The sequence below is a fragment of the Nocardia sp. NPDC102475 genome (assembly GCF_055584605.1).
Genome location: NZ_JBVJLS010000003.1, coordinates 401,567 through 459,237, shown reverse-complemented (window position 1 = coordinate 459,237; position 57,671 = coordinate 401,567). Strand labels below are relative to the sequence as shown.

Below are 57,671 nucleotides of genomic sequence, written 5' to 3'. Positions count from 1 at the left end.
GGCCTGATCGGCCCGCCTAGAATCGGTGGCGTTAGTTCCAAGCGACCCGATTGGCGCACATGACTCAGGAGTTTGCCGTGACCACGCCCGAGACCACCAACACCATCGGCACTGCCCGCGTGAAGCGCGGGATGGCCGAGATGCTCAAGGGCGGGGTGATCATGGATGTCGTCACCCCCGAGCAGGCCAAGATCGCCGAGGACGCCGGCGCGGTCGCGGTGATGGCCTTGGAGCGTGTTCCGGCCGATATCCGCGCACAGGGCGGCGTCTCCCGGATGAGCGATCCGGACATGATCGACGGCATCATCTCCGTCGTCTCGATTCCGGTCATGGCCAAGGCGCGTATCGGCCACTTCGTGGAGGCGCAGATCCTGCAGAGCCTCGGCGTCGACTACATCGACGAATCCGAGGTGCTGACCCCCGCCGACTACGCCAACCACATCGACAAGTGGAACTTCACCGTGCCGTTCGTGTGCGGTGCGACCAACCTGGGCGAGGCGCTGCGCCGGATCACCGAGGGTGCGGCCATGATTCGCTCCAAGGGTGAGGCGGGCACCGGTGACGTCTCCAATGCCACCACCCACATGCGCAAGATTCGCGCCGAGATTCGCAAGCTGTCGTCGCTGCCCGAGGACGAGCTGTTCGTCGCCGCCAAGGAGTTGCAGGCGCCGTACGAGCTGGTGCGCGAGGTCGCGCAGACCGGCAAGCTGCCGGTCGTGCTGTTCACCGCGGGCGGTATCGCCACCCCTGCCGACGCCGCGATGATGATGCAGCTCGGCGCCGAGGGTGTTTTCGTCGGTTCGGGCATCTTCAAGTCCGGCAATCCGGCCGAGCGCGCCGCCGCCATCGTCAAGGCGACTACGTTCTACGACGATCCGGATGTGCTCGCCAAGGTTTCGCGCGGTCTGGGCGAGGCCATGGTCGGCATCAATGTCGAGGAGCTGCCGGTCGATCACCGGCTGGCCGAGCGCGGTTGGTGATTCGGCACTACCGCTGAATCGAATCGACGCCCGCGGCACCGGGATTGCTTGATCCAATGCCGCGGGCGTTGCTCGTCCTGGGCGGTGGGGGAGAAGCTGTCGCGGCCCTCACAGTTGTCTTATGCGCGCCACAGAGTTGGTGGCTAGCTTCGGAATTCGGTGCACGTCGGCGGCCGCGCGGGCGATTGGCGCGGCACCGTCGGGGTCACGGACCTGTCCGAATGGCAAAGGATGATCAGTTGAAGCTTCGTAAGACCGGACGTGTCGCGATCGCGGGTCTGGCCGCCGTGGCCGCCCTCAGCCTGTCGGCATGTGGCAGCGACGACTCGAAGACGGCGACCACACCGACCAAGACCTCGACCAGTGTCACGAAGTCGAATGCGAACCTCCCGCCGACCCCGAGCGTCGCCGACCTCAACGCCCAATTGCTCCGCGCGCTGGACCCGTCGGTGCCGAGTTCGGAGAAGCTGGACCTGGTGCAAGGCGCGCAGGCGGATCCGGAACTGCCGAACCGTCTGGCGCAGGCATATCAGCAAGCGGGCGCCAAGTCCGAGGTCACCGAGGTGAGTGCCTTCGGTGACGCACTCGATGCCAAGGCGAAGTTCACCATCAACGGCCAGGAGAACATCGTCGATGTGCCCTTCGTCGCTGAGGACGGCAAGTGGAAGGTCGAAAAGAGTTGGGCCTGCACCATGTTGACCAATCTCGGTCAGCAGTCCACGGCCTGCGGCTAGTTCCTGATCCCAGCCGCGGTCGGTTCGGCCGGGGGAGTGGGTGATTCGAGGCGGCGAGCATTTGTGCTCGCCGCCTCGGTGCGTCTCATATCGCGAATATCGGCACCTTTCCTAGGGATTCGCGTCCCGGTGTGGGCTGCCGTACGGATCTCGAGAAGTGGGGTGGCTACCGGAGCGACCTATATGCATGTTGTTACGCTGATATGCGCATTCAACTATGTTTTGACTCTTTGTAGTCTAGCGTGGAACTGTCTGTCTCCCAACAAAATTGCAAAGGAGGGGCGGTCGGTGTTCTCCGACGGGGTACGACTACCGGTGAGAGGTATCGTCTATGCGAAGCGCCGGACGATCGGGGTGCTCCCAGCGGATGAAAAAGGTTGGGGCGCTGGGATTGTCGCGGTCGTGGCGGAGCAGGGCCGGGATGGTCCACCGGTCGCCGGGTGGCGTACGGCGGTGCAGGGCCGGTTCGGACATGTCGAGGTGGACGGTCAGATCGAAGTCGAGACCGCGGCCCAACAACATGGGACCCGCGACGAGCAGGACCGTGCCCGGGGCGGCGGTGCGGATGGGGGTGCGGGCCGAGCGGTCGCGGTCCTCGTCCCAGAGCGCGGGAAGCCAGCGGGCGTCGTGGCGTAGCGCCAGGATGACTTCACGGTCGAGTGCGGCGTAGTCGAACCAGGCGGTGCGATAAGACATTTCGTCGGTGCGTCCGAATTCCATGCGGAGCGATGCCGGGCGGACGTAGTCGTGCAGCGAGACGACCTCGGCGGCGCGTCCGGTGTCACGCAGTGCGCCGGCGACGCGGTCGGCGATCGCCACGGGCTCGGCCGCGTCGGCTCCGTCGACGGCCGCCAGCATCCGCCCGTCGAGCTCGAGGATGCGGTTGGTGATGAGTCCGACGAGGCCGTCCGGGGTGATCGGATCGAAATGCGGCACCGATCCATTCCATCAAACCGTGCCGCGGAACCCCGTTCTGGGCGGCGGACCCTGGCCATTGCTCAGAGGTCACCGAGAAGTCGCGGCGGCGCTCGGGATAATCTCGCCCTCATGGCGACAATCGAAGAGGCGCTGGAGATCGAGCGGCTCGAGCAGAACATCTTCCGTGGCGCGTCCACCAAGACCCAGCTCGTGCGCACATTCGGCGGACAGGTTGCCGGCCAGGCGCTGGTATCGGCGGTGCGGACGGTTGAGCCGCGGTTCCAGGTGCATTCGCTGCACGGGTACTTCCTGCGGCCGGGGAATCCGGAAGAGCGGACCGTGTATCTCGTCGAGCGGATTCGCGACGGCCGGTCCTTCTGCACCCGCCGGGTGACCGGCATTCAGGATGGTGCCGCGATATTCACCATGTCGGCGTCGTTCCACGTCGGTGACTCGGGTCCGGAACATCAGGACGAGATGCCGCCCGTGCAGGGTCCGGACGAGCTGCCGGACGCCAGCACCACGCTGAGCCCCGAGCGACTGTGGGCCATGCGCGAATGGGAGCACTGGGATATCCGCACCGTGCCGCAGGATGTGGTGACCCGCCGCGACGGCGTGGTCTCCCCGCAGCAGGTGTGGTTCCGCTACCGGCATCCGCTGCCCGACGACCCGGTCGTGCACGTCTGCACCCTCGCCTACATGAGCGATATGACCCTGCTCGGTTCCTCGAAGGTCACCCACCCCGACGAGCCGACGCAGAACGCCTCGCTCGATCACGCCATGTGGTTCCTGCGCCCGTTCCGTGCCGATGAGTGGCTGCTCTATGACCAGTCCTCCCCGTCTGCGGGTTTCGGTCGGGCACTGACCGGCGGCAAGATTTTCAACCGCGAGGGCGAGTTGGTTGCGGCGGTTGTGCAAGAGGGCTTGATTCGCACACTACGCGGGGAGTGAGCGTCCAAAATGTCTAATTTTCCCAGTGCTGGGAAATGCCGAATGGTCTGTATCTGTTCGGGCGGCTCGTAGACTGCCGCGCAAAGAAGTCGCCGACCAGGAACGACGGTTTCAATGCGTCAAGAATGGAGGCAGGAATGTGGCTGTCGGGAGCTTTTCCTACCAGAACGGGTCGGGCAATTCGGACCGGATCGATAATCCGGACGAGTACCGGACCTACAACATAGCCATCGGCCGGGGAGCGGCGAACAACCAGACGAGTGCAACGGTCTGGCTGTACGCCCGGACGGACGCCCAAGGGGATTCGACCTACCTCAACCCGGGCACGAGTACCTATCTGAGCGCCGGCTATCAGAGCTGCCAATTCACCAGCTGACCCCGCTCCACCGCGGTGGCGCGTGTGTGGCCGACGCACACCACCGCGGCCGGATGAGCCTCATCGGGCTCAAACCACCTGCACTCGTAGGTGGCAGACGACGGTGTCGGTCATCCGACGGAGTTCGCGTTCGAGTTCATCACTGCGGTGACTTGGCAGCACCCGGTCCCAGCCGGACTTCGGGATGCCACGCCTCCCAGGCCTTGGTGAAGGCCTTCACCGATTCGCCGGGCAGGCAAACATGCACGGCGACAATGTCTTTACCGATGGACATGGCGGCCGAGAGCGCCTCGCGGCTGAGTTCGGAGACCTCGGAGATCGGCACCACGATCGCGGTACCGCTCGCCTGCGGCTGCTCGGGGATCGCGCCATTGCCGCGACGGCCGCCGATTCTGGTGTAGGCGCCGCGAATTCGCTCCATACCGAGCACCAGCGCGGGCAGCACGAGCACGATCAGCCACGCGCCGTCGGCGAATTTCATCGCTGTGGTGACGATCGCGGCGACGCCGGTGAGCAGCGCACCGAAGCCGTTGAGCGCGAGCCGCCAGCGCCAGCCCGCGGTCTTGGTCTGCCACCAGTGCCGGACCATGCCGGCCTGAGCGATGGTGAATCCGACGAAGACGCCGATCGCGAACAACGGAACGAGTGCGTTCATATTGCCGCGCGCCGCGATCAACAGCACCCCCGCCGTTACGCCGAGGGTGAGCACGCCGGAGCGGTACACCTGACGCGGTGAGGTGACTGCGAATCGGTGCGGCAGGCAATTGTCGTCGGCCAAGATCCGGGTGAGCGTCGGCAGCCCGCCATAGGAGGTGTTGGCGGCCAGCGCAAGCAGCACGACGGTTGCGAATTGCACTATGCAGTAACCGATTCCGTGCCCGAGCGCCGCCTCGGTGAGCTGAGAAAGCACGGTCGTGCCCTCGATCGGCCGCACCGAGAACTTCTCGATGAGCACGGCGAGCCCGATCAGCATGACACCGAGCAGCGCCCCGAGCGCGACCTCCGCCCGCTGCGCGCGTTTGACCTTCGGCGCGTCGAAGCTGGGCACCGCATTCGCGATCGCCTCGACACCGGTCAGCGCCGCACAGCCGCTGGAAAATGCCTTGAGCAGCAATAACACTCCGACAGTGCGAATATCGCCGACGGCCGGCGCCCCGGTGGCGACGTCGGCCGGTTCGGAGCGCATCAGGCCGCCGACGATGACGGCGAAGATGCCCGCGACGAAGACGATCGTGGGAATCATGAAGGCGCGCGCACTTTCTCGGATGCCGAGCAGATTGAGCGCGGTCACCCCGACCAGGATCGCGAGGCAGATCCACACCGTATACCCGTGCAGCGTCGGGAATGCCGAGGTCAGGGCGGCGACACCGGCCGCGATCGAGACCGCGACATTGAGGATGTAGTCGACGATCAACGAGGCCGCTGCGACCAGGCTGGTGCGGTGGCCGAGATGCCGCTTCGCCACCGCGTACGCGCCACCGCCGTCGGGAAAGGCCGCGATCACCTGCCGGTAGGAGGCGACCAGCACGGCGAGTAGGGCGGCGATCGCAAGGGTTACCGGCACTGTCATGCCGAGTCCGGCACCACCGGCGGTGGCCAACACCAGCACGATCGCTTCCGGACCGTAGGAGACCGATGCCATGGCATCGAGGGAAAGTCCCGCCAGGCCGGTCGAAACGGTCAAACCCCGGCGCGTCGAGCCAGCCGCACGCGGCGCGGGCGCCCTGCGTGGCAACACCGTAATCACATCTGTGAGTGTCGACCGCTTTCGGGCGAAACAACCCGGTCTTGACGCAACGTTGACGGCCACCGTGAGCAGGGCCACAGCGCGGCGCCTCGTAAGCTCATGGCGTGAACGCATCGGTCGCCTCGCCCGCAACGGGCGCGCAGCGCAGTCCCGACCGGCCCACCATCGGTGTGCTGGCCCTGCAGGGTGACGTGCGCGAACATGTCGCGGCACTCGCGGAATGCGGTGCGCAACCGGTGCTGGTGCGGCGCGCGTCCGAGCTCGCCGCGGTGGATGCGCTGGTACTGCCCGGCGGTGAATCGACCACCATCAGCAAGCTGCTGGATGTCTTCGAACTCCTCGAACCGGTACGTGCGCGGCTGCGGGAAGGTATGCCCGCCTTCGGATCCTGCGCCGGGATGATCCTGCTCGCGTCCGAAGTGCTCGATACTCGCCCTGACGCCAAGCATCTGTCCGGTATCGATATGACGGTGCGGCGCAATGCTTTCGGCCGTCAGGTCGACTCGTTCGAGACGGATCTGGACTTCGCGGGCCTGACCGACGGCCCGGTGCGCGCGGTATTCATCCGGGCGCCGTGGGTGGAACGGGTCGGCGTGGGAGTCGAGGTGCTGGCCACCGTTCCCTGTGGCCCCGCCGCCGGGCGCATTGTCGCGGTGCGGCAGGGCAAGGTGGTCGCGACGTCGTTCCATCCCGAGGTCACCGGCGATTTGCGGGTGCATCGGATGTTCGTCGATCTGGTTCGCGCCGCCGAGTAGTCGCCCACAGGAACTGGCCGTAACCGGACGAGTAGGCTGAGAGAGTTGTCTACCCGGCCGGTGCGGGTACCGTGCGCACGATCAGACGTGCTGTCGACTGGAGGAAGTAGGGAATGAGCGGCCACTCCAAATGGGCCACCACCAAGCACAAGAAGGCGGGGATCGACGCGAAGCGCGGCAAGCTCTTCGCCAAGTTGATCAAGAACATCGAGGTGGCGGCCCGCACTGGTGGCAGTGACCCGGCGGGCAATCCGACGCTGTACGACGCTATCCAGAAGGCGAAGAAGTCGTCGGTTCCGAACGACAACATCGAGCGTGCCCGCAAGCGCGGCGGCGGTGAAGAGGCCGGCGGCGCCGACTGGCAGACCATCATGTACGAGGGCTACGGCCCCAATGGTGTCGCGGTGCTGATCGAATGCCTCACCGACAATCGCAACCGCGCCGCGGGCGAGGTGCGCGTGGCGATGACCCGCAATGGTGGCAATATGGCCGATCCGGGTTCGGTTTCCTACCTGTTCCACCGCAAGGGCGTCGTGACCCTGGAGAAGAATGGGCTGTCCGAGGACGATGTGCTGCTCGCGGTGCTCGACGCGGGCGCGGAGGAAGTCAACGACCTCGGTGATTCCTTCGAGGTCATCAGTGAACCGTCGGATCTGATCCCGGTGCGCAAGGCGCTGCAGGACGCCGGAATCGATTACGACTCGGCCGAATCCGGCTTCCAGCCGTCGGTATCGGTCGCCGTCGACGTCGACGGTGCGCGCAAGGTGTTCAAGTTGGTCGACGCGCTCGAGGACAGCGACGACGTACAGAACGTCTATACCAACGTGGACATCTCCGACGAGGTCGGCTCCCAGTTGGAACAGGACTGACACGGCTCGTCATCGACCAGCGCCTCGGGGCGGTTCGCAAATATGCGGACCGCCCCGAGTGCGTTTCGCACCCGGCGTGAACTGGTTATTCCGCGATTCGTGTCCGATCGGACCATTCGTAGACCCGCAGCCGCCCCTCGGGCGTATCGGCCTCCCGATTGGTGACCTTGAAATGCTCGTATCCGCCGCGGTATTCGACTTTGAGCTCGACGCCGGGCGGCGTGATCGGAACGATGCGAGCGGGCAAGTCTTTCGGCCCACCTTCTAGGACAGCCTTCACAACATTGCTCATCCTTCGGATGGTAGGTCTCGGATGTGATGCGTGCCACAAACGCGGCCGAGCGGCCCGGGTTGTCCTGGAGGAATTTCGATGCCGCACCCCGAGGGAGTCCGATGCAACCGGCTGGGGGTTGCTACAAGATGGCTGATCGCATGTCCTTGGTTCGGAGCAACTGATCGCAGCTGTCGATATCTTCGGCGTAACGATTGCGGCTCGATTGCTGATATGCGAATCGAGTGCCGCGGCAGACCGTCGCGGCCGCCCGATCAGGCTCCTGCGCACCGAGAACTTGTCCCGCCCCGGAAAGAGACCAGCCATCATGAGTCGATCCCTTGCCGACGAGCGTTCCGGCGATTCAACCGACCTGAATATCACCCTCGCCCCGCTCGCGGTCGCGACCGGACTCATCCTGCTCATCGCCGCATTCGCGACGGTGAACCGGATGCCCGGCTGGGCTGCCGACTACGGCGCGTGTCTGGTGTACTTCGCGATCCTCCTGTACGTGGCGATCGCCGGACGCCTGACTTGGTGGGGCACCGGCATACTGATCAGCCACGGCAAGAAACGCTGGACTCACGGCATCGTGAGCACCAATTTGCCTACAGTGCGGCCGGTTTCGCCGAGTGCGTGCGCCTTCGCCGCCTCTTCGAACGGGAAGACCCCGGCGACGGTCGGGCGCAGCGCACCGGATTCGGCGAGCTCGGCGAGCGCGACCATTCCGGCGTGATCGTCCTCCACCAGCATGCGCACCGCCCGAACCCCCAATTGCTTTGCCTCGGTGGCCAATTCGGTCGCCCCGAAGGCGCGCACCGAGACCAGTAGGCCGCCGGGTCGGAGTGTGCGCAACGAGCGCAGGCTGTTCTCGTCATCGATCGAATCCAGCGCGACATCGACACCTCCGACCGCCTCGGCGAAGTCGGTTGTGCGGTAATCGATCGTCTCGTCCGCGCCGATTTCGCGCAGGAATTCGTGGTTGGCCGCGCTGGCGGTGCCGATGACGTACGCGCCGCGCGCCTTGGCGATCTGAACGGCGAAATGCCCGACGCCACCCGCTGCTGCATGGATCAGGATGCGTTGTCCGGCACGTAGTTTCGCGGTGTCGACGAGGGCCTGCCAGGCGGTGAGGGCGGCCAGTGGGACGGCTGCGGCCTGAATGTGGTCCAGGTTCACCGGTTTCGGGGCGAAGGCGCGGGCGGGGCCCACGACGTATTCGGCGAATGCGCCGTGTCCGTAGGGGTAGGGGAGCATGCCGAAGACCGCGTCGCCAGGCTCGAACAGAGTGACGCCGATACCCGTGGCCACCACTTCGCCCGATACATCCCAACCCAGCACGAACGGCGGTTCGTCGAGGAAAAGTCCGGAGACGCCGCGATGCCGCCAATCGGTCGGGTTGAGACCGGCTGCCCGCACCCGGACCAGGATTTCGCCGGGGCCGGGCGTCGGGATGGGCAGTTCGACTTCGGTCAGGACCTCAGGGCCGCCGATCAGGTCTTGGCTGATCGCGCGCATGGTGGTGTCGTTCATGTCGTTCAGCCTGCCGTCGGCGACGACGCGGGGAAATGGCACGATTGCCGATCTTCGATATGATCGTGCCATGGTCGATACCTCGGACGGGCGCTCGGCGCGACATCGGGTAGTCGTGCTTGCCTTGGACGGGGTGTATCCGTTCGAACTCGGCATTCCGAACCGCGTCTTCGGCACCGCTGCGGATCTGTACGAGGTGCGCACTTGCTCGATCGATGGCGCACCGGTACCGAGCCGAGCCGATTTCGCGATTGCCGTCCAGCACGACAGCCGGGCGCTGGCGACCGCCGACACCGTGGTCATACCGGCCTGCGATATCGATATGACGCTCGATGGCAGGCTGCCGCCCCCGGTGGCCGCGGCATTCGCACACATCCGACCGGGCACGCGGATCGTGTCGATATGTACCGGCGCATTCGTGACCGCAGCCGCCGGATTGCTCGACGGTCGTCCGGCGACGACGCACTGGAATGTGGCCGAGTTGTTCCGGCGCACCTTTCCGCGAGTGCTGCTGAATACCGATGTCCTCTACGTCGACGACGATGACTTGCTCACCTCGGCGGGCGCGGCGGCAGGCATAGATCTCTGCCTGCACCTGGTGCGCCGCGACCACGGCAGTGCCGTCGCGAATACGGTGGCGCGCCGCTGTGTCGTGCCGCCGTGGCGGGATGGCGGCCAGGCCCAATACATCGAAGAGCCGGTGCCACCGTCGACCTCGGCGGGCACCGCCGCCGCCAGGCACTGGGCCCTCGAGAATCTCCGATCGCCGTTGACCATGGACGATCTCGCCGTCCAGGCGCGAATGAGCAAGCGCACCTTCGCCCGTCGCTTCCGTGACGAGGTCGGCATGAGCCCGGGCCGCTGGCTCATCCAGCAGCGTGTCTTCCGCGCCCGCCAACTCCTCGAATCGACCGATATGACCGTGGACCGCATCGCGGGCGAGGTCGGCTTCGCCACCGGGAGCTCACTACGCCAACATCTGCACGATTCGATCGGCGTATCGCCGCTGGCCTATCGCCGAACCTTTCGCGCCGAGTCGGTCGTCCCGGCCGAAGCTCTGGGCTGAGCGCGGCTCGATTCATCGACCGCGCAATCGGTTTCAGGTCGCGTCGGGTACGGGGAGACCGACGCGGGCGACGATCCAGGGAAACGACGAGGTGAACGCGGCCGAGGCGAATTGCCAGGTGTGGCCACCCTGGGTGGTGTGAATGGTGCAATCGATGCCGACCTCGTGGCCTGCGTCGCACAGCTTTTCGGCGGCGCCGACCTCACCGGTGTCGAAGACTCCGTCATGACCGCCCATGCCCACGTTGTCGTCGTCGGCTGCGGATTGTTGGCGCGCACCACGGGATCCCGGACCGGATTTGGGCGGGGTGAGATCGTCGAACACGCCCGCCATACCCGTATAGGGACCGTGCTCGGCCATAACGGTGAGGGGATCGAACGCGGCCCAGCGGTCGGCGTCGCCGCCGAAAAGCCTTCGGATCGTTTGTTCCTTATTGCCCGAGACCGGGCCGAGATCGCCCGCGATATCGACGAAGGTGTACACCAATTCCGGGTGCATGACCGCCAGATCGACCGCACAGGTGCCGCCCATGGACCAGCCGACAACCGCCCAGTTCGCCGGATCCGCCGAGGCGCCGAAGCGAGATTCCAGATAGCTGGGCACATCTCGGGTCAGATGGTCGGCGGCATCGCCGCGCGGACCGTTCACGCATTCGGTGTCATTGTTGAAACTGCCGCTGGAATCGACGAAGACGAGGATCGGGGCGCGGCCGCCGTTGGCGGCGGTGAACTTGTCCACCTCGGGCATGATCTGACCGCTGCGGACCCAGTCGGCGGGTGTATTGAATTCGCCGCCGATCATCATGACGACCGGCAGTGTCGGCGGTGTCGGACCGGCGAACCAGGCCGGTGGCAAGTACACGTATTCGGTTCGATGCGGAAAACCGCTGCCCGCGTCCGGAATCTGCACCGGCACGATCTTGCCGGTGCTGACATCGGTATTGCGCAGTCCGGGCAGCGCATCGATATCGGTCTGATTCGGCAGCGGACCCGCGGTGAGCGCACTCCACGCGGACTGCACGGTGGGGTAGTAGCCCACCCACTGATTGAGCACGACGCCGCTGCTCAACAGTGCCAGCGGTATGGCGAGCACCGAGACGCCACGCCGCCACCACCTGGCACTGCGCCAACCGAGCGCGGCGACCGCGACCGCCGCGACCGCGACGCCGACACAGGCCCACAACTCGACCGGCGCCGGATCCGAGGCCAGCCCCTGATCATTCACATACGCCCACGCGGCCACCGCGCCCGCCGCACCGAGCACCACGCAGACCGGCAGCAGCACCAGCCGCCAGCGCCGGGTCCGCCAGCCGATCGCCAGGATCAACGCGGCCACCGCGACCAGTTCGACGGTCACCGGCAGCCAGCCGTGCAGCAGTGATACGCCGTGATGAAAGCCGTTCTGATAGCTCGGATTCAGATTCGCCGAAGGCAGCCGCGGTGGCGGCGGCGGTGTCACGGGGGTCGCGGGTGCGGCGAGCGGGGCACGGACTACGGGCACCTACGGCATTGTCGAGACCGTTCCTCGAGAAAGCCTGTGAATTCGCTCCGATGAACCTGGGCGACCCTGAAACGCCGGTCGATCGCATGTCGATAACCGCACAGGTGAACCCGGGCTCCGAACCTCTTGTCCGGTAAAGTCCAGTAGCTGGTCGTGCAGGATTCAGGAGGGGTGCACATGACTTATCAACCGCCGCCGCAGTACCCGGGTTATCCGGGGCAGGGGTATCCGGGCTACCCGGGATATCCGCCGCAGCCGCCCAAGGGCAAGCCGGTGTGGCCGTGGGTGCTCGGCGGCGTCTTCCTGGCGATCGTGCTCACCGTCGGCGGCTGCGTCGCGGTCTTCGGATCAATCGCCTACCGGCTCGACAAGGAATCGAAGAAGGAAACCTCGATCACCTACGAGGTCTCGGGTTCGGGCACCGCCGATATCTCCTACAACAGTGGCGATTTCGATACCGCCAATGCCAACGATGCACCGCTGCCGTGGACCAAGGCCGTGACCGTGACCGGATACGTTCGCACGGGCCGGGTGTCGGCGACTGTCAGCGGATCCAGCGGCGGCACGGTGACCTGTCGAATCCTGCAGGACGGCAAGGTGGTCGTCGAGGATTCGGACTCCGGCACCTACGCGTATGTGAGCTGCTACCACTCCTTCGACTAGCCGAATCCCGGACGGGCGCCGTGTCGTTGGTGAAGGCCGCCCACGCCGTCCACTAGACTCTCGAACAGTTGTTCGTGCCTTCGAGAGGGGATCGTGTGCGGGTGATGGGCGTCGACCCGGGACTCACCCGGTGCGGCCTCAGCATCGTCGAGGACGGGCTGGGGCGGAAGGTGACGGCGCTCGACGTCGACGTGGTGCGCACCCCCGCGGATATGGACCTGGCACACCGGCTGATGGGCGTCGCCGACGTCGCCGAACACTGGATGGAGACGCACAAACCCGACGCGGTCGCGATCGAGCGGGTGTTCGCGCAGCACAATGTGCGCACCGCGATGGGCACCGCCCAGGCAGGCGGCGTGATCGCGCTGGCCGCCGCGCGCCGCGGGATACCCGTGGCCTTCCACACCCCGAGTGAGGTGAAAGCCGCCGTCACCGGCAACGGCACCGCGGACAAGGCTCAGGTGACCGCGATGGTGACGCGTATCCTCGGCCTCCAGGTCGCGCCGAAACCGGCGGATGCGGCCGATGCGCTGGCCCTGGCGATCTGTCATTGTTGGCGGGCGCCGCTGATGGCGCGGATGGCCGAGGCCGAGGCGCGCGCCGCCGAGGCACAACGTCGGTATACACAGCGGCTTGCCGAACAACGGAAGGTGGTGCGCGGGTGATCGCGTCGGTACGCGGTGAGGTGCTCGAGATCGCGCTCGATCATGTGGTGATCGAGGCGGCGGGCGTGGGCTACCGGCTCAATGTCACCCCGGCGACGCTGTCCACCCTGACCCGCGGCGAGGAATCGCGGCTGTTCACGGCGATGATCGTGCGCGAGGATTCGATGACGCTGTTCGGATTCGCCGATACCGAATCCCGTGACCTGTTCGGCCTTTTGCAGACCGTCTCCGGAGTCGGACCCCGGCTGGCCATGGCGGTGCTGGCAGTGCTCGAGCCCGAGGCGCTGCGCAAGGCGCTGGCGGAGAGCAATGTCGCGGCGCTGACCCGGGTGCCCGGCATCGGCAAGCGCGGGGCCGAGCGCATGGTTGTCGAGTTGCGCGACAAGGTGAATCTTGTTCCGGTGCAGGCGGGTCCGCCCGGCAGTACGCCGACGCCGGTGCTCACACCGGTGCGCGAGCAGGTTGTCGAGGCGCTGGTCGGACTCGGATTCCCGGTCAAACAGGCCGAACCCGCGGTCGATGCGGTACTCGCCGAAAATCCCGCCGCCGATACGTCGAAGGCGCTGCGGGCGGCGCTCGGCTCGCTGGGGAAGAATCGGTAAGACGTCATGGATCACGATCCCGAACCGGACGCCGAATCCCAGGTCAGCGCAAGCTATCTCAAGTCCGATGGTGATATCGAGGCCAGTCTGCGCCCGAAGTCCCTCGACGATTTCATCGGCCAGCCGCGCGTCCGTGAACAGCTCGCGCTGGTGCTGCGCGGCGCCAAACAGCGCGGCGGCACCCCGGACCATGTGCTGCTGTCCGGTCCGCCCGGGCTCGGCAAGACCAGTATGGCGATGATCATCGCCGCCGAACTCGGTACGGCACTGCGCATTACCTCCGGTCCGGCGCTGGAACGCGCGGGCGATCTCGCCGCGATGCTGAGCAATCTGGTCGAGGGCGATGTGCTGTTCATCGATGAGATCCACCGGATCGCCCGGCCGGCCGAGGAGATGCTCTACCTCGCCATGGAGGATTTCCGCGTCGACGTGGTCGTCGGGAAAGGTCCTGGGGCAACGTCGATTCCGCTGGATATCGCGCCGTTCACGCTGGTCGGCGCGACCACCCGCTCGGGTGCGCTCACCGGTCCGCTGCGCGACCGTTTCGGCTTCACCGGCCATATGGATTTCTACGATCCCGAAGAACTCCTGCGCATTCTGCTGCGCTCGGCCCATATTCTCGGTGTCACCATCGACCGCGATGCCGCCGCCGAGATCGCGGGCCGCTCCCGCGGCACCCCCCGCGTCGCCAACCGCCTGCTGCGCCGCGTCCGCGACTATGCCGAGGTTCGTGCCGACGGCGTGATCACCCGTCCCATCGCGCAGGCCGCACTCGAAGTCTACGACGTGGACGTCCTCGGCCTGGACCGCCTCGACCGCGCCGTCCTCGGCGCGCTGGTCCGCAGCTTCGGCGGTGGGCCCGTTGGTGTTTCAACCCTCGCGGTCGCTGTGGGGGAGGAGGCCGCGACCGTCGAAGAGGTCTGCGAGCCGTTCCTCGTCCGAGCGGGCATGGTGGCCCGCACCCCGCGCGGCCGCGTCGCCACCGCCGCCGCCTGGGAACATCTCGGCCTCGTGCCGCCGCCCGATCTCGTCTTCGGCTCCATCGAAGTCCGCGGTCGCGAACCCCACCCCACCCTCGACCTCTTCGACTGACCGTGCTCTAGCGGTGGTTGTGTTCGAGGGCGGTGACGACCAGATCCAGGAAGGCGTCGACCTCGTCGCGGCTGTAGCCGCGCGTGCCGAGGCGGGCCTCGGTGAATCGGACGGCGCGGACGTCGGTGACGGTCAGGCTGCCGGGGCCGCCGTGGGCGAGGGTGGCCGCGACCAGGTCGAGGAAGGCGTCGACTTCTTCGGTGTCGTAGCCGCGGCGGCCGACAGCGGCCTGGGTGAACTGCATGCGGTGCACATCGTCGGGGGTGAGCAATGCGGCGGGCCCGGAACCATTGCCGGCGGCGGGGACCGGGCGGGAACCGCGCTGCCGGAATTCCAGTTCCACGCGGACCCGGTCCAGGAATTCGTCGACCTGATCGGCCTGATAGCCGCGGCCACCGAAGCGTGGGGCGTCGAAGGCGACGTGCCGGATATCGTCGGCGGTCAGCACACCCTGACCGGCCAATGTCGCCGAGACCAGTTCCAGGAACGCGTCGACCTCATCGGCGTGGTAGCCGCGGTGCCCCAAAGGTGGCATGGCGAAGTGGATTCGGCTCACGTCGTCGGGGGTCACCCGCGACATTGTTCCAGGGGCGCTGCCCTGCTCGCGTCGAATGCGGTTTTTTCGGACTAGGCGGTCTCTGCCGAACACGTGTTGCCCCCGTTGGCCGGTCGATCCGGGTCCACCCTAGCCGGAATCGGCTCACGTAGCCGCTGGAGATTTGCCGATTTCAGTCCTTGCGCACGCCATCGATCAGCAGCCGCCGGATCGCCTCGTTCAACTCCTGCACCGCGGCCTCGTCCGGATTGCGCAGCCCGTGCACGATGCCCGCGAGCAGCATGCCGGTCACCGCCTTGGCGGTGTACTTGGTGTCGAGATCCGCACGCAGATAACCGAGTTCGACACCGTGCGACAGATAGCCCGCGGTGAGCGCGTCGGCCATATCGAGCAGACCGTAGAGCCGGGCGGTGAGTTCGTCATCGATGCCGGTGGCATGGAACAGCAGCAGTTGGGCGACGCGGCGGTCGTCCACGAGTATCCGGGTGAGCGCGGCGCCGATGCGGTCGATCTGAGCGCGATATTCGTCAAGGGAGGTGGCGGCGTCGGGTGCGTTGTCGGTGCCGAGCGCCTCGATGATCCGCGCGGCCAGATCGTCGATGACCACGTCGATGATCTCGCGCTTATTGCTGAAGTACCGGTAGAAGGTGCCGTGGCCGATGCCCAGCTCATTGGCGATGTCGGCGATGCCGGTGGCGTGATAGCCCTTCTCGGCGAAGCAGACGAAGGCGGTGTCGATGATTTCCTGCCGCAGTTCGGCCTTGCGTCGCTGGATCGCATTTCCGGCCGCTGGGCGGGGCGCACGCGTGGATGGCTTCGTCACCTGACCGATGATACGGTGTTCACAAACGGAATGATGTGTCATTCCGTGAGGAATGGTTCCTACATTTCCGATGGAATGTTTAAGCAGGAGGTTCGACGTGGCGCCTCAATACGACGCGGTCGTGATCGGTGCGGGATTCGGCGGCATGGGAGCGGGTATCGAGCTCGACCGGCTGGGTCTGAGCAATTTCGTCATTCTGGAGCGGGAGGACGACCTCGGCGGCACCTGGCATGTCAATCACTACCCGGGTCTGGCGGTCGATATCGCCTCGGTGACCTACTCGTATTCCTTCGAGCCCAACCCGTATTGGACGCGCCTGTTCGCACCCGGCAAGGAGCTCAAGAAGTACGCCGCCCACGTCGCCGACAAGTACGGCCTGCGCCGCCGGATGCGTTTCGGCACAGTGGTGGACGGCGCGCGGTGGGACGAGGAGCACCAGCACTGGGCCGTCTCCATCGCGGGCGGTGAAACCGTCACCGGCCGTTACCTCCTCACCGCCACCGGCTTCCTGTCCCAGCCCTACACGCCGCCGTTTCCCGGCATCGATTCCTTCGCGGGCAAGATCATCCACACCACCGCGTGGGAGGACGATTTCGACCTCTCGGGTCGCAAGGCCGCCATCATCGGCACCGGCGCCACCGCGGTGCAACTGATTCCCGAGGCCGCGAAGAAGACCGAGGAACTCACCGTGTTCCAGCGCACCCCGATCTGGGTCGTGCCGAAGATCGACACCGCGATTCCCGCGCCGGTGCAGAAGCTGTTCGCGCGCGTGCCCGCCACTCAGAAGGCCGCCCGGCTGGTCAACACCAGCATGCTCGAGGCGCTCATGGTGGTCGGCGTACTGCACTTCAAGCAGGCCAAGCCGCTGAATATGGCCGCGGGCGTACTCGCCAAGGCGCATCTGCGGGCCCAGGTGCGCGATAAGGAGATTCGCAAGCAGCTCACCCCGCACTACGACTTCGGCTGTAAGCGCCCCACCTTCTCCAACCAGTACTTCAAGACGTTCAACCAGCCCAATGTCCGGTTGGAGACCAATTCGATCGATCACATCGAGGCCGATGGCATCGTCACCGCCGACGGACACAAGACCGAGATCGATACCCTGATCCTGGCCACCGGCTTCAACCTGTGGGACGTGAATTTCCCGGCCATCGAGATCATCGGCCGCGACGGCATCAACCTCGGAAAGTTCTGGCGCGACAACCGTTTCCAGGCCTACGAGGGCATCACCGTGCCGAAGTTCCCGAACTTCCTCAGCCTCAACAGCCCCTACTCCTACAGCGGCCTGTCCTACTTCACCACCATCGAGGCCCAGATGAAGCACATGGGCCGGTTGCTCGGTGAGATGTTCCGGCGCGGCGAGACCACCTTCGAGGTGACCGAGCAGGCCAACACCCGGTTCCTGGACCGCGTCACCGAGAAGTTGGGTTCCTCGGTGTTCTACGGCGGTGACTGCGCGACCGCGCGCAGCTACTACTTCAACCAGCACGGCGAGGCCGCGCTACTGCGTCCGACCAGCACCGTCAACGCCCACCGCGAGGCGGTCAGCTTCCCGCTCGACGACTACACCTACGGCAAGACCGCCTAGAAACGCTCCGTTGCGCAGCCCCGCGACCGTCGCTCGGTCGCGGGGCGCGTGCTGTCCCGGACGGCTCGAGATCCAGATTCCGGGACTCGAGGGTGTGCCGGTGTGGTGGTGACGACATGAGCTGGCAGACTGTTGGGGTAATTGCCCATTCCCACCCACAGACTAGGGACTGACTTCGACGATGGAACTTCTGTTTCCGCTCCTACTGGTAGCCCTGCTCGTGCCCATGTTCCTCGGTGTGCGCCGTCAGAAGCGCGAGGCCGAGAAGGTCACGTCCATGCAGGAAAGCCTGAAGGTCGGCGATCAGGTCACCACCACGTCGGGTCTGTACGGAACCGTGGTCGATCTCGATGACACCACGGTCGATCTCGAGATCGCCGAGGACGTCGTCACCACGTGGTTGCGTCAGGCCATCCGCGATGTACGCACCGAGGACGAGACCACGGATGAGACCGTGACCGATGAGACCGAGGCCGGTCTCATCGAGGAGTCCGCGGAGCAGACCGAGACCCGGCTGACCAAGGACTGATCGGTTTTACCGGCTCCCGTAGCGATTGCTTGCAGGTCGCTCGAAAGGGCCAGCCCGCGTGCTGCAGATCGCCGCGGGCCATCCGTCCGGGTGCCCGGCCGTGCGTGCCCGCCTGTTCCACCCTCGACTTCCGCCTAGGAGATGACGAACTGTGCCACCTTCCCAGGGATCGGCGCATCCGCTCCGGCTGCTCGGCGTCTACGCCGTGCTGCTGGCCGTGATCTATGCGCTGGTGTTCTTCACCGGTGACCATTCCCCGACCGCCAAGCTCGGCATCGACCTGCAGGGTGGTACCCGAGTCACATTGACCGCACGCACCCCCGACGGCAGCAAGCCCAACCAGGACAGCCTGCGCCGGGCGCAGACGATTATCGAGAACCGCGTCAACGGTCTCGGTGTTTCGGGCTCCGAGGTCGTCATCGACGGCGACAACCTGGTGATCACGGTTCCCGGTGACGATGGTGGCCAGGCCAAGGCGCTGGCGACGACCGCCAAGCTCTACATCCGTCCGGTGCTGTCGGCGGTGCCCGCGGTCGGCGGCAAGGCCACGCCACAGACGGGTACGGCGGGGACGCCGGGCGCGGCAACGCAGGGCACTGTGCCGGATACCACCCAGCTCAACCCCGATGGCACCGTGCCGACCCAGCCCGCGCCCACCACCGAGGCGGTGCCGACCACAGAGTCCGCGCCCGCGGCGGAGTCGACCCCGCAGCCGCGCGTCTTTCCCGCGCAGGCCCCGACTTCGCCGCCGGCCCCGCCTGGCGGCCTGACGCCGCAGGAGCAGGCGAAGAAGGAGATCGCGGACGCCAAGGCGGTCCGGCAGAGCACCGATCCCACGGTGCAGCAGGCCGCGATGGCCGCGATGGATTGCACCAAGTCCGACCCGCTGGCCGGTAACGACGATCCGAATCTGCCGCTGGTCACCTGCTCCACCGACGGCAAGGAAATCTTGCTGCTGGACAAGAGCCGCATCGACGGCCAGGAGATCAAGGACGCCACCTCTGGACTCAACCAGCAGCAGGCGCGCCACGAGGTGAACCTCGAATTCAAATCCGGTGGTAGTGATGCGTGGGCCTCGCTGACCGGTGAATACATCAACAAGCGTGTCGCATTCGTACTCGACTCGAAGGTGGTCAGCGCACCGGTCGTGCAGTCGGGTCCGCAGCAGGGCGGTCGTACCACCATCTCCGGTAGCTTCACCGCGGCCAGCGCCAAGGAGCTCGCGAACACCCTGAAGTACGGTTCGCTGCCGCTGTCGTTCCAGACCTCCGAGGCCGAGACAGTTTCGGCAACGCTGGGTCTGTCCTCGCTGCGCGCGGGTCTGCTCGCGGGTGCGATCGGTCTCGCGGTGGTGCTGCTGTACTGCCTGCTCTACTACCGGATGCTCGGCTTCCTCGCCGGATTCTCGCTGATCGCCTCGGGTGTGGCGGTATACGGCATCATCGTGCTGCTCGGCCGGTGGATCGGATTCACGCTGGATCTGGCCGGTATCGCCGGTTTGATCATCGGCATCGGTCTGACCGCCGACTCTTTCGTGGTGTTCTTCGAACGCATCAAAGATGAAATGCGGGAGGGTCGCAGCTTCCGTTCGGCGGTGCCGCGCGGTTGGCAGCGGGCCCAGCGCACCAACCTCTCCGGTAAGACTGTCAGCCTCATCGCCTCGGTGGTGCTCTACATCCTGGCCGCCGGTCAGGTGAAGGGCTTCGCGTTCACCCTCGGTATCACCACCGTCCTCGACGTCATCGTGCTGTACCTGGTGACCGCGCCGCTGATGATGCTGGCCTCGCGCTCGTCGTTCTGGGCGAAGCCGTCGGTCAACGGGCTCGGTGCGATTCAGGAAGTGGCCAGGGAGCGTAGGGCCGGCGAGGCGCTGGTTAAGGAGACGGCACGATGACGAACTCGACCCTGGAGCCGTTCGCCGACGAGGTGAACGATTTCGAGACGCCCAAGCACAGCATCTTCGAGCGCCTCTACACCGGTACCGGCGGATTCAAGATCGTCAGCCGGCGGCGTTTCTACTACGCGCTGACCGCGGCCTTTGTGCTGATCTCGTTGCTGAGCATCGGAATTCGCGGATTCACCCTCGGCATCGACTTCGCGGGCGGTTCGCGCATCCAGTTGCCCGCGGCGGGCACGGCCACCACGCAGAAGGTCGAGGACATCTACTCCCAGACCATCGGCCATGCCCCGGTGACGGTGCAGAAGGTGGGATCCGGATCGGCGGAGACCATCCAGGTCCGCTCGGACACGTTGAGCGCCACCCAGACCGACGCGCTGCAGACCGCGCTGTTCAATGCCTTCCAGCCGAAGGACAAGGACGGCAACGTTTCGCGCAATGCGATCAGCATCGCCGAGATCAGCGAGACCTGGGGTAGCCAGATCACCAAGAAGGCCTTGATCGCGCTGGTCGTATTCATCGCGCTCACCATGGTCTATATCGCGATCCGCTTCGAACGGGATATGTCGATCGCGGCGATCGCCTCGCTGTTCTTCAACATGATCGTCACGGCGGGCATCTACTCGCTGGTCGGCTTCGAGGTGACACCCGCCGCGGTGATCGGTCTGTTGACCATCCTCGGTTATGTGCTCTACGACAATGTCGTCGTCTTCGACAAGGTCGAGGAGAACACCCGCGGTGTGGTCAACACGACCCGGCGCACCTATGCCGAACAGGCGAATCTCGCGGCGAACCAGACCTTGATGCGGTCGATCAACACCACGGTCATCGGCATCCTGCCGATTGTCGGCATGCTGGTGATCGCGGTGTGGCTGCTCGGCGTCGGCACGCTGAAGGATCTGGCGCTGGTGCAGCTGGTCGGCATGATCGTCGGCGCGTATTCGTCGATCTTCTTCGCGGTGCCGCTGCTGGTGTCGATCAAGGAGCGGTGGGGTCCGGTCGCGGCGCACACCAAGAAGGTGCTCAACAAGCGGGCCGGACTTGCGTCGGCGCGTGCGGGAGCCGAGGCGGAGCGACGCGCGGGCGCGGCGACCGGCCGGGAGCTGGGTGCGCGTCCCGTGCGGGAACCCGGACAGGCTCCGCGTCCGGGCGCACGGCCGAGCGGAAAGCGGAACAAGCGCAGGCACTGACAGCCGACGGCAGGGGTTTGCATATATGAAGCAGTCGCTAGGGGCACGTCTGATCGGAGCGGTGGCTGCGGGCACCGTGGCAGCCACGGTGATGGCCGGGTGCTCCAGCCAGAACCAGGTGCCCTCCATCGGCTATGCCGTCGACGCCGTGATCGCCACCTACAACGGCGGCACTACGCTCGGTGCGGGAACCGGCTCGGATGCGGTGTTCGCGCGGGTGCTGACCGGGTTCTTCTACACCGGACCGGACGGTCAGCAGGTCGCGGACACCGATGTCGGCACCGCGAAAGAGGTGCCGGGCGAGGCGCAGACGGTGCAGTACCGGCTCAATGCGGACGGGGTGTACTCCGACGGGGTGCCGACGTCATGTGACGATCTGGTGCTCGCCTGGGCCGCGCGCAGCGGCCGCTACACCAAACCCGGTGACCGCGGCCAGGTTCCGCTCTTCGACGCCGCGAGCACCGCCGGATACGCCGATATCGAACGGGTGGACTGTCAGCCGGGATCCAAGGACGCCACCGTCGTGTTCCGCGCCGACCACCACTACCTGCCGTGGCGCAACCTGTTCACCGCGGGTGAGTTGATGCCCGCGCATGTCGCCGCTCGGGTGGCGAATGTGCCGAATGTGGTGACGGCCGTGCAGTCCGGTGATCAGGCCTCGTTGCAGCGGATCGCCGACTTCTGGAACAACGGGTGGACGATCGGCGCAGACAAGGTGGATCTCTCACGGTTCCCGTCGTCGGGGCCGTATCGGATCGATTCCTACTCCGCCAAAGACGGTCTGGTGCTGGTCGCCAACGAGCGCTGGTGGGGCAACAAGCCCGAGACCGGGCGGATCGTCGTGTATCCGAAGACGGCCGATCTGAAGGCAAAGGTCGGCGACAATGCGGTCGGGGTCATCGATATCGGCGCGGGATCGGTGAAAGACATCAATCTGGACGGGTTCTCGGTGCGAACCGTGCCTGGGCGCGGTGCTGAGCAGTTGGTGCTCGCTACTTCGGGAGTGTTCGCCACGGCCGACGCGCGGCGCGGTTTCGCATTTTGTGTGCCGCGCCAGGACCTGTTCGACAAGCTCGGCAAGGCCAAGGATGCGCCGAAGACCGGACTCGGCACGGCGGTGCTGAATTCTCGTATCACACAGCAGGATTCGCTGTACTACCCGAACGTGATCGGCGCGGCCGACAAGTACCGAGGCGGTGATGCGACCGCCGCGGCCGCGAGCGCCGGTGCGGCCAAGCCGACCATTCGGATCGGATATGTGAAGCCGGACGATCGGCGCGCGCAGACCGTGCAGATGATCGCCGACGCATGCAAACCGGCCGGTATCAATGTGGTGGATGCCGGATCCGCTGATTTCACGCCGTCTCAGCTCACCGAGGGCAAAGTCGACGCCGTCCTCGGCAGCACCGCATCGGCCCCGGGTCCGGCCGGATCCGAGACCGGTGTGGCCGCTACCAGCGCGTTGCGCACCGGTAGCGGGCTCAATTTCGGTCGCTTCGGTAACGGCCGCTACGATTCGATCACCGATCAGCTTGCGGGCGACGACAACTCGACCACAACGCTGAATCTGCGCACCGAGGCCGAGAACCTGCTGTGGGCGGAGATGCCGAGCATTCCGTTGTTCGTCACACCCCGCACAATCGCGTTCGGCAACGGTTTGCAGAACGGCATAGCCGGACCCACCCAGGCGGGCACCGGCTGGAACATGGACCGCTGGGTGTTGAAGCGGTGACAGGTGTTGGTGGGTGAGTAACCATGGAGAGGTGTCGATGAGCAAGCATGCGGCGGTGGAATCGGACGACGTCCTAGCCGAGCGGACAGGTAAGGCGGCCCAACTGGTCGAACGCCTGACCCGCTGGCGCGACGATTTCCCCTCTCCCGGCATTCGCTTCGCCGATCTCACGCCGGTCTTTGCCGATCCGGAGGGTTTCCGGGCCGTCATCGACTGCCTCGCGGCGTGCGCGCCCGATGCCGACCTGGTTGCGGGCGTAGACGCGCGCGGATTCATCCTCGGGGCCGGCGTTGCCGCGACGCTGGGAACCGGTGTCATGGCGGTGCGCAAGGCTGGAAAGTTGCCGCCGCCGGTCATCTCGCGTGAGTACAGCCTCGAGTACGGCACCGCATCGCTCGAGATTCCGGCCGACGGAGTCGAGCTGAAGGGGCGGCGCATTCTGCTGCTCGACGATGTGCTGGCCACTGGCGGCACATTGGCTGCCGCCGCGGATCTGTTCCAGACCGCCGGTGCCGAAATCATCGCGGCCGCAGTGGTGCTGGAGTTGAGTTTCCTCAATGGCCGGGATCGCCAGGGCGATTACCCGTTGACCTCGGTGGTTCGGGTCTAGGTCGTTCGGCCGGGTTTGCCGGCTCGGATTCGAGCTGCGAGGATCGCGGGGTGGATGTTTCCGCGCCGACGCGGCAGATTCGGGCTTCGTACGACGATTCGACAGTAGTTGTCTATCAAGCGTATTCGCCGCAGATTGCCGAACCAGCCCTGGCCGCAGGGACTTTCGTGAGTCCGTTCAAGCGGGAGCGGATGACGTGGATCAAACCGTCGTTCCTGTGGATGATGTATCGCTGCGGATGGGCACGCAAGCCCGGACAGGAGCGGGTGCTCGCGATCACCATGACGCGCACCGGATTCGAATGGGCACTGGCGCGAGCCTGCATGAGTCACTATGTGCCGGAGCAGTATTCGGATCGCCGTGCGTGGACGCAGCGATTGCGGACGAGTCCGGTTCGGATCCAATGGGATCCGGAACGGGATCTGCATCACCGGCCGCTCGGCCATCGGTCGCTGCAAGTCGGTCTCGGTGGGGAGGCTGTCGATGCGTATGTGGATACCTGGATCACCGAGATTCGAGACGTAACCGATCAGGCGCGGCGAATCCACGAACTGGTGATCGCCGGGCAAATGTCCGCAGCGGGTGATGCGCTTCCAGTTGAGCGGCCGTATCCGCTGTCGGCGGAGATCGCGGCGGTGATCGGGACTGGCGGGTAGTTCGGCGTTCAGTGTGGGCGGACCGGGTAGTCGAGGGGGTTACTCGGGTGCTCCTTCCTCTGTCTCGGTGTGGCGCTGTCACCCATAGCTCGGAGCCGCCGCGGCGCTCCGGACACAGAATGTGATCCGAATATCAGTGGCACAACATCCGCGGATGTGTTTAATCTAGACGGGTCTTATCCCCGTTGATCGGAGTCATGTCGTTGCTCTCATGAGGTAGCCACTCGGGCGGCCCGCATCCTGTGCGCCGCATTCCCGCGCAACCTCTGGGGTCCACATGACCAATCTGTCTCTTTCCGATCTCACTTTCTCCTGGGCCGATGGCACCCCCGTCTTCAACGGTCTGGACGCGGTGCTCGGACCGGGCCACCTCGGCCTGGTCGGCGGCAACGGTGCGGGCAAGTCCACTCTGCTGCGGCTGATCGCGGGTGAGCTGGCCCCGGCGCGCGGTTCGATCTCGCTCACCGGGCGGCTGGGATACCTGCGCCAGGATCTCGGACTCGGTGACGGTCAGCGCGTCGACGCGGTGCTGGGCATCGCCGAGACGCGAAAGGCATTGCACCGCATCGAATCCGGCATCGGCGACGAGTCCGACTTCGATATCGTCGGCGCGCAGTGGGACGTCGAGGAGAGTGCCATCGCGCTGCTCGGCCGACTGGGCCTGCACTATCTCGCCGACTCGACCGAACAGCTGGACCGCCGCCTCGAAACCCTCTCCGGCGGCGAGACGGTGCTACTCGGCCTGGTCGCCGAGCTGCTGCGCGATCCGGACGTGCTGTTGCTCGACGAGCCGACCAACAACCTGGATCACGTTGCCCGCCAACGCCTCTACGAGGTCGTCGCCCAGTTCTCCGGCACCGTCCTCACGGTCAGCCACGACCGCGAGCTGCTGGAGCGGATGTCCACCATCGCCGAACTGCGTCAGGGTGAATTGCGTTTGTTCGGCGGCAATTTCAGCGAATACGAGCGGATCGTCGAAGCGGAGCAGGAGGTGGCGCGCGCAGCGATCCGGGACGCGCGCAGTGATGTTCGCAAACAGGCACGTGAACTGGTCGAGACCCGGATAAAACTCGATCGCCGAGCCCGCTACGGGCAGAAGATGTTCGAGAACAAGCGGGAGCCGAAGATCGTCATGGGCGCACGCAAGCGAGCGGCGCAGGTATCGGCGGGCAAGCTGCGCAACAACCACATCGAAAAGCTGGACACCGCGAAGGAGCAGCTGCAGCAGGCCGAGGACCTGTTGCGCGACGACCGGCAGATCCGGATCGACCTGCCGGACACCCGGCTCTACCCGGGCCAGGACGTCATCGATCTCGAGGAGGTGGAATTGGCGTGCGGTCCGACCGTGACATTGCGGGTCTCCGGGCCGGAGCGGATCGCACTGACCGGCCGCAACGGCGCGGGCAAAACCACACTGCTGCACCGCGTCGCCGCCGAACCGCCGCAGGTGCCGTGGCGCATACTGCCGCAGCGCCTCGACATCTTCGACGAACAGCGGACGGTCTTCGAGAATGTCGCCGCGGCTGCACCGCATGCCGCCGCCGAACAGATCCGAGCCCAACTGGCCCGCTTTCTGTTCCGCGGCGCCGACGCCGATGTCGCGGCGGCGGCACTGTCCGGCGGTGAACGCCTGCGCGCGGCCCTGGCCATGCTCCTGCTCGCCGATCCGGCTCCGAAGCTGCTGCTGCTCGACGAGCCCACCAATAACCTCGACCTGCCCAGCCTCGATCATCTCACCCAGGCCCTGGCCAACTACGAGGGCGCACTGGTCGTCGTCAGCCACGACGCCCGTTTCCTCGACGATATCGGGGTGACCCGACGACTCGAGCTAACCGGTGAGGGGCTGGTCGAAACGTGATAGCGCGCGCCGCATGACGCCCGGATGACGAAGTAGGCGCGGCGCCAGCTTCACTGCCAGCAGGGTCAGCGGGAGCCAGGGCCGCAGGTGCGGTTCGAGGCGGCGGATGCGGCCGTCGGCGGCCAATTCGAGGATCATGGCCTCGGTCATCCGGAACGGTCCGACGGCGGCCTCGGCGAGCAGAACTCGGCGCGCACCCTCGCCGATGTGCTCGGTCCAGCGCAGCCGGCCGAGGCTGCCGTACGCCGCGGCCAGCAGGATGCGCAGATCCTGGTGACCGCGGAAGACCAACCTGCCGGAGACCGGAGAGGTCAGCGCGGCATCGGGTGCGAGTGTTGTCATCAGCGCATCGAAATCGCTGGCCTCCGTCGCCTCGCGAAACCGCGCCACAGCATCGGACATGTCTCGATCACCCCTTCACGGTTGGTTGTTTCGCAACGTAACGTAGTCGCTTGCAAAAAGCAATGGACTACGATGGGTGGGTGCCCAAAGCTGCCATGTCCGACATTGTGTGCTCGATCGCGCGAACGCTCGACGTGGTCGGGGAGCGGTGGACGCCGCTGATCCTGCGCGACCTGTTCGTCGGGGTGAACCGGTTCGAGGACATCCGCCGTGACCTCGGTATCGCCTCCAATGTCCTGACCGCGCGTCTGGATGCGTTGCGGCAGTACGGGATCGTCGAAGCCCGGGCCTATCAGGCGAATCCGGTGCGCCACGAATATGTGCTCACCGAGCAGGGGCGCGATCTGTATCCGGTGCTCACCATGCTCATTACATGGGGCGATAAGTGGCTTGCCGGGCCCGCCGGGCCACCCGCGCTGGTCGTGCATCGCGATTGCGGACATCCCACTTCCGGAGTGGTGGTCTGCCGGGACTGCGGCGGGCCGCTCACTGCCGACAATGTGGACTGGCGGCATGGTCCCGGCGCGCGGCGCGGACCGGGAACCATGCTGATCGGCGATCATCTGGAACCGGCGCCCTAGGCCCGTCGGGTAACGCAAGTGTTTCGCTCGAGTTGATGGACGTGCTCGGCTGCAGCATGATCAGTCCGGTGGATCCGGTGTTGCGGGCGATAGCCGATGTCGATTGGGCCGAGCTGGAACATGCTTACGGCCCGGCGGCGGATGCTCCGGCGCACCTGCGGGCCCTGATGGACGGTGATGCCGAGTCCTGCGTCGACGCGGTCGGCTATCTCGACGCCGCGTTACTGCATCAGGGCAGTGTGTACTCCGCGACCGCGCCGTTCGTCGCGATCGTCGCCGAACTGCTGGCGCGTCCGCATGCCGAGATGAAGGTCGAGGGCATACTGCCGTGGGATCCGGGTCCGCGACCGTTGCGCGTCGCGCTGCTGGACTATCTCGAGGTCTTCGCGCAGGGGTGTTGTTCGGGGATCTCCGATGAGCAGTTGTATGCCGAGGCCCATCCATCCGGCCGTACCGAAGAGGATCTGCAGCGCGTCAAGGCGAATCGGCGTGCCGGGCTACTGGAATTGGGGCCCGATCCCGCGAATGCCCTTCTGGTGGAACATGTTCCGACGCCGCCGGGCTTGCTGGCCGCCATCGATGACCACGAATTCCGCGCGGCGATGCGGGCCCGGGACGAGATCGCTTGTCGCGCAGTTATTCCGGGCGTGATTGCGGCGGTCGAGCCCCTGATCGACGATCCGGATGTGACGGTGCGCATGGCCGCGCTGCGGGCGCTGATCGAACTCACCGCGCATCCGGCCTATGCCGAGCAGCGGGCCGCGCAGCTGCAGCGGCTGGACGAGATCGCCCCGACCATGTCGGATCCGGCCGAACGTGCCACTGCCGCACGGATTTCCGGCCTCAACGGCGGCCGTCCGGAGCAACTGCTCGCCGACGCCCATCCCGGTGTGCGCACCTGCGCCGCCCTCGCCCCCGCATTCGCCGCCGAACAGCGTGCCACCGACGAACTGCTTGCCGCGCTGGAGCATCCGGAGGTTATCGACCGGTGGTTCGATCGCCATCTGCCCGGACAGGACGGCTGGCTGCGCCACGATGTCATCCGCGAACTCGTCAGCCGGGTCGATGATTTCGAGACGCTGCTGCCCGCCGCGATCGAAGCCGCGTGGGCGGCGAATCCGAGCACCGTGCACTACGACTGTATTTCCTTCCTGCACAGAGCCTTTCCGGATACCATCGGCGTCGGATCGGATCTGTCCGCCGCCCAGCTGTCGTTCCTCGCGGTACTGGTGGAGATCGATGATCTGTGGCAGCTCGGTCAACTCGAACGTTGGCTCGATACCGCGGGCCTGCCCGGCGGGCGGGACGGCTGTCGTCGGCTCGTCGAGCAGTAACCGCTCGGTCCCATGTCCGCAGACTAGGTGTAGGGTCCTGACTTTCGCCGCCGGAACGCGGACACGAGGATGTGTATCCATGGGAATCGAGTTGCACGCGGCGGGGGTATGCCGCGCGCCCACCGAGGACTTCCTCGATCAGGTGGGGGAGTGGCTGCTGACCGGCCCCGCCGGTGCGCGGGTCGGCTGGACCGCAACGTCCGCGCCATTGCGGAAATCGGTGGAGGTCTCCGGAGATCGCTTGCTGGCCGTGCTGCATCCGGCGGCCGAACCGGTCGATCTGCGTGCGGCACACGGGCAGGTCGTGGTGAGTGCGGGTTGTGCGTCGGCCGGGCCGGGCTATCACCGGCACGTCGCGGCGGTGCTGCACGAAATGGGTCACCGATTCGACATCGTGTGGGACGAGGGGACCGAGGATCCGCTCGGATTGGGCGATGACCGCGCCGAGGTCGAGCGCGATTATCTGGTGTGGATCCGCAGTCTCGCGGATACGGTCCTGACCGAAGTGCCTGCCGAGGGCGCCTGGGTTTCGATCGGATTGTCGCTCGGCAGTGACCGTTTCGACTACGACGGGCTGGCCGCGAGCTGGTTGGGGCCGCGCGATCGCGACTGGTTCCAGGCCGTCCGTGATGGCGACGAGGCGGCCGCGCGCGCGTTCTTCCCGTGGTGGGAGGACGGCTGGACCGCGCCGACGATTCGCAATACCGCGATGGGCATCATGTGGAACGACGTGCGCTGGCGGGCGCCATCGGACGCCGATGACACGCCCGCACTGCACCAGGCCGATGCCTTGCTCGCCGAGGCGCACCGGCTCGACGCGGCGCTGGAACTGCCGTGGGCGGCCTGGCACGAATTACGGCTGCTGCTCGCGGATTCGGCCGCCGCCGCGCCGGGTGCGCCCGCCGATCTGTCCGCGCGGGCCGCCGCTGCGGACCAGGTGTCGCTCGGCTACCGCCGCCGCCCGGTGCACACCACACCGGTATCAGGGTGGAGCCTGCGCATTCCCGGCGATTTCACCTACGGCTGGGATGGCGATCGGTGGTGGGCCTGGGACGGCACCCGCCAGATCGAGATCACCATCCTGCGCGTCGGCGACCCGAAAACCGGGCCGCCACCGGCGGCGATGCTGCAATACGGTGCCAACGCGACCGCCGGTCATCGCGGCGAACCGGTCAGCGGCGGTCCCGGTGACGGATGGTGGTTGCCCTCGGAGGACGGTGCGGAGGTCGGCGTGCAGGGGATCGCCAGTCGCCGCAATGGTGAACTGCTGCTGGTCACGATCAGTGTTCCCGGAACGCAACTGGATTGGGCGATCGAGGCCTGGCGCTCGCTGCAGTACAACGGCGACTGACCGCACGTTTGTGGAAGCGAGTGCCCGCTCCGATCGAGCATGCTGGCCTTCCGGCTCGAACAGGAGGTTCCCTTGGCAACTGTCGTCAACACCGTCGTGGGCGTGTTCTTCCTCGCGATGGGTGTCTATGCCCTCGCGGCGCCCGCAGCGTTGACCCGCCCCTTCGGGATTCGCCTCGAGCAACCCGAGGCGCGCTATGAGATCCGCGCCGTCTACGGCGGATTCGGTCTGGCGATGGCGGCAATGCTGGCGGTCGCGGCGACCCACGACGGAGCCCTGCGCACCGGAATCATGATCACCATCGGAGTCGCACTCGGCGGAATGGCATTCGGCCGCATCGTATCCGCGGTACTCGATGACCGAGTCGCCTTCTACCCCAACTGGTTCTACTGCATTGTCGAGACGGTTGCTGCGGTGGCCTTGGTGTCGGTCTCGTGAGCTCGTCGTTGATGGCGTCGTCGGCCTGCCGCGGTGCGGGTAACGCGTTATCTCGCGACACTGGAGCTCGATGGTGGCGCCGCCGCGCAGGTCGCGATCGAGGCAATCGTTCGGCAGGCGCAATTGGTCGACAGTGCACTGACGGGGTCGACTTCGGCCAGTGACCCTCGGGTTGCCCGCGTCATATTGGTTGGATCTGCGGGTACGACCTGGTCGCGGTTGCCGCCACGCTGGGAAACCGATGTTCATCCTGCAGGGTGGGCGGGACTATCAGGTCACCGTCGATGACGATTTGTCGCTGTGGCGATACCGTGTCGGCCTGTCTTCGCGATAACCAGTAGTGAGCCGTTGTGTCTCCGGCGAAACGAATTCGCCGCAGGGGATTTCGGCGGCGCGGCAATCGGGGCACTCTGGAAGAGAGCCCCTGATCCGATGACAGGAATCCGATCGTGACACATACCTTGACACAGCTGGAGTTGCTGACCGAACTCGAACCCGTTGCCGAACAAAATCTCAACCGTCACCTATCGATGGCCAAGAACTGGCACCCGCACGACTATGTGCCGTGGGACCAAGGCCGCAATTTCGCCGAGATGGGCGGAATCGATTGGGAGCCGGCGCAGTCCCAGTTGAGTGAACTGGCCAAAGCCGCGATGGTTACCAATCTGCTGACCGAGGACAATCTGCCGTCCTATCACCGACTGATCGCCGAGTCCTTCTCCCAGGACGGTGCCTGGGGCACCTGGGTGGGGCGGTGGACCGCCGAGGAGAACCGGCACGGGACCGTCATGCGTGACTATCTCGTCGTCACCCGCGGGGTGGACCCGGTAGCGCTGGAACATGCGCGGATGGTCTGTATGACAGCCGGTGTGCAGCACCCGACCGGGGTGGACGACAACGGATTCCTACCCGGTGTCGCCTACGTGACTTTCCAGGAACTGGCGACCAGGGTCAGTCATCGCAATACCGGCAGGGTCTGCAACGACGCGATCGCCGACCGGATGCTGCAGCGCATTTCCGCCGACGAGAACCTGCACATGGTCTTCTACCGCAACCTCTGCGGTGCTGCCATAGAGCTGGCTCCCGACCAAGCGCTGGTAGCGATCTCCGCGATCATCCGCAACTTCCAGATGCCGGGTGCGGGCATGCCGAACTGGCGTCGCAACAGCGTGCTGATGGCCAAACACGGCATCTACGATCTGCGCCAGCACCTCGAGGATGTCGTCACACCGGTGCTGCGCAAGTGGAATATCTTCGAGCGCAACGACTTCGGGGCTCGCGGCGAACAGGCGCGCGAGGAACTCGGCTTATTCCTCGAGCAGCTCGGCAAAGATGTGCTCAAGTTCGAGGAGCAGCGCGACCGGGCACTGGCACGCGAGGCGCGCAAGCGCGAGTGGCAGGACGCCTGAGCCGATCCCGCTGGATCGATGATCTTGGTCGCGACCAGCGGACTCTTGACGAGCCGAGTTTTAGTCTCATACACTAAAACTAGGTTCACGAGAGGAAGTGATGACATGGGATACGGACATTGGGACGACACCGCCTACCGCGCGGCCAAGACCTTCCGTGCCGGTCGAGGTCTGGATGACTTCGGATACACCGCGGAGATGCAGGGGCAGCCGTATCCGGATTGGCGGGCGCATCCCGCGCTCGAACCGCTCGGCGTCACCATGCGTGAATGCCGGGATTCGGCCGAGCACGGCAACTCGCTGCCGATCGCGGTGCTGTTCGACGTCACCGGATCGATGGGGCGGGTGCCGCGGATCATGCAGGACAAGCTCGGCAAATTGCACGGGCTGCTGCAGCGCAAGGGCTATGCGGAGGATCCGCAGATCATGTTCGGCGCCATCGGCGACGCCGATACCGACCGCGTTCCGCTGCAGGTTGGGCAGTTCGAATCCGACAATCGGATGGACGAGCAATTGCGCAATATCCTGCTGGAGGGTGGCGGGGGCGGACAGAAGTCCGAAAGTTATGAACTGGCCGCGTATTTCATGGCCGCCCATGTCGCGACGGACGCATGGGAGCGGCGCGGTAAGCGCGGCTACCTGTTCATCATCGGAGACGAGTTGAACAAGGCGAAGTTGGCGGGGCGGCATATCCGGGGCGTCATCGGCGATCACGTGCGCACCGATATCGAGGTCGCATCGATCTATCGGGAACTGGCCCAGCGCTGGCACGTGTACTACATCCTGCCGAACCAGTCGAGCTACTTCGACGATCCCGAGATCGCCGAACACTGGCGGGGATTGCTCGGCCAGAACTTCATGAAGCTCGACGATCCCGCCGCGGTCTGCGAGCTCATCGCACTCACCATCGGGCTGGAGGAGGACCGCATCGACGTGCATGCCGGACTCGCGGATCTGCGTGACGTGGGGTCGATGGCGGAGGCCGATTCGGTCGGAAAGGCGTTGGGCGTCAAGACGGGACCGAGTCTTCGTGCCCTGTCGCGGGGGCAGGGCTGAATCCTGCAGGTGGTGGAGTGCCGCTCCGATGCGGGGCTCGGCCCCGGGCGGCTATCGCGCGGGCACGCTGCTGTTCCGCAGCGCAGAGCCTGTGGCCGACGCCGCAGTGGCACGCGGATCGCGGTGCACAGGGCCGAATCGTGGTGCGCAGGCTCCGTGGCGGCTCGGGTCCAATGACTGCGCTTTCGAACGCATCAATGGAAGGGCAAGGGGTGAAAGGTGATTCCGTCGCACATTATCGTGCTCGACCTCGGTTTCGGGGATGCGGGGAAAGGGGCGACCGTCGATTGGCTGTGCTCACCGGAAGCGGGGCTCGACGTATCGGCGGTCGTGCGATTCAACGGCGGTGCGCAGGCCGCGCACAATGTGATCGCCGACGGTCGCCATCACACCTTCGCGCAGTTCGGATCCGGAACCTTTGCCGGTGTGCCGACGCTGCTCTCACGGCACATGCTGGTCGAGCCGATCGCGCTGGCGAGTGAATCGCGGCAGTTGGCGGCCATTGGCGTGCCGGATCCGCTGTCGCTCTTGCGGATCGACGGTCGCGCATTGCTCACGACCCCGATCCATATCGCCGCCAACCGTGCGCGCGAGGATGCGAGGGGTTCCTCGCGGCACGGTTCCTGCGGTCGCGGCATCGGCGAAACAGCAAGTTACGCACTCGAATACGATGCGCCGACCGTCTCGGACTGCCTGCGCCCCGACGTGCTGTACGCCAAGCTGCAGGCGATGGCGGCACACTATGGACCGCTGATCGCCCCGAGCGCGCACCGCTACGAAGCGATTCGCGATCTGGTCGAGATGTACCGGGAATTCGCCGCCGCCGTACGCATCGTCGACGGCACCGAACTCGCCCGCCTGGCGCAACGCGGCCCCCTGATTTTCGAAGGCGCACAAGGCGTTCTCCTCGACGAATGGCGCGGCTTCCACCCGCACACCACCTGGTCCACCGTCGAACCGCGTAACGCGCACGCCATGCTCGCCGAAATCGGCGCTCCCGCTTACACACTCGGGGTCACCCGCACCTACATGACCCGCCACGGCGCGGGACCGTTCCCTACCGAAGACCCCACCATGACCATCCCCGAACCGCACAACTCCACCGGCCCCTACCAGGGCCATTTCCGACGCGGCCACCTCGACCCCATCCTGCTCCGCTACGCCATCGAGGTCTCCGGCGGCATCGACGGCCTCGCCCTCACCCACCTGGACGCGCCCGGAACCGGCTACGCCGCAACGGGATACGCGACTTCACGCGGAGTAATCGACCGCCTCGAGCCGGGCCGCTGGCAAGACCTCGACCACCAGCGCGACCTCACCGCCCTGCTGGCAACGGCCGATCCGTTGCTGACAGCCGTGCCGGCCGACCCGGTGCCCTGGCTGGAACGTCAACTCGGTACCCCGATAGTCATCACCGCAGACGGCCCGGACCGTCGCAACCGGATCCCGACCAGGGTCGTCGCCGCTGGCTAGAACTTCGTTGGTGTGCCACTCGGTCGAAGCCGGACGGGGTGCGGCAGGATGGGGTGGCGTGGAGCAATCCGTGGTTTCGGTTGATGTGGTGGCATTGCGGTTCTGGGCCGACGATGCCGGGGTGACCGTGGGTATCGCGCCGCGCGAGATGGAACCGTTCACCGGGCAGCTGGCGCTGCCGGGGGTGCTGCTGGGGCGGGGGGAGCGGTTGGTCGCGGCGGCGCGGCGGGCGGTGCACGCCAAGTTGGGCGTACCGGAAGCGGCGATCGGGGCGGTCGGGCAGTTGGTCACCTTCGACGAACCCAATCGCGACCCACGCGGGCCGACGCTGTCCATTGCCATGTGGGCGGTGGTCGGGCCGCATGACGGGCCCGCGCAATGGGTTTCGTTCGATGCGGTGCCCGAATTGGCCTTCGACCACAATCGCATCGTCGATGCCGCGCGCGGCCTGCTGGCCCGTCTGCTCTGGAAGGATATGGCGTTCACCAGAGCGCTGACCGGTGACGAATTCCCGGCGACCCGCGCGGTGGAACTCAGCTCCTCCGTCCTCGGCGCCCGCCCCGACCCGGCGAACCTGAACCGCACCCTGGCCGCCATCTCCGGCCTGGAACGCACCACCGAACGCCGCCGCGTCAAAGCCACCGGCCGCCCGGCGGCCGTCTGGGCCTTCACTCCCGGCGAATAACGCACCGCGTCAACGTCTTCCACGTAGCGGTGTTCAGTCGCGGGGGGCGTACATGATGACGGCGACGCCGAGGAGGCAGAGGGTGGCGCCGAGGTAGTCCCAGCGGTCGGGGGGGAATTTGTCGACGATCATGCCCCAGGCGAGAGAGCCGGCCACGAACACGCCACCGTAGGCGGCCAGGATGCGGCCGAAGTTCGGGTCCGGTTGGAAGGTGGCGACGAAGCCGTAGGCGCCGAGTGCGAGTACGCCCGCCGCGATCCAGAGCAGCCCGCGATGTTCCCGCCAGCCCTGCCAGATCAGCCAGGCGCCGCCGATCTCGGCGACAGCGGCAAGGGCGAACAGTAACAGCGACCGGGCGATCGTCATGCGGTAGAACGTACCGTCGGGTCTACGGCGAGCGCTCTACACCTCATAAACCGCGTACGTGCGTCCGAGCACCGGATAGGACACATTCCGCACCGGCACCCCACCCGCAGTGCGGCCGAATTCCGTTCCTCCGTGCGCGTGTCCATGAATAGCCAGCACCGCACTGCCCGCGTCCACGGCCGCACCTAGATCGTGACAGCCCAGCCCCGGGTAGATTTTCGGCGGTTCACCCACCAGCGTGTCGATGATCGGCGCGAAATGCGTCAAGGCGATACGTGTTTCGCACTTCAGCGAATCCAGCGCCTGACGCAGCCGCAGTGCGTCCAACGGCCCGCGCCGCATCCGGGCGCGGTGCTCGGCGCTGCCTTCGTCGGGTGTGCCCGGGTAGTCGGGAAACCCACCGCTGCCACCCATCACACCGGCGATTCCGACCTGCCGCCCGCGCAGCTCGAGCGTGATCGCATCGCCGTCGAGCACATGCACGCCGAGTGCGGTGAGCTCGGCCGCGATGCGGTACCCGAGCCGCCGATCGTGATCGTGATTGCCGAGCACCGCGACCACCGGCATCGCGAGTCCGGCGATCTCGGCGCACAGCAGATCTGTTTCGTGCGGCCCACCGCCCTCGGTGAGATCGCCGCCGAGCAGCAGCACATCGGCGTTCAGTCGCAGGAAGTCCGGGCGGAAACGTCCTGCGACGGCATCGCGCATATGCAGGTCCGCGACGGCGGCGATCCGAAGGGGTGCAGCGGGGGACATGGCGGTCAGCCAGCCACACGCTGGACGGCGTGTCAACCGGTTTCTGCTGTTCACCTCACCGATACGCACCTGTGAACAGTATGAATAGCTATTGGCTATCGCGAGTTCAGTGGCTGTTCAGCAAGGCGACCGGCGATGGCGAGACCGATGAAACGTCCATGAACACTCACTCGGTGCGCTACCGAAAGGCACTGTCGTACCGGATCGTTCGGGATATGAGCGCGCGAACCGCAGCCACCACGCCCCTCGCACGCAGGCAACTTTTCTCCGGTGCCGTTGCCGTCGCGGCCGTCTCGACCGTCCTCGCCACCGGGCGTGCGCAGGCCGCCCCCCAAGCCGACAAGGTCGTCCTCATCGGACTCGACGGCACAATGTACCGCAAGATCGAGGAGGTGCGGGCGCCGAACCTGTTGCGGCTCAGCGCCGAAGGCACACTCGGCCGCGGCTCCATCGCCCCGCATATCTCCATCTCCGGCCCGTCCTGGGCCACCGTGCTCACCGGCGTCTGGGGGAGCAAACACGGCATCACCGACAACAACTTCGACGCCACCCCGTTCGCGAAGTATCCGACCGTCTTCACCCGCCTCGAACGCCACGATCCGACCCTCAAGACCCAGTCCATCGCCACCTGGGATCAGATCGCCACCATGACGGCCAGCGGCGATCCGCGCGCCGACGTCGTCATCTCTACCCCGCTCGTCCCCGATGACGACAACGAAAGCGCCACCGACGCCGCCACCACCGACAGCGTGGTCACCGCCATCACCAAATACGCCCCCGACTTCCTCTTCACCCACCTCGACCAGGTCGATCGCGCCGGCCACCAGCACGGCGGCGCGTCCGGTGAATACCGCGACGCCGTCACCCGCATCGACGCCCTCGTCGGCCGCATAGTCGCCGCCGTGGACGCTCGCGCCCGCGCCAACCCCGCCGAACGCTGGACCATCCTGGTCACCACCGACCACGGCCACCGGCCCAAGGGCGGCCACGGCGGCCAAACCCCCGACGAGACAGCCAGTTTCGTCATCGCCCGCGGCCCGGACTTCCTCGCGGGCGCGACCAGTTCCAGCTTCTCGCTGGTCGATATCACCCCCACCGTGCTGGACATCTTCCATGCCCCGCTCGACCCGGACTTCGACGGACAATCGCGCATCCGCCAGCCCGTTGAACCTTTTACCAGCCGATAGGGCACCTTTCGCACGCTCCGCTCGTTGTCGCCGCATACGATCGCCTGCGCCGCAATTCACCCGCACAACCGGGGCATTTCCGACTCGGCAACCTCGGATCGGGCAGGTGACCTGCGCGCGGACTAAAGTTGTGGTCTGGGCGGTTGCAGCGGTCGGATACTGTGGTCCGATCGCGGCGTGGAGAGGTGGTGGCATGACTCAGCATCTGGGCGAGGCGAATGTCGAGCAATCGGCAGGTGCCCCGCAGTCGAATGGTGCGGCCGCCTCGGATGTGACCACGCCGAAACCGCAGATGAGCGGCGGTGCCGCACCGGCGCGTCAGCCCGGGACCACGGCCGCGGTCCCGACCTCCGCCTCGCGGCGGGTGCGCGCCCGCCTGGCCCGGCGCATGACCGGTCAGCGCGGTATCGCGGCGGTCAAACCGGTGCTCGAACCACTGGCCAGCGTGCACCGCGAGCTGTACCCGAAGGCGAATCTCACGCTGCTGCAGCGCGCATTCGACGTCGCCGACGAGCGCCACGCCCACCAGTTCCGCAAGTCCGGTGACCCCTACATCACCCACCCGCTCGCGGTCGCCAATATTCTCGCCGAACTCGGCATGGACACCACCACATTGGTCGCGGCGCTGTTGCACGACACCGTGGAGGACACCGGCTACTCGCTCGAGCAGCTGACCGAGGACTTCGGCGCCGAGGTCGCGCATCTGGTCGACGGCGTCACCAAACTCGACAAGGTCAACCTGGGCGCCGCCGCCGAGGCCGAGACCATCCGCAAGATGATCATCGCGATGGCGCGCGACCCGCGCGTTCTGGTGATCAAGGTGGCCGACCGCCTGCACAACATGCGCACCATGCGTTTCCTGCCGCCGGAGAAGCAGGCGAAGAAGGCCAAGGAAACCCTCGAGGTGATCGCTCCGCTGGCACACCGCCTCGGTATGGCCACGGTCAAATGGGAGCTCGAGGACCTCGCGTTCGCGATTCTGCACCCGAAGAAGTACGACGAAATCGTGCGCCTGGTCGCCGACCGCGCGCCGTCGCGTGACACCTACCTGGCGCGGGTGCGCGCGGAGATCGTGAATACGCTTGCGGCGTCGCGGATCAACGCGATCGTCGAGGGTCGCCCCAAGCACTACTGGTCGATCTACCAGAAGATGATCGTCAAGGGTAAGGACTTCGACGACATCCATGACCTGGTCGGTATCCGCATCCTGTGCGACGAGGTTCGCGACTGCTATGCGGCGGTCGGTGTCGTGCATTCGCTGTGGCAGCCGATGGCAGGCAGGTTCAAGGACTACATTGCCCAGCCGCGCTATGGCGTCTACCAGTCGCTGCACACCACGGTCGTCGGGCCCGACGGTAAGCCGCTGGAAGTGCAGATCCGCACCCAGGACATGCACCGCACCGCCGAATTCGGCATCGCCGCGCACTGGCGCTACAAGGAGACCCGCGGCAAGCATTCGAACGACTCGACCGAAGTCGACGATATGGCGTGGATGCGGCAGCTGCTCGACTGGCAGCGCGAGGCCGCCGATCCGGCCGAATTCCTGGAGTCGTTGCGCTTCGACCTGAAGTCGCCCGAGATCTTCGTGTTCACCCCTAAGGGTGATGTGATCACGTTGCCGCAGAAGTCGACTCCGGTCGATTTCGCGTACGCCGTGCATACCGAGGTCGGGCACCGCTGCATCGGCGCGCGGGTCAACGGCCGGCTGGTCGCACTGGAACGTCAGCTCGAAAACGGTGAGGTCGTCGAGGTATTCACCTCGAAGGCGCAGAACGCAGGACCCAGCCGCGACTGGCAGAACTTCGTGGTCTCTCCGCGCGCCAAGGCCAAGATCCGGCAGTGGTTCGCCAAGGAACGTCGCGAAGAGGCTCTGGAAAGCGGTAAGGAGCAGATCTCCAAGGAGGTCCGCCGCGTCGGGCTGCCGCTGCAGCGGTTGATGAGCGTGGACGCGATGACCGCCGTCGCGCACGAACTGCACTACACCGACATCTCCACCCTCTACACCGCCGTCGGCGAGCACCAGGTATCCGCACACCACGTCGTGCAGCGGTTGATGGCGCAACTCGGCGGCATCGGTGATGTCGAGAACGAGCTCGCCGAGCGCTCCACCCCCTCGACGACGCCGAGCCGACAGCGCGTGACCGGTGATGCTGGGGTGCTGATCCCCGGCGCGTCGGGCACGGTGGCGAAGCTGGCCAAGTGCTGCACCCCGGTCCCCGGTGACGAGATCATGGGCTTCGTGACCCGCGGTGGCGCGGTCAGCGTGCACCGCACCGACTGCACCAACGCAGGTTCGCTGCGCGAACAGGCCGAGCGCATCATCGATGTGGAGTGGGCGCCCTCGCCGTCCTCGGTGTTCCTGGTCGCCATCCAGATCGAGGCACTCGACCGCACCCGACTGCTGTCGGACGTGACCAAGGTGCTCGCCGATGAGAAGGTGAATATCCTGTCCGCCTCGGTCGCCACGCACGGTGACCGGGTCGCGATCAGCAAGTTCACCTTCGAGATGGGCGATCCGAAACACCTCGGCCACTTGCTGAATGTGGTTCGCAATGTGGAGGGCGTCTACGACGTCTACCGGGTGACCTCGGCCACCTAGACCGAACCCCGTCAACCTCGCTGGACATAGCCGGCGTACCCGCATGGAAAGTTGCGGTTGTCTGCCCGTGTGGTTCGGCGTTCGCTGGGATGCGAAGTCCGGGTTGATGATTCGAATGCCCGCAGGGTCGCCGACCGGTTGCAGGGCGATTTCCGCCGTCGGAAACTTGTCGAGTGATCCAGGATGGCACGCCGTGAACTGCCATGCGGCACTCGGCGGTTCGCGCAAACTTTTCGTCGAAGCCGCAGCAAGAGTCGGAATCTGTTACGGTCTATTGCGTTTCATGGCGTTTTGGTTAGATGCGGCAACACGAATTGATTGCGGATCGCTATGATGAACTACACGGCACGGATCTCGGGAATGCTGATCGCATTCGCCGTTGCTGTGGCGACCGCAGGAACCGCCGTAGCGGAACCGTCCGATTCCGCAGGCCCGTCGACGAACATCGCTATCGGTACGTGTCCGGCACTGTACGCCTTGGGAATTCAGGGCACAGGCGAATCGTCACCGGATGCCGCGCCGACCACCGATACCGGCATGCTCTCCACGGTCTTCATGCCGATGCTGGCCAAGGCCGATCCCAGTCTGGTCGACCGCGCCTATGTCCCATACGAATCCGGTTTCGGCGGCGCGACCGCCGGTGGCACGGTGTCGTATGCGGAGTCGGTGATCGGCGGACTGCTCCGGCTGCGCTCGATGGCCCAGGATGTCGCGGCCCGCTGCACCGAGACCCGCTTCGCGATCGTGGGCTATTCGCAAGGCGCGCATGTGGCCTCGATGTTCGCCCAGGAGGTCGGCCAGGGCCGTGGCGTGATCCCGCCCGAGAAGGTCGCCGCGGTTGCCCTGTTCGCCGATCCGACCCGCAATCCCGGTGCGCCGCTATTTCCCGGCTCACCGGGCAAGGCGACGCCGGATCCAGCACCGGGCACATCGGGGGACCGGATCGCATCCATCGCGGCGCTGCCGCAGGAGCCCGCGAGTGGCGGCGGAATCGGGCCGGAACGCGATAAGGCCCCCAATTTCGCAGCGCTCACCGGGCGTGTCGCGAGTTTCTGTGCCGCAGGCGATCTCGCGTGCGATGCACCGGAGGGCGCGCCGATTCTGAAGGCAGTGGCGTCTATTGCGGGCCAGTCCAAGTTCGGTGGTGGCGACCCGATCGCATCACTGGTGTCGATTTCTCAGGCGCTGGCATACACGTCTATCAAAACCGCCACCAAAGTCGTCAACGAGGATGTCCAGGGCAACTCACTAGCGAATTTGTCGATTTCACCGCAGAAGTCGATTTCCCAGCGCTTGGCCGATGCCGCCGATCCGCGCACGCCGCTGAATATCCCTGCGGCACTGCAGGCATTGCTGAAGGTCGGCATGATCGGACTGAACGCGGTCGTGACGGTGGTCAAATCGGTCATCAACTCGGCCAATATCAGCCAACTGGCCACCGCGGGTTTGGCCGATCCGGTCTCCGGAATCTTGCTGTTCGGCACGAAATTGCTGGGCGCGATTCCGCAGTTGGTGCCGCCGACGACCGGTGCCCGACTGGTAACTCAGGCCTTCGACGCGGTTGTACAGAACATCACCGATAACAGCGAACTGCTCAATGTGACGACCTGGGTGCGCTATTGGGATACCGTGCAGCGCCACGGCGCCTACAGCACCGCGGCGGTCACCGCGACCGGTGATTCGCCCACCCGATTCGTCGCGGACTGGTTCGCCGCGGCGGCACACGATCTGGCCGATAAATATGGCAGCGGAGCTGTGCCTATCGGTGGCAACAGGAAATCGACCACCGGATTCTTCGGAGAAAGTTCCGGCGCGTCGACTACGCCGAATTCGTCCGGTACGGGACAATTTCCGTTCGGGACAGGAGCCGATGGCACCTCATCCGGCGGCGCGACGTCGACTCCGCCCACCGTAGTACCCGGCAGCGTAAACAACACCTACCCGTTCTCCACGAACTGATCGCAGAGAGGGTCCGATTATGCATGCGCCTCGCTCTGCGGGAATGGGGGAATGTTGAAGTCGTACAAACAGCTGTCGCGCTGGTACGGCGCGCTGGAGCCGGAGGCGGGGGTAGCGGCCCCGAACCCCGATCAGCCAGGATTGCGGGATCCCGGTGACGAGGACGGTGCGCCCCGGTTTCCGCACTACATTCGCGAGGAGGATCCGGACGAGGTGCGCGCACGCAACGAGGTGCCCGCTGATCTGGCCTCCAGTCGCAGTGAATTCACCGGTGGGTGGTCGGATTGGGTGGCCGGACGCGCCCCCGGTCCCGACGACGACTACAGCGGTCCGCGCGATGGCGAACTTGTACAGTTCCCGTGGCCGGAGGACGACGACCACGACCACGACCACGTTCCGCGCGAACGGTCGACTCGCGCGACACGCGCACTGCGCCAGGAGGCGCGCGACCATCCGGCCGCGCGCCGGGCCCGGGTGATCGCGGTGCTCGTCGTGGCCGTACTGCTGTTGGCCGCGGCCGCCGCGGGCGCGGTGTTGCTCCTGCGCTCGTCCGGTGATCGCGCCGCCGCGCCGGTCGTGCCCTCGATGCAATTCACCGCGGGCAGTGTCCAATCCCGTGGCATCGCCGACTGCCCGACCGAACGCGGCGACCGCATCGTGCGCAGTGCCGAACCCGGCGGCACCGACTCCGGACCGGACGCAATCCTGGCGTTCCAATACGCCTACTACGTGGAACGGTCCGGCGAGCGGGTCCGTGCGGTGGTCGCCCCGGATTCGAATATCTCCTCGGCGACGGTGATCCAGCACGGCATCGACACCGTTCCGCTGGGCACCACGCACTGCGTGCGGATCCAGACGATCACCGATGACCGGTATTCGGTCGAGGTCACCGAGTATCGACCCGGCGGCGCGCCCGCCACGTACAACAAGCAGACCGTCACCACGGTGGTGGTCGACGGCCGCACGCTCATCACGGGCGTCGCGGCCGGATGAATTAGGGAGAGCTGATAGCGATGGGAGACGACTGGAGCCGCTGGCTCGATGAGGCGCCCGATGCGGGTGATCCGTCGGACCGGCACGCGCCTTCGAAGGCTCCGGTGGTGCGTCTGCGGCGTAAGGGCGGAGACAGTGAATCCGCGGAACCGGCGCAGCGTTCGATTCTGGTGGTCGGTGGCTGTGGTGGTGCGGGAACCACTACCACAGCCTTGGGCTTGGCCGGTGAACTCGGCACGACGGGCACCTCGACGGTGGCCGTGGACGCCACGGCGGCGGGCAGCGATCTGGCGCTACGCGGGGCCGATGAGCATTTGCATCCGATCAGCCTGCAAGCGTGGTTGTACGGGCGCGGCAACGATGAACCGGCGCCGTTGAAGGAGTGTCTGTCGCAGGCGAGTTCGGGTATCGGACTGCTCTGGCGCGATGCCGCGCCACTGCGTCGGCGTGCCACATATCTCACAGTTGCGCGCGCGATCTATGACGCCGGGTACACCGCTGTCTACGACGGCGGTAACCCGATTGCCGGACGTCAGCTGCGACCATTGCTGGATGACGCGGATGTCGCTCTGGTACTTGCCATTCCGGCGCGCGCCGATGCCGCGAACCGGCTGCGGGTGACCCTGGAATGGCTCGACGACCAGTTCGGCGATTCGGCCGGGGGGCAGGGCGGCGGCATCGTCGGAGATACCACAATCGTTGTCTCACACCAGCTCCCCGGCGCGGACTCGCATGTTGCCGACCATTTGCGCGAGCACCTTTCCGGCTGGGTTCGTGATATCAGGGAGATTCCCTACGATCCGCATCTGGCGCGCGGTGAACTCGTTCGCCACGCATCGCTGGCTTCGGAGACGCGCCGGGCTTATGGGCGGCTGCTCGCCGGAGTGGCATCATGACGGCCGCCATGAAACTTCGTCGCCAGTCCGAAGCCGCCCAAGCCGGTGTGGTCGCCCCACCGGAGTCCCGTCGCGCGCCCATTTGGGACCGTCCCGTACCCGGCGTCGGCCGGGCGCCGCTGTGGTGGCTGCTAGGTGTGCACGGCGGTGCCGGAGCCAGTAGCCTCGCGCGTGTGCTTGCGCCCGCGGCGGATTCGGGCCGCCGCTGGCCCGGCGTCTTCGACCGCGAATCGCCCTTCGTCGTTCTGGTGGCTCGTGAGACCATCGCCGGACTCACTCGTGCGCATGATCTTCTGCGCCAACATCATTCGGGTTTCGCCGGCTCCTGTGAGGTCCTCGGACTGATCACGGTCGCGGCCCGTCCCGGGCGCATGCCCGCCGAAATCCGCCGCTACCGCGATGTGGTCGGCTCCCTGGCCGGTCAGGTCTGGCAGGTCCCGTGGTACGAGGAATGGACCCTCGTCGAACCGGAGAGCCTGCCGATCTGGACCCCGGGCGACGAGATACCGCAGAAGAAGAAAAGGATCGACCCGCTCGAGGAAGTTCCGCTCGAGATCAGGGAGCTCGGGGCCGATATCGTTGCGGTCGTGCGCGAAAACCTGGACAGCAGTGCATCTTTCGATGAGGGCCACCGTTGACCGCCACTACCAAGAAAGGCAGCCGATGAGCATGATTCTCCTTGCCGTGCAGGACACGTACGGCACTGTGCTGGCTCAGGTCGGTAACCCGACACCGGAAGCGCCTCCCGGCTCGGAGAAGATCCTGCAGCTGGTCCGCTACCTCACCTGGTTCGTGTTGCTCTCCGGTATTTGCGGAATCACCTACGCGGGTGGCAAATTCGCGTGGGAGAAGTGGACCGGCGGTGGGCTCGAATCGCCGAAGATGGTGGCCGGAGCCATGATCGGCGGCGTCGTCGCGACGAGCGCGGGCACCATCATGAACGCCGTCATCGGAACCTGATGTCGGCGATGACTACCGTGCGAATGTCGGCGGCGGAACTGCTTGCCTACAAGCAGATGCCCGCCGAAGTGCTGCAACCGCTGATGCAGCTGCTGAACTGGCTGCTCTGGTTCGTACTGCTGGTGTGCCTGGCGTGGATGATCGTGTCCGCGGGCCGCCTGTGGATCGCGTTCCGGAGCGACCTGGCGATGAACGACGCCTCGCACGGTGTATTGATGAGTCTGCTCGGGGCGGCTGTGGCGAGCACGGCCTCGGGGATCGCGTTGGCGTTCCTGCCGACGTGAACGGGGATGGGGACGGCCCTGGGATGATTTCCACAGTTGTGCGGGAGCAACCCGGCGTGTGGCGGCGGGGCATTCGCAAGCCCGCCGCGGGTGCGTTCGGTGCTGCCCTGATACTGGCGGCGGTCGGCTGCGGCGGCAGTGACGGCGCTTCCGGCCCGAACCTGACGGCCGCGCCGACCCATGTGAGGTGGCAGCCGTTCCAAGGCGTGGCACTCCCGAGTGCCGACCAGGGGCCGAAGCAGGTATCTGACGGCGCCGCAACGGGTTTCGAGCATTCGCCGATCGGTGCGGCGTTGGCGGCGATCGTGCACACGGTGCGAATGTCGGTGGCCGCCGACAGTCAATGGGCCGATATCGTGCGCCAAGAGGTGGTGCCGGACAAGGCCAGAGACGAGTGGTCGGTCAACCGGGTGCAGCTCTCGATCGCCGGTCCGGCGGCGCCCGAATATGCGCCGAGAGTGCTCGGATACAAGATCACCGGCTACACCGATGCGGCTTCCGCCGTCGACGTCTATACCGAATATTCGGACAACTCGAAGGCGGTGAACCACACCACTGTCGAATGGTTCGGCAACGACTGGAGATTGCGACTGCCGGATCCCGACTCGACCGCCAGGCCCATCGAGGCGGTCGATGAATTGCCCACGGACATAGTGAAATTGGAGGCGCCGGCATGAGCGAGCAAAGCGAGCGAATCATGTCGCAGCGTGCTTCGCTCATGACGGAGCCGAGCGCTAGCGAGGCGGAGTCATGAGTGAGAAGGAGTCGTACACGCGCGATCGCGTCTCCTTCGGTGTCATCGCGTCCGCTGCCGTGCTGGTGCTCATCGTGGTCGTCGGCGTATTCGTGTACGTGAGCCGGGATGATTCGGGTTCGGGTGGCGACAAGGCCGCCGCCGCAGCCAATTCCGGCGGTGAGGGCTTTGCGACCCCCGAGGTGGATATTCTCGGCAGGCGCGTCGATATCCCGAACAACCCTGCCGGACAACCACTTCCGCAGGATCCGACCCGGCAGCGCAGGCCGTCGGACGCGGACTGGCTGACCGCGGCACCCGAGGCCACCACCGCACCGCACGGTTGGCAGCGGGTCTACGGCGCCTCGGTCCCGTTCTCCACCTCCGACGGACCGACCCACATCGAAGACGGTCTGGCCGTCGGGTATTCGCACACCCCGCAGGGCGCGGTGCTCGCGGCCGCCCAGATCACCTACCGCCTCAACGCCCGCCCCGCCGACCGCGACCTCTACGTCCGTCAGGTCCGCGTCTCGGCCCAGCAGATCGCCGCCTACGACAAGGCCCTGTCCCAGGACAAACTTCCGCAGCAGCAGCCGGAGAAGGTGACCAAGTATTTCGTCGCCTCGGACGCGTTCAGGGTCGAGAACTATGCGGACGATCTGGCGATCATCCAGCTGGCGTCGCGCGGTCAGTCGGCCGACGGGAAGCCGCTGTGGGTGGCTCTGCGACTGGTCATGGTGTGGGATGCGGGGGACTGGCGGCTCAAGCCCGCCACCACCAACAACACGCAGCCCGAGTACGTCGAATCCCTGAACGGGTGGACGAAATGGTGAGGCTGGGGCCCGGATCGGGTCCGGCGCAGAACCGCTCGCCACTGGCGATGCTCGGCGTCAGCGCGGTGCTCGCGGTGGTCGTCGCGGTCCTGGTGACCGTGATCGCCATGCGGGACAACACCGTTGGCGGCGACCAGGTGTCGAAGACGGGCACGAGTTCGGAGAATGTGCCCGATACCGCCGCGTCCGGTTTCGGCAACCCGGAAACCGATATGTTCGGCCGCCGAGTGGATGTGCCCGATAACGGCACTGGCATTGCGCTGGAACAGAATCCGGCGCTACAGCAGCAGCCGGGCGCACCGACCTGGCAGACCGCTGCGCCGCAGCCCGCGAGCGGCCAAGGCGTGTGGCAGCGCGTATTCGGCGGGCCCGTGGTGCGCTTCTCCACCTCCGACGGCCCGGCGCGCATCGACGGCAAGGCCGCCGTCGGCTTCGCGCACACACCTCAGGGCGCGGCCCTGGCGGCCGAGCAGATCTACTGGCGCACCAACGCCAACCCCCGTGATCGCGATCTGCTGCTGCGGCTGGTCGAGGTCACCCCGCAATACCTGAACGACTACGACCGACTCGTGGCCGAGGGCAAGGTGTCGGATCGACTGCCGGACAAGTTGAGACCCTTGCTGTTCGCTTCGGATGCGTTCCGAATCGAGAGCTATACCGCAGATTCCGCGACCATCCAGTTTGCGAGAAAGGCCCGAGAAACGACTGATGGCCAACCAACATGGGTCGGCATGCGCCTGGCAGTCATGTGGCGCGACGGTGACTGGAAGCTCACGGCCGTGAGCGGACAGCAGCAAGTCCAGATAGATTCCCTGCCAAGCATCGAGGGGTGGACACAATGGTGAGGCGTGTACTCACGATATTCGCGGTCATCTTCACGGTGATGATCGCGACGCCGACGGTGGCCTACGGCCAGAGTTACGGCTTCGACGAGACGTGTAACGAACTGCACGACACTCTCGACAATGTCGGGCTGCCGGGCGTTTCCCTCGGTGACGCCGCGTCTGCGGTATGCAAGGCGGGCAATGTCGCCTCGCATCCGGGCAGCACCGCGAACGCGGTCAAGGACAAGGCCTGGGATTCGACCTTCGGCAAGGTCGTCGATTCGCTGATGAACGGCCTCGGTGAGGCCATCATGCTGGCGCTGACCTTCTGGATGAAGGTCCCCAACGAGGCGGCCAGCGATTCGGGTTCGTTGTTCGTCAAGATCAACGACTACACCTATCAAGCGCAGATATTGCTGCTCATAGCCTCGGTGATATTGTCCGGCGCCAGATTGGCCGAGGCCAGACGCGGCGCCGTCATGAATGAGGCGGCCGAATCGTTCCGCATGTTCACGCGGGTGGTTTTCAGTTCCTGGATGCTCGGCGCCGTGATCGTCGCCGGCACTCAGGCCTCGGATCGCTTCTCCGAGTGGATCATCAACGATTCGACCAACGGCAATGCCAAGGATCTGGCCGAGCTGATGGTGAAAACCAGTAAGCTGCAGGCATTCTCGCCGGGTCTGGTGTTGATCATCGCGATCGTCGGACTGCTCGGCGCGCTGGCACAGATTGTGCTGGCCATCGTGCGTCAGGGTCTGCTTATCATCGCGGCGGGTGTGCTGCCATTGGCCGCGGCGGCATCCGGGATGAATATCGGCAAACAGTCGTATCAGAAGCTGATCGGCTGGATCATCGCGTTCATGCTCTGGAAGCCGGTGGCCGCCATCGTCTACATGATCGCGTTCACCACCGCGGGCCATGTGGATTCGCTGACCGATACCGGCGGACTGCCCGAAGGCGAACAGGCGCAACGGATGTTGGTCGCCATCGTGCTGCTGTGCAGTGTCGCGTTCGTGCTGCCCGCGCTGATGCGGTTGGTCACGCCGGCGGTCGCGATCGTGGGTAGCGGTGGTTCCGGTCTCACCGCGGCAGGCGGAACCTTGCTCGCGGTGGGCGCTTTGGGTGCGATGGGTACCAAGGCCGTCTCGGTCAAGGGTGCCGCACCGGGTTCGGCGGGTTACGTCAGCGGTACCTCCACCGGTCCGCGTCCACCGGGTGGTGCGGGCGGTCCGCGCGGCGGCGGTGGCGCGCCGCGCCCGGCCCCGCCACGCGGGGGCGGTGGCGGTGGCGGAGCACCTCCGCGCGCCTCCGTCCCGCAGGGCGGGGCGGGAGTACCGTCCGGTGCGTCGAGGGCGGCGGGTGCGATCGGCGTCGCCCGCGCGGCGACCGCGCCGCTGAACCGCGCCGATCAAGCCATGGGTGATGTGGCGGGCGACCGCTGGGCGAACCGTTCGCCCGACCTCGGGAGGAGCACCATTCCGCGATGACGATGACGACGAGCGATACCTACGAGCGCCGTTCGTACGGGCTGTGGCAGAAGCCGCGCAGCGCAGGCCTTTTCGGTCTGCGCTGGGAAGAGACCGTCATCGGCTTCGTCGTCGTGATCACGGCCCTGATCTGCGCCATGGTCGGCGGCTTCAAGTGGGGTCTGATCGTGGGCGGCACCGGCGTTGTCGTGATGGTTCCACTGGTGTGGCGGACTGGGGGCCGCTCCGGATACGAGAACGGATTGATGATGTTCAACTGGATGCGCTCACGCAACCGCGGTGAGCACGTGTATCGCGGCGGCCGGTTCTCGCGGATTCCGGGCGGTGTCACGCGGCTACCCGGCCTGCTCGCGCCCTCGAAGCTCTACGAGGGCATCGACGCGGGCGGCTACAGCTTCGGCATGATCCACCTACCGCAATTCGCCCAGTACACAGTGGTTTTGCGGGCCTGGCCGCAGGGGCACGAGGCGGTGGACCAGCCGGTCATCGATCGCTGGGTCTCGGCCTGGGGTACGTTTCTCGCCTCGGTCGGCCAGACCAGTGACATCGTCGCCGTCGTCCCGGTGATCGATACCGTGCCCGAGACCGGTAACCGGCTGCTCACCGAGGTCTCCACCATCACCCGGCCGGAAGCGCCGGAGCTGGCGCAGCAGGTGATGTACGAACTCGCCACCGAGTTGCCGCAGGAACGGGTGCAGCTGCTGCCACGCGTTGCGATCACCTTCAAGGCGACCACCGCCGAGCGCCGCAGGAATCCAGCCGAGGAGGCCGTCGAGATCGGACGCAGGCTTCCCGGCATCTGTGCCGCGATGGCCGAGGCGGGTGTGCGCGCTCAGCCGATGTCGGCCGATGAGGTCATCTCGTTCATCCGGCGCAGCTACGATCCTGCCTCGCAGGCCGATCTCGAGGTCGCCGCGGGCGAACCCGAAGGGCACGGGCTGGATTGGGCCGATGCCGGACCGGTTTCGCACGACGAGAAGTGGGATCATCTGGTACACGACGGTGGCCGTTCGGTCACCTGGGAGATGGACGCGGCACCCGAGGGCGCGGTGGACGAACGAGTGCTGCAACGGCTGCTCGCACCGAATCCCGAAGTGCCGCGCAAGCGCATCGCCATCGTGTACCGTCCGCATTCGGCCGCCGACGCAGCCGAAATCGTCGACGACGATTTCAAGAACGCGCTGGTGGCCCAGCAGAGTGAACGCGGTGTCGTCTCGGCGGCCGCGACCCTGCGGGTGGGCGCCACCCAGCAGGCCCGTGAGGAACAAGCCCGGGGTCACGGTGTGACCCGCTTCGGTGCGCTGGTGACCATCACCGAGCCCCTGCGCGGTGATCTGCCGCGCATCGAAGCCATTACCCGCGACCTGTCCACGCAGGCGCGGTTGAAGATCCGGCGGTGCTACCGCTACCAGGCGGCGGCCTTCGCGGCCTCGCTCGGTTGCGGGGTGATCCTGCCGGAACACGCGACAATTCCGAAAGCCTTGGCGGGGTGAGCATTACATGGCACGTGAGTACGAGCCACCCGTGCGCGAACGGGACGAGGCGCCGGTGCGGCGCAAGCGGCGTCCCGAGGACGCGGCATGGGAGCGGCCCGCGGACGAACGCGCTGAGCGGCCGACCGGGGGCCGGGTCGAGCGCTCGGGCATCGAGGAGATGCCCGACCGGGATCGGCGGGCCGCGCGAGGCCCGGCGGGGGTGAGCGGCGGCGAGCGGACCGGCATCGGCGAAACGTCCGATCGGGAGCGGCGACCGTCGCGCGATGCGGCCGAGCGACGGGCGCGACCCGGCGCCGCAGCCGCCGACGGTGGCCGTGCCGATCGGCCGCATCCGGACCGTGGCCGCATCAGGTCCGAAAACGGCCGCGGTGAACGGACTTCGACGGAGCGCGGACGTCCCGACGGCGCCCGGACCGCTCGCCCGCGCGATGGCGCACCGCAACGACCGGCTCGGGGGGAACGCGTGGCACGACCGGAACGCAATGGATCGCGGACGAGCCGCGAGGCACAGCGCGCGGCCAAGATCGACTACACCGCGGACCGCGCCATGGGCACCCCGCAGATGGACAAGGCCGCCCGTCGTGCAAAGGCGAGGTCGGACAAGCGCAAACAGTCCGGTCCGCCCCTGCTCGACGATGCGACCAGGGCCAAACTCGAGCAGATCAGCCGTGAGGGCACCGGTCTGCGGGCGGCCTTCGCGACCTTCCGGATCCGCACCGACGATATCCGCCGCCGCAATTACGCGGCGCGCGCCGAACAGGTCTTCGAAGACGGATTCGACCGCAACACAGCCCAACTCACCGATCGCGGCTATATGGGTCCCGGCGGCGGCCGGATGAACGTCGTTGGCCGCCCGGTCGAATATCGGGCCACCACCGCCCAGGTGGCGGGTCTCTGGCCTTGGTCGGTCGGCGCGGGTGCGCCGTTGATCGGCACCCCGCTCGGTTCGCATCTGCATACCGGCGCCCCGGTCTGCTTCGACCCGATGAACTGGTTCCTGCGCGGCAGCTTCATCACCGCGCCCAGCCTTTTCGTCCTGGGGCTCAACGGTTTCGGTAAGTCCTCGCTGGTGCGCCGGATCGTGCTCGGCGGTATCGCGCAGGGCATCACCCCGCTGATCCTGGCCGACGTGAAACCGGACTACCGCAAGTTGGTCGAACTGGTCGGTGGCCAGGTGATCGACCTCGGTTACGGCCACGGCAAGCTCAACCCGCTCGCCGCCGGTGTGCTCGGTTCGGTCGTGCCGATGCTGGACGAGTTTCCGGCACTGCAACTTCAGGTGCTACAGGATCTGCGCGCCCGCCAGGTCACGCTCATCGCCGGTCTGGTCGAATTGGTACGCGGCGCGCGGGTGCGCGACTACGAGGAGACGCTGATCGCCACCGCACTGCGCATCCTCTACCGGCCGGGCAGCGGCTATACGCCCGACCAACCGCCCATCATGGAGAACCTGCTCGAGGTGATCGTCGCCGGCGGTGACGAATTGCAGCTCGACGCCGGCGCCGACGATCCGAACGAATATCAGGTCGCCATCAAGGGCCTGCGCCGCTCGCTGCGCGCCCTGACCCAGGGCCCGTTCGGCGCGATCTTCAACGGGCAGACCAGCGTTCCGATCGATACCAGCGCGGTCGCGGTCTGCATCGACGTATCCCATATCCCCACCGGGGATAAGAAGCTCAAGGCCGCAGTGATGCTGGCCTGCTGGGCCGACGGTTTCGCCTCGGTGGAGGCCGCGCATGTGCTCGCCGACGCGAAACTCGGCCCGCAGCGCTATTTCCAGGTGGTGATGGACGAGTTGTGGCAGGTGCTCGGCCTCGGCGACTTCATGGTCGACCGGGTCGATGAGCTGACCCGACTGCAGCGCACCATCGCCACCGCGCTGATCATGATCAGCCACACCATCAAGGACCTGCAAGCACTGGGATCGGAAGCCGCCATCGCGAAGGCGCTGGGCTTCCTCGAACGCGCGCGCGCCAAGATATTCGGCGCGCTGCCCGGCGAGGAGATCAAGCGCCTGGACAGCGTGGTTCCGTTCACATCCGCCGAGGAGGAGATGGTGACCGGATGGTCCGCACCGCAGGCGCTGACGGGCGAGGCGCTCAAACCCGGTCAGCTGCGGCCGTCGCCGCCGGGTACCGGCAAATTCCTGCTGAAGATCGGTGAGGATCGCCGCCCCGGCATCCCGTTCCATATGGAATTCACCTTGTCCGAGAAGGAGAGTGGGATCCACGAAACCAACCAGCGCTTCTCCGAGTTCACCGAGTCGACTTCGCGTGGTGGCGATTCCCCCAGTGGGAGTGCCGCATGAGGGGGCTTCTTGCACCGTTGTCGAGACCGGCGGTTGGCTGTGGGAGGTGGGGCGCATGATGCCGCACCGGTCCTATCGGAGAGTATCGCCGGAAGTGCGCAATGCCGCGGTCGAGCAGGTCATTGCACTTACCGGCAAACTACGCAGCGAATCGGAGGCCTGCCGGGTGGTCGCCGAGCAGATCGGCGTGCATACCAACTCGGTGCGCAACTGGGTGCGCGCCGCCGAGGGACCGAGTCTCGAGCGCCTGGACGCGACGGCGCTGCGCCGCAAAGTCGCACTGCTACAACAACAATTGGCCGCCGCCGCGGAGATGAACCGCACCCTGGCCGACACCCTCAACGAATCTCGGCGGCAGACGTGATGGGTTCGGTCCGCGGTCGTTCGGCACTGCCGGGGATGCGGTGACCGGGCGGACCCTCCTCTACCTGGCGCTGACGAGCGTGCTCGGGCTGATGATCCTGGTGGTCGTCATCGTGATGCCCGCCGTGGACGACGCCTGCGAGGGCACCTCGGTGCTCGTATCGTCGACCATGCTGGCGCCGCTCGGCGGATACGCGCCGGGTAATTCCCGCGTCGCGGGCACCCCCACTGCCATGAGCACGACCGGCAATCCGACTGCCACCCAAGCCCATTCGACCGCCACGGGTGCGCCGTCGCTGGCCGCGGGCGTCGGCCCGATCCGCCGGACGCTGCCGCTGGCCGCCGGCACCTTCACCGTGTCGGACGTATTCGGCGCGCGTGGCGGCACCCATAAGGGCGTCGACTTCGCCGCGACCGACGGCACCACCATCTACTCGGTGTCCGATGGACGCGTCGTAGCAGCCGGTCCCGCTTCGGGGTTCGGCAACTGGATCGTCGTCGATTCCGTCGACACCAACGGCCGCGCGTATTCCGCGGTGTACGGCCATATGTGGGACAGCGGCGTGCATGTGCACGTCGGCGATACCGTCGTCGCCGGTCAGCCCATCGCGCAGGTCGGTTCGGCGGGAGAGTCCAGCGGTCCGCACCTGCATTTCGAGATCGTGCCGGGCGGACGCTTCACCGGTGGTCGGCAGATCGACCCGCTGCCCTGGCTCGACGGCGCACCGACCCCGGATGTCGGTGGCGCGCAGGCCTTCTCGTCCGATCCGCGCTGTAACCGCGGCTTCGGTACCGCGGGTGGTGCGCTGGCCGCGGGCAAGGTGCCGCAGGAACTCGAGATCTGGTATCGCCGTGCGGGTTCCATCTGCCCGCAGATCACTCCGTCGCTGCTGGCCGCACAGGGCAGGCAGGAGTCCGGATTCCGGCGCAGCGCGTCCTCTCCCGCAGGCGCGCAGGGTCTGGCCCAGTTCCTGCCCGGCACCGCGGCCAGTATCGATCCCGATGACGGTCAGCCCTATGTCGTCGATGCCGACGGCAATGGCGTCGCGAGCGTATGGGACGACGGCGACGCGATCATCGGTCAGGGCCGCTATATGTGCGCGCTCGCGCACAAGATCACGGCGTGGGAGTCCCAGGGCCGCGTGCAGGGCGATGTCGTCGCACTGACCCTGGCCGCCTACAACGCCGGCGAGGGCGCGGTACTCGCCTCCGGCGGTATGCCGAACCAGGTGGCCGCGCACTACGCCGAAACCCAGCCGTACGTCGCGAATATCCTTGCGATGGAACCGCAATACCGCGCGCAGGGCTCCAATGGCCGCTTCACCCCGCAGGAGGGGGCGGGCGGCGTTCAGGTCGTCCAGGCGGCGCAGCAATGGCTCGGCACGCCGTACGTCTGGGGTGGCGGTGGCCCGCAGGGCCCGAGCGGCGGTGGCATGGACGGTCCCGGCCTCACTGCGGCTGCGGTGTTCGCGGCCTCGTCGGGCGCGGTGACCTTGCCGCGGACCGCCGAACAGCAGTGGGAGGCGGGCGCCGAAGTACCGCTGAGCAAGCTGCAACCCGGTGATCTGGTGTTCAGCTCATTCGGCCCGCGCGGCCCCGCCGAGGTCGGAATCTATTCCGGCAACGGCCGAATGATCCAATCCGTGCCCGCCGCATACGGGCATTCCAGTGGCGTGACCGAGGTCGCGGTGCCGGGTGACGGCCGCGGGAGGAGGGTGCTGTGACGACAACAGCCACCGCGGCCGGCGAACACGCCGAGGCACGTGCGGCGATTGGACCGCACAAGTGTCGGTCCCGGCGGCTAGCCTTGAATAACAATGCACGCGCGAAACTGGTGGTGATGCTGGTGCTGAGCGTCGCGATGTGGGGTGCGGGGTGCGCCGGCTCGGATCGGGAGTCGGGTTCCGGTGCGCCGCAACCGCCCACGTCCACGACCCGATTGCTGGAGGGTGTGCCCGCACCCGATCCGGTGACACCCGACGGCGTCGCGGTGGCCGCGCTGAAGGAGATCTACTCCTGGCAGCCCGCCACCGAGGCCCAGGGCGCCTCGCTGTCGCGCGCGCGGAAATGGTTGGGCCCCAGCCTAATTCGCATTCTCGACAGCACGCCGACCGGGATCGAGACACCGAAAGCGACGCTGCAGTGGGCGGACTGGGCCAAGGCGCAGGCACATATCGAGGCCTTCACCTTCGCATCGGGTGAGCGCCCGCCCACGAGCGCCGATCCGAACGTCCAACAGTTCAAGATCGGGATCGAGCAAACGGTCGTCTACCCGAACGGGCGCAAGGAATCCCTGCCGCCCGCGACGGTCATCGCGACCGTGGTGCGTACATCGGAAGGCTGGCGGCTCGACGCCTTCCGCTGAGCCCGCACCAGCGACAACCACATAGCTAGGTCCTAACAGGAGGCAGACATGGCGAAAAAGAAGAAGGTGCAGGATCCGGCCGTGGTTGGACCCGATATCACCCTCTACATGATCTACGCCGGTTTCGCGACTCTCGGAACCCTGTGGATCGCCCTGCATCTCGGCAACGCGATGGCTGTCACCCCGCAGGACATCCCGGTCAACCCGATCGCGATCGTCGCCGATCTGGTCAGGGGGAAACTGCACTGGCCGCGCGCCTCCACGGTGATCGTGCTGCTCGTCATCGGCGCGATCGTGGCCTACGTAGTGGTGCGCAAGCGGCTTGCCGCACGTCGGTCGGTCGGTCGGCTCTCCGTGGACGAGAAGGCCGATGTGATGGGGAGCGGCAGTGCTATCAAATCGCTCACCGAGGCCGGGGTGCGGTCGAAGGCCGAAATGCTCGGTGTCCGGCTCGGCTACAACGACAGCCCGGGCGTGCCGATCGGCGTCGGTGTTGCCGATGGGGTGATGCTCTACGGCTCGTATGAGGATCTGCATCTGGACATCTGGGGTCCGCGCCAGGGCAAGTCGACCTCGCGGGTGATCCCGGCCATCCTGACTGCCATCGGACCGGTCCTGTCCACCTCGAACAAGCGCGACGTGGTCGATGCGACCCGAGATGTGCGCGAGGCCAAGGGAAGTCGCACCTTCGTCTTCGACCCGCAGGGCGTCGCGGGGGAGGAGCCGACCTGGTTCTGGGATCCGCTTGCCTGGGTGGACGCACATCACGACGGTGCGGAGATGCGGGCCGCACGGTTGGCCGGACACTTCGCCGATGCCGACAGCGGTTCCGACTCCAAGGGTGATATGTTTTTCGACCCGGAGGCCGAGGATCTGCTCGCTGGGCTGTTCCTGGCCGCCGCGCTCGGTGGTCGCCCGATCGTCCAGGTCTGGGACTGGGTGACCAATCCCAACGACTCCGAACCCATCGAACTGCTGCGCAATTCGAGTAAGCACTACACCGCCTCGGGCCTCGCGATGCAGTACAACGCCGATCCGCGCACCAAGAGCGGCATTTTCGGCACCGCGAAGAAGATGATCCGCTGCCTGCAGCTGTCGAATGTGCACCCGTGGATCCTGCCCGGCGACAACCGCATGCAGTTCGACGAACTCGAATTCATCGAGAACAACGGCACGCTCTACAGCCTCTCGCTCGAGGGTCGTGGTTCGGCGGCGCCGCTGGTCAGTGCGCTCACCGAGGCCGTGGTCGATGTGGCCATGCGCAAGGCCACACATTCGCCCGGCGGACGGTTGCCGATCCCGATGCTCGCGGTCCTGGACGAGGCGGCGAATGTGGTGCGCTGGAAGGATTTGCCCAAGCAGTACAGTCACTTCGGTTCCCGCGGCATCGTGGTGATGACGGTGCTGCAGTCCTGGGCCCAGGGTGCGCGCTGCTGGGGCGACGACGGCATGCTGGCGCTGTGGTCGGCGGCCAATATCAAGGTGCTCGGTCCGGGCGTCGACGATATGAACTTCCTGCGCGACCGCTCCGAGGCGATCGGCGAGTACGACGCGATCTCGTCCTCGGTCTCGGAATCCAAAGGCGGCAAGAGCTATTCGCGTTCACTCGGTTCGTCCAAGACCTTCACCGTGAACGCGCTGGCTACCCTGCCACAGGGTCGCGCGATCGTCTTCACCTCGGGCCAGCCCGCGGTGCTCGTGCGTACCGTGCCCTGGTGGGATGGCGACTACGCTGAGGACGTGAAGAAGTCGATCTCGCACCATCTTCCGGGGCGTAAGACCGAGATCGCCGACCTGTTCGGCTCGCCCAACCTGACCAAGGCTGCTCCGCCCCCCGAATACGGTCAAATCGAGGAGGTTCGGCCGCTGTGACTGAACAGCAGCAACAGCCCATGATCTACAGCAATGTGGTGGACTTCGTCGAGAACTACCTCGGCCTGGTGTACCGGCGTCAGGTCACCGACATCAGTGAAACGGTGTGGTGCCCGGAGTGGTGGAAGCATGCCGAGGCGGTGGCGCGACTAGATGCGCTCTGGCGCGCATGGGAGCACTACCGGCTCGAGCCGAGCACCGGATTGAGTGTCTGGTTCCTCGACCACGCGGATCCGCATATGACCAAGCTCTTCGATCCCCGCGGACCGTTCAAGTACTGCAGTGTGCGCAACGGCCACAAGGACATGCTGAGCCCACTGCCGCTGAAGTCCCCCACCCAGGGACTTTTCGGCGATCCGACCATCGGCGATTTCCGCGTCTGACGAGCCGAAAACGTTGAAACGCCCGCTGATTTCAGCGGGCGTTTTCGGTTTCCGGCGTCGGGATCCAGCTACTGTCGGACGCGTTCCAAACCGCGTGCGTCCTGTTCCCGACCTCGT

57 protein-coding genes (1 of these 57 cut by a window edge) are annotated in these 57,671 nt (G+C 66.2%); 46 read left to right on the top strand and 11 right to left on the bottom strand.

Going from position 1 to position 57,671, the window contains the following annotated elements; all coding sequences use genetic code 11:
- The first annotated feature begins 77 nt into the window (after positions 1–77).
- Positions 78–980: a pyridoxal 5'-phosphate synthase lyase subunit PdxS gene (pdxS, locus tag ACZ60G_RS07830; protein WP_465808239.1), complete on the top strand. Its 903-nt coding sequence runs from the start codon at positions 78–80 to the stop codon at positions 978–980.
- A gap of 239 nt (positions 981–1,219) precedes the next feature.
- Complete coding sequence (locus tag ACZ60G_RS07825; protein WP_433526427.1) at positions 1,220–1,714, top strand: WKL family lipoprotein; 495 nt, start codon at positions 1,220–1,222, stop codon at positions 1,712–1,714.
- A gap of 309 nt (positions 1,715–2,023) precedes the next feature.
- On the opposite strand, the gene ACZ60G_RS07820 is transcribed toward ACZ60G_RS07825, so the two are convergent.
- Positions 2,024–2,650: a nucleoside/nucleotide kinase family protein gene (locus tag ACZ60G_RS07820; RefSeq protein ID WP_465808237.1), complete on the bottom strand. Its 627-nt coding sequence runs from the start codon at positions 2,648–2,650 to the stop codon at positions 2,024–2,026.
- A gap of 111 nt (positions 2,651–2,761) precedes the next feature.
- Between ACZ60G_RS07820 and ACZ60G_RS07815 the strand changes: the two genes are divergently transcribed.
- Together ACZ60G_RS07815 and ACZ60G_RS07810 are read left to right on the top strand one after the other, a co-directional pair.
- The gene (locus ACZ60G_RS07815; RefSeq protein WP_465808235.1) at positions 2,762–3,583 is read left to right on the top strand and encodes an acyl-CoA thioesterase; all 822 of its coding nucleotides are present in this window, start codon (positions 2,762–2,764) and stop codon (positions 3,581–3,583) included.
- A 139-nt stretch (positions 3,584–3,722) separates the two neighbouring features.
- Complete coding sequence (locus tag ACZ60G_RS07810; RefSeq protein ID WP_465808233.1) at positions 3,723–3,959, top strand: hypothetical protein; 237 nt, start codon at positions 3,723–3,725, stop codon at positions 3,957–3,959.
- A gap of 139 nt (positions 3,960–4,098) precedes the next feature.
- Here the strand turns inward: ACZ60G_RS07810 and ACZ60G_RS07805 are convergent, their stop codons facing one another.
- On the bottom strand, positions 4,099–5,643 hold the full coding sequence (locus ACZ60G_RS07805) for an APC family permease (protein WP_465808231.1): 1,545 nt from the start codon (positions 5,641–5,643) through the stop codon (positions 4,099–4,101).
- A 167-nt stretch (positions 5,644–5,810) separates the two neighbouring features.
- On the opposite strand from ACZ60G_RS07805, the gene pdxT reads away from it, so the two are divergent.
- Entirely contained in the window at positions 5,811–6,461 is a 651-nt protein-coding gene (gene pdxT / locus ACZ60G_RS07800) for a pyridoxal 5'-phosphate synthase glutaminase subunit PdxT (RefSeq protein WP_465808229.1), read from the top strand.
- A gap of 113 nt (positions 6,462–6,574) precedes the next feature.
- Positions 6,575–7,330: a YebC/PmpR family DNA-binding transcriptional regulator gene (locus tag ACZ60G_RS07795; RefSeq protein ID WP_433526431.1), complete on the top strand. Its 756-nt coding sequence runs from the start codon at positions 6,575–6,577 to the stop codon at positions 7,328–7,330.
- 85 nt (positions 7,331–7,415) lie between these two features.
- On the opposite strand, the gene ACZ60G_RS07790 is transcribed toward ACZ60G_RS07795, so the two are convergent.
- Both ACZ60G_RS07790 and ACZ60G_RS07785 read right to left on the bottom strand, forming a co-directional pair.
- Positions 7,416–7,622 (bottom strand): DUF5988 family protein, encoded by a 207-nt coding sequence (locus ACZ60G_RS07790; RefSeq protein ID WP_040692396.1) that lies wholly within the window; start codon positions 7,620–7,622, stop codon positions 7,416–7,418.
- 561 nt (positions 7,623–8,183) lie between these two features.
- Positions 8,184–9,176 (bottom strand): NADP-dependent oxidoreductase, encoded by a 993-nt coding sequence (locus tag ACZ60G_RS07785; RefSeq protein WP_465808227.1) that lies wholly within the window; start codon positions 9,174–9,176, stop codon positions 8,184–8,186.
- A 28-nt stretch (positions 9,177–9,204) separates the two neighbouring features.
- Between ACZ60G_RS07785 and ACZ60G_RS07780 the strand changes: the two genes are divergently transcribed.
- Positions 9,205–10,200 (top strand): GlxA family transcriptional regulator, encoded by a 996-nt coding sequence (locus tag ACZ60G_RS07780; protein ID WP_465808225.1) that lies wholly within the window; start codon positions 9,205–9,207, stop codon positions 10,198–10,200.
- Between the two features lie 33 nt (positions 10,201–10,233).
- On the opposite strand, the gene ACZ60G_RS07775 is transcribed toward ACZ60G_RS07780, so the two are convergent.
- Complete coding sequence (locus ACZ60G_RS07775; protein WP_465808223.1) at positions 10,234–11,700, bottom strand: alpha/beta hydrolase; 1,467 nt, start codon at positions 11,698–11,700, stop codon at positions 10,234–10,236.
- A gap of 177 nt (positions 11,701–11,877) precedes the next feature.
- Between ACZ60G_RS07775 and ACZ60G_RS07770 the strand changes: the two genes are divergently transcribed.
- From ACZ60G_RS07770 to ruvB, 4 genes are all read left to right on the top strand, one after another.
- Positions 11,878–12,363 (top strand): MmpS family transport accessory protein, encoded by a 486-nt coding sequence (locus ACZ60G_RS07770; RefSeq protein ID WP_387284711.1) that lies wholly within the window; start codon positions 11,878–11,880, stop codon positions 12,361–12,363.
- Between the two features lie 95 nt (positions 12,364–12,458).
- Complete coding sequence (gene ruvC / locus ACZ60G_RS07765; RefSeq protein WP_465808221.1) at positions 12,459–13,028, top strand: crossover junction endodeoxyribonuclease RuvC; 570 nt, start codon at positions 12,459–12,461, stop codon at positions 13,026–13,028.
- Complete coding sequence (ruvA, locus tag ACZ60G_RS07760) at positions 13,025–13,630, top strand: Holliday junction branch migration protein RuvA (RefSeq protein WP_040692392.1); 606 nt, start codon at positions 13,025–13,027, stop codon at positions 13,628–13,630. Before ruvC ends, ruvA begins: the two co-directional genes overlap by 4 nt.
- Positions 13,631–13,636: 6 nt before the next feature.
- Entirely contained in the window at positions 13,637–14,722 is a 1,086-nt protein-coding gene (ruvB, locus tag ACZ60G_RS07755; protein WP_465808218.1) for a Holliday junction branch migration DNA helicase RuvB, read from the top strand.
- Positions 14,723–14,729: 7 nt separating this feature from the next.
- Here the strand turns inward: ruvB and ACZ60G_RS07750 are convergent, their stop codons facing one another.
- Positions 14,730–15,302, bottom strand: coding sequence for a DivIVA domain-containing protein (locus ACZ60G_RS07750; RefSeq protein WP_465808216.1), 573 nt, complete (start codon positions 15,300–15,302; stop codon positions 14,730–14,732).
- A 148-nt stretch (positions 15,303–15,450) separates the two neighbouring features.
- A complete protein-coding gene (locus ACZ60G_RS07745) occupies positions 15,451–16,101 on the bottom strand; it encodes a TetR/AcrR family transcriptional regulator (RefSeq protein WP_245721073.1) in 651 nt (216 codons plus the stop codon).
- 97 nt (positions 16,102–16,198) lie between these two features.
- Here ACZ60G_RS07745 and ACZ60G_RS07740 point away from each other — a divergent pair, with 97 nt between their 5' ends.
- The 8 genes from ACZ60G_RS07740 (at position 16,199) to ACZ60G_RS07705 (ending at position 26,161) form a co-directional block, all read left to right on the top strand.
- The gene (locus ACZ60G_RS07740; RefSeq protein WP_465808214.1) at positions 16,199–17,689 is read left to right on the top strand and encodes a flavin-containing monooxygenase; all 1,491 of its coding nucleotides are present in this window, start codon (positions 16,199–16,201) and stop codon (positions 17,687–17,689) included.
- Positions 17,690–17,870: 181 nt separating this feature from the next.
- On the top strand, positions 17,871–18,218 hold the full coding sequence (yajC, locus tag ACZ60G_RS07735; RefSeq protein ID WP_465808212.1) for a preprotein translocase subunit YajC: 348 nt from the start codon (positions 17,871–17,873) through the stop codon (positions 18,216–18,218).
- A 151-nt stretch (positions 18,219–18,369) separates the two neighbouring features.
- Positions 18,370–20,112 carry a protein translocase subunit SecD gene (secD, locus tag ACZ60G_RS07730; RefSeq protein ID WP_465808210.1) on the top strand — a complete coding sequence of 581 codons (1,743 nt, stop codon included), beginning with the start codon at positions 18,370–18,372 and terminating at the stop codon, positions 20,110–20,112.
- Positions 20,109–21,305 carry a protein translocase subunit SecF gene (gene secF / locus ACZ60G_RS07725; protein ID WP_465808208.1) on the top strand — a complete coding sequence of 399 codons (1,197 nt, stop codon included), beginning with the start codon at positions 20,109–20,111 and terminating at the stop codon, positions 21,303–21,305. The genes secD and secF overlap by 4 nt, the downstream gene beginning before the upstream one ends.
- Before the next feature lie 25 nt (positions 21,306–21,330).
- A complete protein-coding gene (locus tag ACZ60G_RS07720; RefSeq protein ID WP_465808207.1) occupies positions 21,331–23,037 on the top strand; it encodes an ABC transporter substrate-binding protein in 1,707 nt (568 codons plus the stop codon).
- Positions 23,038–23,074: 37 nt separating this feature from the next.
- Entirely contained in the window at positions 23,075–23,647 is a 573-nt protein-coding gene (locus ACZ60G_RS07715; RefSeq protein ID WP_465808205.1) for an adenine phosphoribosyltransferase, read from the top strand.
- A gap of 50 nt (positions 23,648–23,697) precedes the next feature.
- Positions 23,698–24,303 carry a DUF4291 domain-containing protein gene (locus ACZ60G_RS07710; protein ID WP_465808203.1) on the top strand — a complete coding sequence of 202 codons (606 nt, stop codon included), beginning with the start codon at positions 23,698–23,700 and terminating at the stop codon, positions 24,301–24,303.
- A gap of 277 nt (positions 24,304–24,580) precedes the next feature.
- Positions 24,581–26,161, top strand: coding sequence for an ABC-F family ATP-binding cassette domain-containing protein (locus ACZ60G_RS07705; RefSeq protein ID WP_465808201.1), 1,581 nt, complete (start codon positions 24,581–24,583; stop codon positions 26,159–26,161).
- On the opposite strand, the gene ACZ60G_RS07700 is transcribed toward ACZ60G_RS07705, so the two are convergent.
- A complete protein-coding gene (locus tag ACZ60G_RS07700; protein WP_433526446.1) occupies positions 26,132–26,563 on the bottom strand; it encodes a nuclear transport factor 2 family protein in 432 nt (143 codons plus the stop codon). The genes ACZ60G_RS07705 and ACZ60G_RS07700 overlap by 30 nt on opposite strands.
- Positions 26,564–26,643: 80 nt before the next feature.
- Here ACZ60G_RS07700 and ACZ60G_RS07695 point away from each other — a divergent pair, with 80 nt between their 5' ends.
- The 8 genes from ACZ60G_RS07695 to ACZ60G_RS07660 all read left to right on the top strand — a co-directional run bounded on the left by ACZ60G_RS07695 (position 26,644) and on the right by ACZ60G_RS07660 (position 34,890).
- On the top strand, positions 26,644–27,144 hold the full coding sequence (locus ACZ60G_RS07695) for a winged helix-turn-helix transcriptional regulator (RefSeq protein ID WP_397045307.1): 501 nt from the start codon (positions 26,644–26,646) through the stop codon (positions 27,142–27,144).
- 35 nt (positions 27,145–27,179) lie between these two features.
- Positions 27,180–28,478, top strand: coding sequence for a hypothetical protein (locus tag ACZ60G_RS07690; RefSeq protein WP_465808198.1), 1,299 nt, complete (start codon positions 27,180–27,182; stop codon positions 28,476–28,478).
- 79 nt (positions 28,479–28,557) lie between these two features.
- Positions 28,558–29,829 carry a hypothetical protein gene (locus ACZ60G_RS07685; RefSeq protein ID WP_465808196.1) on the top strand — a complete coding sequence of 424 codons (1,272 nt, stop codon included), beginning with the start codon at positions 28,558–28,560 and terminating at the stop codon, positions 29,827–29,829.
- 72 nt (positions 29,830–29,901) lie between these two features.
- The gene (locus tag ACZ60G_RS07680; protein ID WP_465808194.1) at positions 29,902–30,267 is read left to right on the top strand and encodes a DUF4345 domain-containing protein; all 366 of its coding nucleotides are present in this window, start codon (positions 29,902–29,904) and stop codon (positions 30,265–30,267) included.
- Between the two features lie 449 nt (positions 30,268–30,716).
- Positions 30,717–31,676 (top strand): acyl-ACP desaturase, encoded by a 960-nt coding sequence (locus tag ACZ60G_RS07675; RefSeq protein WP_465808192.1) that lies wholly within the window; start codon positions 30,717–30,719, stop codon positions 31,674–31,676.
- Positions 31,677–31,781: 105 nt separating this feature from the next.
- Positions 31,782–32,732 carry a hypothetical protein gene (locus tag ACZ60G_RS07670; protein WP_465808190.1) on the top strand — a complete coding sequence of 317 codons (951 nt, stop codon included), beginning with the start codon at positions 31,782–31,784 and terminating at the stop codon, positions 32,730–32,732.
- 219 nt (positions 32,733–32,951) lie between these two features.
- A complete protein-coding gene (locus tag ACZ60G_RS07665) occupies positions 32,952–34,205 on the top strand; it encodes an adenylosuccinate synthetase (RefSeq protein WP_465808189.1) in 1,254 nt (417 codons plus the stop codon).
- Between the two features lie 58 nt (positions 34,206–34,263).
- Complete coding sequence (locus ACZ60G_RS07660; protein WP_465808188.1) at positions 34,264–34,890, top strand: NUDIX hydrolase; 627 nt, start codon at positions 34,264–34,266, stop codon at positions 34,888–34,890.
- Positions 34,891–34,923: 33 nt separating this feature from the next.
- Here ACZ60G_RS07660 and ACZ60G_RS07655 read toward each other — a convergent pair whose 3' ends face one another.
- Positions 34,924–35,256: a YnfA family protein gene (locus tag ACZ60G_RS07655; RefSeq protein WP_465808186.1), complete on the bottom strand. Its 333-nt coding sequence runs from the start codon at positions 35,254–35,256 to the stop codon at positions 34,924–34,926.
- A 36-nt stretch (positions 35,257–35,292) separates the two neighbouring features.
- Positions 35,293–36,012 carry a metallophosphoesterase family protein gene (locus tag ACZ60G_RS07650; protein WP_465808184.1) on the bottom strand — a complete coding sequence of 240 codons (720 nt, stop codon included), beginning with the start codon at positions 36,010–36,012 and terminating at the stop codon, positions 35,293–35,295.
- 215 nt (positions 36,013–36,227) lie between these two features.
- On the opposite strand from ACZ60G_RS07650, the gene ACZ60G_RS07645 reads away from it, so the two are divergent.
- The 19 genes from ACZ60G_RS07645 (at position 36,228) to ACZ60G_RS07555 (ending at position 57,554) form a co-directional block, all read left to right on the top strand.
- Positions 36,228–37,199, top strand: a complete 972-nt coding sequence (locus ACZ60G_RS07645) for an alkaline phosphatase family protein (RefSeq protein ID WP_465808182.1) — start codon at positions 36,228–36,230, stop codon at positions 37,197–37,199.
- 193 nt (positions 37,200–37,392) lie between these two features.
- Entirely contained in the window at positions 37,393–39,798 is a 2,406-nt protein-coding gene (locus tag ACZ60G_RS07640; RefSeq protein ID WP_040692327.1) for a RelA/SpoT family protein, read from the top strand.
- A 330-nt stretch (positions 39,799–40,128) separates the two neighbouring features.
- Positions 40,129–41,757, top strand: coding sequence for a cutinase family protein (locus ACZ60G_RS07635; RefSeq protein WP_465808180.1), 1,629 nt, complete (start codon positions 40,129–40,131; stop codon positions 41,755–41,757).
- Between the two features lie 51 nt (positions 41,758–41,808).
- A complete protein-coding gene (locus tag ACZ60G_RS07630) occupies positions 41,809–42,750 on the top strand; it encodes a DUF8176 domain-containing protein (protein WP_465808178.1) in 942 nt (313 codons plus the stop codon).
- Positions 42,751–42,770: 20 nt separating this feature from the next.
- Positions 42,771–43,646, top strand: coding sequence for a MinD/ParA family ATP-binding protein (locus tag ACZ60G_RS07625; protein WP_465808176.1), 876 nt, complete (start codon positions 42,771–42,773; stop codon positions 43,644–43,646).
- Positions 43,643–44,284 carry a hypothetical protein gene (locus tag ACZ60G_RS07620; protein ID WP_063043703.1) on the top strand — a complete coding sequence of 214 codons (642 nt, stop codon included), beginning with the start codon at positions 43,643–43,645 and terminating at the stop codon, positions 44,282–44,284. The genes ACZ60G_RS07625 and ACZ60G_RS07620 overlap by 4 nt, the downstream gene beginning before the upstream one ends.
- Before the next feature lie 25 nt (positions 44,285–44,309).
- Positions 44,310–44,606 carry a hypothetical protein gene (locus ACZ60G_RS07615; RefSeq protein ID WP_040692318.1) on the top strand — a complete coding sequence of 99 codons (297 nt, stop codon included), beginning with the start codon at positions 44,310–44,312 and terminating at the stop codon, positions 44,604–44,606.
- An 8-nt stretch (positions 44,607–44,614) separates the two neighbouring features.
- Entirely contained in the window at positions 44,615–44,890 is a 276-nt protein-coding gene (locus ACZ60G_RS07610) for a hypothetical protein (protein WP_245721076.1), read from the top strand.
- A 23-nt stretch (positions 44,891–44,913) separates the two neighbouring features.
- Positions 44,914–45,567 (top strand): DUF8175 domain-containg protein, encoded by a 654-nt coding sequence (locus tag ACZ60G_RS07605; RefSeq protein ID WP_465808172.1) that lies wholly within the window; start codon positions 44,914–44,916, stop codon positions 45,565–45,567.
- Positions 45,568–45,640: 73 nt separating this feature from the next.
- On the top strand, positions 45,641–46,456 hold the full coding sequence (locus ACZ60G_RS07600; RefSeq protein WP_465808171.1) for a DUF8175 domain-containg protein: 816 nt from the start codon (positions 45,641–45,643) through the stop codon (positions 46,454–46,456).
- Positions 46,450–47,301, top strand: coding sequence for a DUF8175 domain-containg protein (locus tag ACZ60G_RS07595; RefSeq protein WP_465808169.1), 852 nt, complete (start codon positions 46,450–46,452; stop codon positions 47,299–47,301). The genes ACZ60G_RS07600 and ACZ60G_RS07595 overlap by 7 nt, the downstream gene beginning before the upstream one ends.
- Positions 47,295–48,767, top strand: coding sequence for a hypothetical protein (locus ACZ60G_RS07590; protein WP_465808167.1), 1,473 nt, complete (start codon positions 47,295–47,297; stop codon positions 48,765–48,767). Before ACZ60G_RS07595 ends, ACZ60G_RS07590 begins: the two co-directional genes overlap by 7 nt.
- Before the next feature lie 2 nt (positions 48,768–48,769).
- Positions 48,770–50,260: an SCO6880 family protein gene (locus ACZ60G_RS07585; protein ID WP_465808399.1), complete on the top strand. Its 1,491-nt coding sequence runs from the start codon at positions 48,770–48,772 to the stop codon at positions 50,258–50,260.
- Positions 50,261–50,267: 7 nt separating this feature from the next.
- Positions 50,268–52,571, top strand: a complete 2,304-nt coding sequence (locus ACZ60G_RS07580) for a hypothetical protein (protein ID WP_465808165.1) — start codon at positions 50,268–50,270, stop codon at positions 52,569–52,571.
- Positions 52,572–52,626: 55 nt separating this feature from the next.
- Complete coding sequence (locus ACZ60G_RS07575) at positions 52,627–52,935, top strand: transposase (RefSeq protein WP_465808163.1); 309 nt, start codon at positions 52,627–52,629, stop codon at positions 52,933–52,935.
- A 40-nt stretch (positions 52,936–52,975) separates the two neighbouring features.
- Positions 52,976–54,658, top strand: coding sequence for a peptidoglycan DD-metalloendopeptidase family protein (locus ACZ60G_RS07570; protein WP_465808161.1), 1,683 nt, complete (start codon positions 52,976–52,978; stop codon positions 54,656–54,658).
- An 83-nt stretch (positions 54,659–54,741) separates the two neighbouring features.
- On the top strand, positions 54,742–55,299 hold the full coding sequence (locus ACZ60G_RS07565) for a hypothetical protein (protein ID WP_465808159.1): 558 nt from the start codon (positions 54,742–54,744) through the stop codon (positions 55,297–55,299).
- 48 nt (positions 55,300–55,347) lie between these two features.
- Positions 55,348–57,171 (top strand): type IV secretory system conjugative DNA transfer family protein, encoded by a 1,824-nt coding sequence (locus ACZ60G_RS07560; protein ID WP_465808157.1) that lies wholly within the window; start codon positions 55,348–55,350, stop codon positions 57,169–57,171.
- Complete coding sequence (locus ACZ60G_RS07555; RefSeq protein ID WP_465808155.1) at positions 57,168–57,554, top strand: DUF4913 domain-containing protein; 387 nt, start codon at positions 57,168–57,170, stop codon at positions 57,552–57,554. Before ACZ60G_RS07560 ends, ACZ60G_RS07555 begins: the two co-directional genes overlap by 4 nt.
- A 68-nt stretch (positions 57,555–57,622) precedes the next feature.
- On the opposite strand, the gene ACZ60G_RS07550 is transcribed toward ACZ60G_RS07555, so the two are convergent.
- Positions 57,623–57,671 carry the 3' end of a hypothetical protein gene (locus ACZ60G_RS07550; protein ID WP_465808153.1) on the bottom strand. The gene runs 506 nt beyond the window's last position, so only the last 49 of its 555 coding nucleotides appear in the window; the start codon falls outside the window, past its right edge; the stop codon is at positions 57,623–57,625.

Excerpts from the sequence above, each read along its gene's own strand:
- ACZ60G_RS07815 (WP_465808235.1), top strand. The coding sequence starts at position 2,762 with ATGGCGACAATCGAAGAGGCGCTGGAGATCGAGCGGCTCGAGCAGAAC.
- ACZ60G_RS07795 (WP_433526431.1), top strand. The coding sequence starts at position 6,575 with ATGAGCGGCCACTCCAAATGGGCCACCACCAAGCACAAGAAGGCGGGG.
- ACZ60G_RS07790 (WP_040692396.1), bottom strand. The coding sequence starts at position 7,622 with ATGAGCAATGTTGTGAAGGCTGTCCTAGAAGGTGGGCCGAAAGACTTG.
- ACZ60G_RS07780 (WP_465808225.1), top strand. The coding sequence starts at position 9,205 with ATGGTCGATACCTCGGACGGGCGCTCGGCGCGACATCGGGTAGTCGTG.
- ACZ60G_RS07770 (WP_387284711.1), top strand. The coding sequence starts at position 11,878 with ATGACTTATCAACCGCCGCCGCAGTACCCGGGTTATCCGGGGCAGGGG.
- ruvB (WP_465808218.1), top strand. The coding sequence starts at position 13,637 with ATGGATCACGATCCCGAACCGGACGCCGAATCCCAGGTCAGCGCAAGC.
- ACZ60G_RS07750 (WP_465808216.1), bottom strand. The coding sequence starts at position 15,302 with ATGTCGCGGGTGACCCCCGACGACGTGAGCCGAATCCACTTCGCCATG.
- yajC (WP_465808212.1), top strand. The coding sequence starts at position 17,871 with ATGGAACTTCTGTTTCCGCTCCTACTGGTAGCCCTGCTCGTGCCCATG.
- secF (WP_465808208.1), top strand. The coding sequence starts at position 20,109 with ATGACGAACTCGACCCTGGAGCCGTTCGCCGACGAGGTGAACGATTTC.
- ACZ60G_RS07720 (WP_465808207.1), top strand. The coding sequence starts at position 21,331 with ATGAAGCAGTCGCTAGGGGCACGTCTGATCGGAGCGGTGGCTGCGGGC.
- ACZ60G_RS07715 (WP_465808205.1), top strand. The coding sequence starts at position 23,075 with ATGAGCAAGCATGCGGCGGTGGAATCGGACGACGTCCTAGCCGAGCGG.
- ACZ60G_RS07705 (WP_465808201.1), top strand. The coding sequence starts at position 24,581 with ATGACCAATCTGTCTCTTTCCGATCTCACTTTCTCCTGGGCCGATGGC.
- ACZ60G_RS07700 (WP_433526446.1), bottom strand. The coding sequence starts at position 26,563 with ATGTCCGATGCTGTGGCGCGGTTTCGCGAGGCGACGGAGGCCAGCGAT.
- ACZ60G_RS07690 (WP_465808198.1), top strand. The coding sequence starts at position 27,180 with ATGGACGTGCTCGGCTGCAGCATGATCAGTCCGGTGGATCCGGTGTTG.
- ACZ60G_RS07685 (WP_465808196.1), top strand. The coding sequence starts at position 28,558 with ATGGGAATCGAGTTGCACGCGGCGGGGGTATGCCGCGCGCCCACCGAG.
- ACZ60G_RS07670 (WP_465808190.1), top strand. The coding sequence starts at position 31,782 with ATGGGATACGGACATTGGGACGACACCGCCTACCGCGCGGCCAAGACC.
- ACZ60G_RS07655 (WP_465808186.1), bottom strand. The coding sequence starts at position 35,256 with ATGACGATCGCCCGGTCGCTGTTACTGTTCGCCCTTGCCGCTGTCGCC.
- ACZ60G_RS07650 (WP_465808184.1), bottom strand. The coding sequence starts at position 36,012 with ATGTCCCCCGCTGCACCCCTTCGGATCGCCGCCGTCGCGGACCTGCAT.
- ACZ60G_RS07645 (WP_465808182.1), top strand. The coding sequence starts at position 36,228 with ATGAGCGCGCGAACCGCAGCCACCACGCCCCTCGCACGCAGGCAACTT.
- ACZ60G_RS07640 (WP_040692327.1), top strand. The coding sequence starts at position 37,393 with ATGACTCAGCATCTGGGCGAGGCGAATGTCGAGCAATCGGCAGGTGCC.
- ACZ60G_RS07635 (WP_465808180.1), top strand. The coding sequence starts at position 40,129 with ATGATGAACTACACGGCACGGATCTCGGGAATGCTGATCGCATTCGCC.
- ACZ60G_RS07630 (WP_465808178.1), top strand. The coding sequence starts at position 41,809 with ATGTTGAAGTCGTACAAACAGCTGTCGCGCTGGTACGGCGCGCTGGAG.
- ACZ60G_RS07625 (WP_465808176.1), top strand. The coding sequence starts at position 42,771 with ATGGGAGACGACTGGAGCCGCTGGCTCGATGAGGCGCCCGATGCGGGT.
- ACZ60G_RS07620 (WP_063043703.1), top strand. The coding sequence starts at position 43,643 with ATGACGGCCGCCATGAAACTTCGTCGCCAGTCCGAAGCCGCCCAAGCC.
- ACZ60G_RS07615 (WP_040692318.1), top strand. The coding sequence starts at position 44,310 with ATGAGCATGATTCTCCTTGCCGTGCAGGACACGTACGGCACTGTGCTG.
- ACZ60G_RS07610 (WP_245721076.1), top strand. The coding sequence starts at position 44,615 with ATGACTACCGTGCGAATGTCGGCGGCGGAACTGCTTGCCTACAAGCAG.
- ACZ60G_RS07605 (WP_465808172.1), top strand. The coding sequence starts at position 44,914 with ATGATTTCCACAGTTGTGCGGGAGCAACCCGGCGTGTGGCGGCGGGGC.
- ACZ60G_RS07600 (WP_465808171.1), top strand. The coding sequence starts at position 45,641 with ATGAGTGAGAAGGAGTCGTACACGCGCGATCGCGTCTCCTTCGGTGTC.
- ACZ60G_RS07595 (WP_465808169.1), top strand. The coding sequence starts at position 46,450 with ATGGTGAGGCTGGGGCCCGGATCGGGTCCGGCGCAGAACCGCTCGCCA.
- ACZ60G_RS07590 (WP_465808167.1), top strand. The coding sequence starts at position 47,295 with ATGGTGAGGCGTGTACTCACGATATTCGCGGTCATCTTCACGGTGATG.
- ACZ60G_RS07585 (WP_465808399.1), top strand. The coding sequence starts at position 48,770 with ATGACGACGAGCGATACCTACGAGCGCCGTTCGTACGGGCTGTGGCAG.
- ACZ60G_RS07580 (WP_465808165.1), top strand. The coding sequence starts at position 50,268 with ATGGCACGTGAGTACGAGCCACCCGTGCGCGAACGGGACGAGGCGCCG.
- ACZ60G_RS07575 (WP_465808163.1), top strand. The coding sequence starts at position 52,627 with ATGATGCCGCACCGGTCCTATCGGAGAGTATCGCCGGAAGTGCGCAAT.
- ACZ60G_RS07560 (WP_465808157.1), top strand. The coding sequence starts at position 55,348 with ATGGCGAAAAAGAAGAAGGTGCAGGATCCGGCCGTGGTTGGACCCGAT.